This is a genomic window from Streptomyces sp. NPDC002776 (genome assembly GCF_053592195.1).
Window position 1 is genome coordinate 1 of the sequence record NZ_JBSFVG010000025.1, and the last position, 55843, is coordinate 55843.

Below are 55843 nucleotides of genomic sequence, written 5' to 3' on the forward strand. Positions count from 1 at the left end.
CTGCTGTCGCTGCCCGGCTCGCCGATCCTCTACTACGGCGACGAGATCGGCATGGGCGACAACATCTGGCTCGGCGACCGCGACGCCGTCCGCACCCCGATGCAGTGGACACCGGACAGGAACGCGGGCTTCTCCACCGCCGACCCCGGTCGGCTCTTCCTGCCCACGATCATGGACCCGGTCTACGGTCACCAGGTCACCAACGTCGAGGCGTCCATGGCGTCGCCCTCCTCGTTGCTGCACTGGACACGCCGGATGATCGAGATCCGCAAGCAGAATCCCGCCTTCGGACTCGGCTCCTTCACGGAACTGCAGTCGTCCAACCCGGCGGTACTGGCCTTTCTGCGGGAGTACGAGGACGATCTCGTCCTGTGCGTGAACAATTTCTCCCGGTTTGCCCAGCCGACCGAGCTCGATCTGCGCGAGTTCGACGGACGGCACCCGGTCGAGCTGTTCGGCGGCGTCCGCTTCCCGGCCATCGGCGAACTGCCGTACCTGCTGACGCTGGCGGGACACGGCTTCTACTGGTTCCGGCTCTCCCGAGTCGCCTCCCGCATCGGCCGCCGACACCGAGCGTCCGCCCCTTGAGCGTGTCCCCTTGAGCATGTGCCGACGAAAGGACGCGTCACCATGCCGAAGACCGCATCCCTCAGACCGAGCCCTCCGGCCGTAGCCGACATCATGGTCTCGCTCGGCGGTCTGCTGCGTCAGTGGCTGCCGCGGCAGCGGTGGTTCGCGGGCAAGGACCGGCCGGTCACCGACCTGGCCCTGTTGTCCATGACCGAGCTGTTCCCGGGCTGTCTGCATCTGCTGGTCCACGCCGGTCATGTCCCGGTGCCCGCCCCCGGCGGCACCACCGCGCCCCCGGCCGGCGACTGCTACCAGCTGCTGCTCGGAGTGCGCGAGCACCCCTCCCCGCGCCTGGGCCGCAGCCTCATCGGACGAGCCGACGAGGGCCCGCTCGCCGGTCTCACGGTGTACGACGCCCTGCAGGACCTGCGCTCCGCACAGCTGCTCCTGGACCGGCTGCGGCACCCCGGCACCGCCGGCCCGCTGCGCTTCGAGTCCTGCTCTCCGGTGCAGGTCCCGTCCGGACTCGCGCCGCGCCTGATGGACGCCGAGCAGTCCAACTCCTCGCTGGTGTACGGCGACGCCTTCGTGCTGAAGGTGTTCCGGCGGATCCAGCCGGGTGTCAACCCGGATCTGGAGGTGCCGGGCGCGCTGGCCCGGCAGGGCTGCCGACGGGTCCCCGCACCGGTCGCCTGGTTCCGGACCACCCGTCCGTGGGACGCGACGCTGGGCGTGCTCCAGCCGTTCCTGCGGGACGCGACCGACGGCTGGACGCTGGCGCTCCAGGCGCTCGCCTCCGGTGACGACTTCACCGCGGAGGCCCACCAGCTGGGCCGGGCCACCGCCGAGGTCCACCTCGCGCTCGCCTCGGCGTTCCCCTGCGAGACCCGCCGCGAGAACGCCGCCACGGCCGCGGCGATGACCGAGCGGCTGGACTCCGCGGCGCACTGCGTACCGGCCCTGCAGTCCTTCGTGCCGGGCCTGCGGACCGCGTTCGGGGCGCTCACCATCTGCGACCCCGGCCCGCCCGCCCAGCGGATCCACGGCGACCTGCACCTGGGGCAGGTCCTGCGGGCCGGACGGGAGTGGTTCGTGATCGACTTCGAGGGCGAACCGTCCCGCCCGCTCGCCGAGCGGCGCGACCTGCACTCCCCCGTCCGGGACATCGCCGGAATGCTGCGCTCCTTCGACTACGCGGCACGCCAGCGCAGGCCCTGGCGGCCTGAGTGGGCCCGCCGCTGCCGCGAGTCGTTCTGCGCGGGTTACGCGGCTGCCGCCGGATGGGACCCCCGCAAGAAACACGGCCTCTTGCGCGCCTACGAGACGGACCGGGCCGTGTATGAAGTGCTCTACGAAGCCAGGCACCGCCCGGACTGGCTACCCGTACCGATGGCGGCGATCGAGCGTCTCGCCGTACGAGGAGGCTGACCCCATGGCGTTGCGTGACACCTCGCTGCCCGAGCCGTCAGGACCCGCCCGGTGCGGGACGGCTCCGCCGCTGGACCCCGATGACCGCGGTCGCCTGCTGGCCGGCGCCCACCACGACCCGCACGCGCTGCTCGGCGCCCATGTGGTGCAGGGCGGGATCATGTTCCGGACGCTGCGCCCGTTCGCCCGCGCGGTGAGCGTGGTGATCGACGGCAGACGCAGACAGCTCACCTCCGAGGGCGACGGTCTCTTCGCCGGGGTGGTGCCGCGGCGGAAGAAGATCCCGGCGTACACCCTCCTGGTGTCGTACGAGGACGGCGAGCACGAGGTCGCCGACCCGTACCGCTTCCTGCCCGCCCTCGGGGAGCTGGACCTCCATCTGATCCGGGAGGGCCGGCACGAGCAGCTGTGGAAGGCGCTCGGCGCCGAGCCGATGACCCACCAGGGCGTCACCGGCACCCGGTTCACCGTGTGGGCGCCGAACGCCCAGGGCGTGCGGGTCGCCACGGACTTCACGTACTGGGACGGCACCGCGTTCCCGATGCGCTCCCTGGGCGCCAGCGGTGTGTGGGAGCTGTTCCTGCCCGGCGTCGGCGAGGGCACCCGGTACAAGTTCGAGATCCACTCCCGGCACGGCCACCGCTTCCTCAAGGCCGACCCGATGGCCCGGTTCGCGGAGATCCCGCCGGACACCGCGTCCATCGTGCACTCCTCCCGCTACGAGTGGGACGACGCGGAGTGGATGGCGCACCGCGGGGACGTCCCGGTGCATGTGGCGCCGTTCTCGGTGTACGAGGTGCACCTTCCGTCCTGGCGGCCCGGGCTGACCTACCGTGAGCTGGCCGAGGTGCTCCCGGCCTACGTCAAGGACCTCGGCTTCACGCACGTGGAGTTCATGCCGGTCGCCCACCACCCGTTCTCGGGCTCCTGGGGCTACCAGATCACCGGCTTCTACGCGACCATGGCCCGGCTCGGCACGCCCGACGACTTCAAGTTCCTGATCGACGCACTGCACCGGGCGGGCATCGGCGTGATCATGGACTGGGTGCCCGCCCACTTCCCGAAGGACGACTGGGCCCTGGCCCGCTTCGACGGGGAGCCGCTGTACGAACCCGGGGACGACCGGCGGGCCGAACATCCGGACTGGGGCACCTACGAGTTCGACTTCGGGCGGGTCGAGGTGCGCAACTTCCTCGTCGCCAACGCCGTGTACTGGTGCGAGGAGTTCCACATCGACGGGCTGCGGGTGGACGCGGTCGCCTCGATGCTGTACCTCGACTACTCCCGTGACTCCGGCCAGTGGACGCCCAATGTGTTCGGCGGCCGGGAGGACCTGGACGCGGTGGCGTTCCTGCGCGAGATGAACGCCACCGTGTACCGGCGGGCGCCCGGCGTGGTGACCATCGCGGAGGAGTCCACCGCCTGGGAGGGAGTCACCCGGCCCACCGACAGCGGCGGGCTCGGCTTCGGCCTGAAGTGGAACATGGGCTGGATGCACGACTCGCTCGGCTACATCAGCCACGAGCCCGTCCACCGCAAGTACCACCACAACGAGATGACCTTCTCGATGGTGTACGCCTACAGCGAGAACTACGTCCTGCCGATCTCGCACGACGAGGTCGTGCACGGCAAGCAGGCGCTGGTGTCGAAGATGCCCGGCGACTGGTGGCAGCAGCGCGCCAACCACCGCGCCTACCTGGGCTTCATGTGGGCCCACCCCGGCAAACAACTCCTGTTCATGGGGCAGGAGTTCGCCCAGGGCGCGGAGTGGTCCGAGCCGCACGGACCGGACTGGTGGCTGCTGGACCCCGGCTACAGCGCCGAGCCCGACCACCGGGGCGTCCGGGACCTGGTCCGGGACCTCAACACCGCCTACCTCGCCACCCCGTCGCTGTGGCAGCGGGACACCGACCCGGGCGGCTTCCAGTGGGCCCTCGGCGACGCGGCCGACGACAACGTCTTCGCCTTCCTCCGGTACGCCGCCGACGGCACTCCCCTGCTCGCGGTGTCGAACTTCTCCCCGGTCGTGCGGGAGGACTACCGGATCTGGGTCCCCGAGGGCGGCACCGTCTGGGAGGAGACCCTGAACACGGACGCGGCCCGGTACGGAGGCGGCGACATCACCAACCCCGGGCCGATCAAGCCGGAGGAGGACGGGATCCGGATCACCCTGCCTCCGCTGGCGACGGTCTGGCTGACGCCGTATCCCTCCTGACGCCCGAGGCGATGCCAGGTGTCCGACTGCCCGGTAGCGGGCAGTCGGGGGCGTACGACGAAACCTCGTCGTCATCGCGTCGGGCCATAGAAGGGGTGCCACAGGTGCGCACCGTAGGTGTGGAGGAAGAACTCCTCCTTGTCGATCCGGAGACGGGTGAACCGCGGGCCCGGTCGGCCGCGATCATCGCCCGCGCCGAGCGGGAGAGCGCGGACGGGCACGACGTGTTCGAGAAGGAACTGCACGACCAGATGCTGGAGTACGCCAGCGAGCCGCAGTCGAGCATGGACGGCCTGAGCCGGGAGATCGCCCGGTGCCGCAAGGAGGCGGCGCGGTACGCCGGGGAGCTGGGCTGTGCCGTGGCGGCGCTGGCCACCTCCCCGCTGCCGGTCAGCCCGGCCGTCGGCGCGGGCCGGCGCTATCAGTGGATGGCGGAGCAGTACGGCATCGCCACCCAGGAGCAGCTCGTCCTCGGCTGCCATGTGCATGTGAGCGTGGAGTCCGACGAAGAGGGCGTCGCCGTCATCGACCGGATCCGGCCGTGGCTGTCGGTGCTGGGCGCGCTGAGCGCCAACTCGCCCTTCTGGCAGGGCAAGGACTCCGGGTACAGCAGCTATCGCAGCCGAGTGTGGCAGCGCTGGCCGTCGGCGGGTCCCACCGAGGTCTTCGGGTCGGCCGAGCGGTACCACCAGGTCGTCCAGGACATGATCGACACCGGGGTGATCCTCGACCAGGGGATGGTGTACTTCGACGCCCGGCTGTCCCGGAACTTCCCGACCGTGGAGATCCGGGTGTCGGACGTGAGTCTGCACGCGGACACGCCCGTCCTGATCGCCAACCTGGCCCGCGGCCTGGTGGAGACGGCCGCACGGGAGTGGCGGGCGGGGATCGAGCCGGCGGCGCACAGCGTCAGCGTGCTGCGGCTGGCGGCGTGGCAGGCCGCCAGGGCGGGCGTCACGGAGGAGCTGCTGCATCCCGTGACCATGCGGCCCATGCCGGCCCGCGCCGTGCTGCAGGCCCTCCTCGACCATGTCGGGGAGGCGCTGGAGGACCACGGCGACCTCGAGCGGGCCCGGGCGGGCGTCGCCGAGCTGCTGGAGCGCGGCAACGGCGCCCGGGTGCAGCGCGAGCTGCTGGAGCGCACCGGCAGCCTTCGGGACGTGGTCCTGGAGTGCGTCCGGCGCACTCACGAGTGAGGCGGGAGGCGCCTCACAGCATGAGCATGATGGCGTAGGTCAGGAAGAAACCCGCGCAGAGCACGGCGAGGACGAGGATCACGAGGATCGGGCCCTTGGCCCAGCCCGTGGTCGGGTTGTGCGTCTCGCGCGGGCCCGCTTCGGGCATGCTGCTCTCCGCAGGCGGGGTTTCGCCCGGTGGTACCGAACCGCCCGGTTCCAGACCGGTGGTGCGCTCGGGCTCCGGATCAGGGTTGATGTGGTTCATGCCCCCCGAGTCCCCCGATCTCGCCGAGATCATCAGCGGCGGCGGATCAGCACCGGCGGAGTTGTCGGATTCCGGCCCGGTTCGCTCGTACCTCGGCTAGATTCGAGCACCGCCGATAACCCTCCTCGTCGGTGGCGTCACACCGTGTACACGACAGGAGCTGCGCATGCGCGACTTCGCCCTGGCTCCCTCCGTCACCGCGCCGCCGGGCGGCGGGCTCGCCGACAGCATCTTCGAACGGGCCCTCCTGGAGCCCACGCTGCCGATGCTGGCGCGCCGCCTGCCCGGTTCCGCGGAGTGGACCGAGATCAGCGCGGTCGAGGTGCGGGACACGGTGGTCGACGTGGCCAAGGGTCTGGTCGCCTCCGGGATCTCGCCCGGCCGGCGCGTGGCGATCATGGCGCGCACCCGGTACGAGTGGACGGTCTTCAGCCATGCCCTGTGGGCGGTGGGCGCCGAGGTCGTGCCCGTGTACCCGACCGCCTCGCGGGAGCAGGTGGAGTGGATCCTCCGCGATGCCAAGTGCGTGGGCGTGGTGGTCGAGGACGAGCAGTCGGTGATGACCGTCGGCTCGGTGTGCGCCTCGCTGCCGCTGCTGCGGCATGTCTGGCAGCTGGACGCGGGGGCGCTGGACGAGCTGGTCGAGCGGGGGGCCTTCGTGCCGCTCGCCGCGGTCGACTCGCTGCGCCGGATCGTGCTGCCGGACTCCACCGCCGTGATCTCCTACACCTCCGGCTCCACCGGCCGCCCGCTCGGCTGCGCGCTGAGCCACCGGAGCCTGGCCAACGGGTGCGACACGCTGCTGGCGGGCTGGGGGCACCTGGTGGTGCCGCCGGGAGGACAGGCGTCGGTGCTCGCCTTCCTGCCGTTCTCGCATGTGTACGGGCTCATGGTGCAGGGACTGTGCGTGCGCGGCGGGATGCTGATGGGCCACGAGTCCGACCCGGGCGGGGACTCCCTCGCCTCGGCGCTGCGCTCGTTCCGGCCGACGTACTTCTGCGCCGTCCCGTCCGTCTTCGAGAAGATCTACAAGAACTTCCTGCGCTCCGCCCGCCAGTCGGGCCGGGGCTCGCTGTTCGAGCGGGCCGCCGACACGGCACGGGACTTCGCCGCGGCCCTGGAGCGGCACCGGCTCGGCGAGGGGCCCGGGCCCGGCTTCGATCTGCGCCTCCAGCACGCGCTGTACGAGCGGACGGTCTACCGCGGGCTGCGCGGCGCCCTGGGCGGCCGGATCCGCCGGGCGACGTCCGGCGGCTCACCCCTGAACCGGGAGATCTCCCTGTTCTACGAGGGCATCGGCATCTACCTCAACGACGGGTACGGGCTCACCGAGACCGCCGGCGGGGTCACCGCGCAGCCGCCCGGCCAGGAGCGGTCGGGGACGGTCGGCAAGGCGCTGCCCGGCATGGACGTCCGGGTGGCCGACGACGGGGAGATCCTGGTGCGCGGGCCGTCGGTGTTCCAGGGCTACGTCAACGACGAGGCGGCGACCCGGGCCGTGCTGCGGGGTGGCTGGCTGGCCACCGGGGACCTCGGGATGCTCGACTCCGACGGCTATCTGACGATCACCGGCCGCAAGAAGGACGTCATCATCACCAGCAGCGGCAAGAGCGTCGCTCCGGCCGCCCTGGAGCAGCGCCTGCGGATGAACCCGCTGATCCATCAGGCGGTGGTGGTGGGCGACAACCGGCCCTGTGTCGGGGCACTGCTCACCCTGGACCCGGACTTCCTGGCGTACTGGCGCGGCACCCTGCAGCCGCGCTCCGACCCGCGCAGCCGGGACGCCCGGGAGGAGAACGCGCTGCGGGAGGAGATCGCCCGGGCGGTGGCGGCCGCCAACAGCACGGTGTCGCGGTCGGAGTCGATCCGGGTCTTCCGGGTGCTGCCGGAGCCGTTCGACCTCAGCAACGGACTGCTGACGCCGTCGATGAAATTGCGCAGGGACGCTATCGTGCGGCACTACGCATTGGAGATCGACGCGATGTACCAGGCCCGCGCCCGGACCCGGCGGCAGCCGGTGCCGGACGAGTCGGCGGTGTGGGACGACGCGGACAACGTCTTCCGGTGACCTGTGCGTAGGTCGCGGCGAGCGGGGAAGCCGGACAGCGCAGGTGCATGGGGGGAGAGACGGACGACGACACCTTGGCTGGACAGGACATTGCAGACCGTCTCGTCCGCTTCGCGGGGGCGCTGGCGGACGTGACCGAGGCACGCATGGCCGCGGAGGCATACCTCCGTGACCTGGCGCGGGTCTCGCCGCCCGCCGAGCCCGACCACCGGGACGACATCCTGCTGGTGGTCACGGAGCTGGCGGCGAACACGGTGGAATACGCCCCGGGCCCGTTCGAGCTGCGCTTGAGCAGAGCCTTCGACGGTGTGCACGTCGTCCTGCGCGACACCAGTCCGGAGCCGCCGGCCCCGCGTGCCTTCGACCCGCACAGCGGCGGCCGCGGAGTTGGCTGGTATCTGGTGCAGAGCCTGAGCCATCAGGTCGGCGTCATCACCCATGAGCGCGGCAAGGACGTCCACGTCTTCCTGCCGTGGTGACTGCGCGGCCGATCTTTGGGAACCCAGTGTGCGCAAGCCCCCCGTGGGGCAGTGTGGCTCGAACATGCCGTTCATCTGCCTGCCGCACCCGACTGGCCAAGCGGCCGCGAGCGCGGTGGGATCGATGAGGTGCGAGGCAGCGATCCAGGGGCAGGCGAACGACGTCGTATCAGACCGCCTGGAGCCGCAGAAGGGATGAACACCGTGACACGACCCAGGATCCTGGTGGTTGGCGCAGGCTTCGCCGGAGTGGGGTGCGTTCGCCGTCTGGAGCGCAAGCTGGCCGCCGACGAGGCCGACGTCACCCTGGTGACGCCGTTCGCCTACCAGCTCTATCTGCCCCTGCTGCCTCAGGTCGCCTCCGGCGTGCTGACGCCCCAGTCGATCGCGGTCTCCCTGCGCCGCAGCCGCAAGTACCGCACCCGGATCATCCCGGGCGGTGCCATCGGCGTGGACCTCGCGGCCAAGGTGTGCGTCATCCGCACGATCACCGACGAGATCGTCAACGAACCCTTCGACTACATCGTGCTGGCGCCCGGCAGCATCACCCGCACCTTCGACATCCCGGGTCTGACGGACCACGCGTTCGGGATGAAGACGCTCGCCGAAGCCGCCTACATCCGTGACCACGTCATCTCGCAGCTCGACCTGGCCGACGCCAGTGACGATCCTGCGGAGCGGGAGTCGCGGCTGCAGTTCGTGGTGGTCGGCGGCGGCTACGCGGGCACCGAGACGGCCGCCTGCCTCAACCGGCTCACCCGGGCCGCCGTCAAGCGCTACCCCCGGCTGGATCCCAGCCTGATCAAGTGGCATCTGATCGACATCGCCCCGAAACTCATGCCCGAGCTGGGCGACAAGCTCGGCCGCAGCGCCCAGGACGTCCTGCGCAAGCGGGGCATCGAGATCTCGCTCGGAGTGTCCATCGCCAAGGCGAGCCCGGAGGAGGTCACCTTCACCGACGGCCGGGTGGTGCCCACCCGCACCCTGATCTGGACGGCCGGGGTCGTCGCCAGCCCGCTCATCAAGACCCTCGGCGCGGAGACCGTCCGGGGGCGGCTCGCGGTGACGGCCGAGATGAACCTGCCCGGACAGGACGGGGTGTTCGCGCTGGGCGACGCGGCGGCGGTGCCGGACCGGGCCAAGGGCGAGGAGGGCGCCGTCTGCCCGCCGACGGCCCAGCACGCCATGCGTCAGGGCAAGGTCGTCGCCGACAACGTCATCGCGACCCTGCGCAACCAGCCGATGAAGCCGTACGTCCACAAGGACCTCGGGCTCGTCGTCGACCTCGGTGGCCGGGACGCGGTGTCCAAGCCGCTCGGGGTCGAACTGCGCGGGCTGCCCGCCCAGGCGGTGGCCCGCGGCTACCACTGGTCGGCGTTGCGCACCAATGTCGCCAAGACGCGCGTGATGACGAACTGGGTGCTCAACGCCATCGCCGGCGACGACTTCGTGCGCACCGGCTTCCAGGCCCGCAAGCCCGCCAAGCTGAGGGACTTCGAGTACACCGACGCCTATCTGACGCCGGAGCAGCTGCGGGAGCACCTGGCGGAGGGTCGGGGATAGCCACCGGCAAGGGGCGGGCACGGCTGCGGGACCGGGTCGCGGCGTCCGACCCGGGGCTGCTGCGGCTGGCCGCGGGGCTGCGCACGGTCGCCTCGATCGCGCTCGCCCTCGTCGTGCTCGCCCTGCTCGGCGCCGATGTGCCGCATCTGGTCGCGGGCGCGATGGCGGCGATGGTCTCCACCTTCGCCGTACGGGAGAAGCAGCGCGGCCCGCAGGCCGTCACGCTCGCCCTCGGCCTGCCGGTCGCGCTCACCTCCGTCACCCTGGCCGCGCTGCTGCACTCCCATGTGATCGCCGGTGATCTGTTCTTCGTCGTCCTGATCTTCGGTGCCGTCTACAGCCGCCGGTTCGGCGACCGCGGTACCGCGCTCGGGCTGATCGGCTTCCAGCTGTACTTCGTGTCCCTGTTCGTCGGCGCCACCGTCGCGGACCTGCCCGAGCTGTACGTCTCCGTGGTCACGGCCGTGGTGTGCAGCGCCCTGGTGCGGTTCGCGGTGGTGCCGGAGACACCGGCCGGGACGCTGGAGCGGCTGCGCGAGGCGTTCCGGGCCCGGTTGGCGCAGCTGGTGTCGGCCCAGCTGGAGCTGCTGGACGCGGGCCCCGGAGAAGCGGACCGGGCGTTGCGGAGCGTGCGCGAGGGCACGGCGCGGCTGCACGAGACGGCGCTGATGATTCAGGGGCGGCTGGAGGAGGGCACGGCGGACGAGAGCACGGCCCGGCTGGTGCAGCGGCGGGTGGCGGACGCGGAGATCGCCGCGGAGCGGCTGGGCCTGCTGCTGCTCACCGCCCGCAGTGCCGAACGCACGGACACCCTGACCCTGCACCTACCCGGCGCCACCGCCCCGACGGCTGGACGGCTGCCGGTCCGGGACGAGGCCGCCGACACCCTGCGCCGGGACCTGCGCGGCCTGCAGCTGCTGGTCCAGCGCCCGGGCGGCACCGCGCTCGCCCAGGTCCGCAACCGCCTGCTGTCCTACCGCGACGAGGAGAACCTGCCCGCCGCCTCCCCGCCGGTGCAGGACGCATTCCGCGGGGTCGGCGAGGCCGCCCGGGCCGTCCTGGGGCTGCGGACCGCGCTGGACGGGCCGCAGGACGAGTCGGACGACACCCCGTCCACCGCCAGGTCCCGTGAGGAGCTGGACGCCGAGGACGCCGCCATCGACGGCGCGGAGGACACCGCGGCCGAGGAGCCGGCCGGACTGCGCAGGCCGACCACCCGGGCCGCCGTGCAGGTCGCCGTGGGCTCGGCGCTGGCCATCGTCGGCGGGGAGCTGCTGTCCAGTCACCGCTGGTACTGGGCGGTGCTGACCTGCTGGATCGTCTTCCTCAACACCTCCTCCACCGGCGAGATCCTGGTGAAGGGCTACCGCAGGCTGCTCGGCACGGTGCTCGGGGTGGTGGCCGGCATCGTGCTGGCGGGGCTGGTGGGGCAGCACACCTGGACGGCGTTCGCGCTGGTGCTGGTCTTCGTGTTCTGCATGTTCTACACCGCGCCCCTGTCGTACACGCTGATGTCGTTCTTCGTCACGGCGGCGCTGGGGCTGCTCTACACCCTGCTGCACACCTACAGCCTCGCGGTGCTGGTGCTGCGGATCGAGGAGACGGCGCTGGGGGCGGCCTGCGGGGTGTTCGCGGCGGCGCTGGTGCTGCCCATCGCCACCGACCGGCGGACCAATGACCTGCTCGGCACCGTGCTGGAGCGGTTGGGGGAGGTCACCGGGACGGCCGTGGAGCAGTTGAGCGGCGGGCCGCCGGTGGTGCTGCTGGACCAGGCGCGGGACCTGGATCAGGCGCTGGCCGATCTGCGGGCCGCGACCAAGCCGCTGACGCATCCGGTGACCCCGCTCAGGGCCCGCCGTGACACCGCCCGCTATGTGGTCGCGCTGCTGGAGACGGCGGCCTATCACGCGCGCTCGCTGGCGGCGACCGCCGAGCTGCTGCCCACGCATCCCTCGATCGCGGCGGATCCGCGGCTGCGCGGGGCCGGGCGGCGCATCGCGCACAACATCAGGGCCATCGCCGCGCATGTCGCCGACGAGCGGGCCGAGGACCGGGTGGAGACCGGTCCGAGCATCGCCTCGCTGCTGGAGCCGCAGGTGCCGGGCAGCAGCCGGTACGGCAGGGTCACCGACCGGGTGCTGCGGCACCTGCAGCGGCTCGACGAGTCCGTGGTGGGCCTGGCCCGCCCGCTGGGGGCACCGGTCGGCCCGGCGGACGGCGCCTGAGACCGGTCAGAAGTCGGTGGGCAGGCCGCTCGCCTCGGCGATGCCGCGCAGTTCCTCGTCGTCGTGGCGGCGCGTCCTGATGTAGGACGCGATCTCGTCGAGGCGGTCGGGGTCGGAGGCGGTGGCCGAGTCGGTGACCACCCGGACCGAGCCGGTGTCCCCGAGGTCGATCTCGACGACCTCGTTGTCCATCCGGCCGGTGACCGCGGTGGCGATGACCAGGGCGGCCTGGTCCCGGATCTCCTGGGGCAGCTGCTCCTCGCCGTCGTCGTCCAGGGCGAACTCGGCCGGTGGCAGCCGCCGCTCGTCGATGGCCCTCAGGACGGGTTCGACGACGTCGAGCAGACGGAGGTAGTCCTCGGTGTCCATTCGGGCGCGCAGCAGGCCGAGGTAGATGTCCACGGGCCGGCCGTCGGGCGAAAGCTCGTAGTCGTTCATCTGCCCCGCGTTCCCCTTATCCGGAGTCTCAGACGCGTCGCCGGGCGGCCATCATGAAGGAGAACAGGCCGAACAGCACCAGACCGCAGGCGACGGCGGCCAGCAGCCACGGGCCGAGCCCCGTCTCGGCGAACGAGCGCAGGGTGTCGTCCAGGCCCTTGGCCTCGTCGGGTTCGTAGTCGACGGCGGCGCGTACGGCGAAGGCGCCCAGCACGGCGAAGACCGCTGCGCGCGCCAGGCCGCCGCCCACGCCCGTCACGTCCGTCAGCCGCTGTGCGGTCCGGGACATCTCGCCGAGCTTCAGATCCTTGCGGTACTTGCGGCGGATCGCCTGGACGCCGATCCACACCCCGGCGACCATGATGCCCGCCCCGCCCGCCCCGACGATCCACTGTCCGGCGGGCAGCTCCATCGCCGTCGCGGTGATGTCGCGGGACTGCTGGTCGGCGGAGCCGCCGCCCTCGCCCTTGCCACCGTTCGCCGCGAAGCGCAGCACGGAGTAGGCGACGAAGCCGTAGAAGAGACACCTGCCCGCGGACAGGAGGCGCTTGTGGGGCTTGTGGCCCTTCGGTCCCACGCGGCCGAAGACCACCTCCGACAGCCGCCACAGGGCCATGCCGACCAGGCCGATGCCCAGGGCCCACAGCAGGACGGAGCCGAAGGGCTTCTCGGACAGTTCGGCCAGGGCGCCCTGGCGGTCCGCCTGGCGGCGCCGGCCGCCGAAGGCGATCTGCAGGGCGAGGGTTCCGACCAGCAGGTAGATCACCCCGCGCGCGGCCAGTCCCGCCCGGGCGGCGCCCTCGGTCATCGAACCGGCGGCCTTCGACCCGGACGGGGTGCGACCCGCCCCGACCACGGCACTCATATTCATCAGGACCTCCCGGACTTCGAATGCCCCGGTTGGGGCGGGACTCACGTCGGAAGGCCGGGTCAGCGCCGCCGGCTGCGGCGGCCGAGGGCGTGCAGGTGCTCCAGGGCGTCCAGGACCACGGTCCGGTCGTACCAGGCCAGCCAGCGGCCCGCCTGGGCGCCGACCTCCTCCAGGGCCTTGAGCTGGGCCGCCGTCATGTCCTTGAGCAGGCCCTCGAAGTGTGCCGAGACGATGCCCAGGCACTGGCCGGAGGCGGTGGCCAGCGGCACACTGTGGACGGACCTGCTGCCCGAGGCGAGGATCGCCTCCCGGGCCGGTTCGGTGAAGACCGGGTCCGCCTCCACGTCGTGCACGGTCAACTGGGCGACGTCCCGGGCCGCCCGGGCGCACGCGGTGCCGTCGGCACCGACGTAGGCGAAGAAGTCGAGGAAGTCCGCGGTGTGCCCGGTGTGCTTCTCGATCCGCAACCCGGTGCGGGCGCGGTCGGCGAGCTGCACATTGCCCATGTCGGTGTCCACCACGGCGAGCGTCTGGCTCAGTACCGCCGTCAGGACGGCGCCCCGGGTCTCGCTGCCGGTCTCCCGGGCGGCCGGAAAGGTCAGGGGCGGCTCCACGGTCCGGGCCCGGCCGGTGAACCACAGCGCCGCGCGCTCGTCGGGGCGCGGCAGGGTCACCACGGCTTCGGCGAGGGTGCGCATGCGCACGTTGTAGTGCTGCGAGGCCCGCCGCATCAGCGAGAACGCACTGTCCGCGTCGGGCAGCGCGTAGCGCTCCTGCAGCATGCCCTGGGCCTGTGCGATCAGCGGATGGGTCAGGGCGCGGGCGCGCAGATCGCGCACCTCGGCGCGGAGCCGCTCCAGCTCCTCCTCGGTATCGGACATGGAACTCCTCAGGTGGGTCGAAACCGCACCTGCCCTCTTTGTTCCGTCCTACACGCGAGGTTTTCAGAGCAGCGGCATCAGGGCGCTGATCCGTTTGCCGCCCGCGGGCAGCAGGGATACCTGCACGTCACGGGCGAGACGGCACACGATCCGCCAGCCGTGGCCGCCGAAACGGCGGGGCGAGCGCCGCTCGCCGGGTTCGGTGACCACCGGAAGGCAGTCGCTGCGGTCGCTCACCGAGACCCGTACGCCGGGATCGACGAGATCGACGCGGAAGTCGGTGACCCCGCCGCCGTGCACGATTGCGTTGGTAGTGAGTTCCGAAGCGACCAGCAGGGCGTCGTGGACCGCCATGCGGTCGGGCGCCGCACCGGTGGCGCGGCAGTGGTCGGCCACCGCGCGTTCCACGGCCCTGCGTGCCTGGGCCGGTTCGCTCACGGACTGTGTGTTGTGCTCCCCGCGCATCATCTGACTCCGTGAATCGGTATGGAGGGCTCCCACCGGGCGCCTTGCGGCCCCTTCTTCCGGCTCGCCCTTACCGGGCGGGTCAAACCTTCCGGCACCCGACCGGACGCTCGAACCGGCCACCACGGGGTACGCGGAATCCATGACCGATGTCGTGGACTCAGACGAACTGCTACGGCGCATCCAGCGCGCCCGGACCTGCGCGCGTCAGGAGGAGCAGACCTGGCGGACCCGCAGCGTCGAACTGCGGGCGAGTGATCCGGACGGAGCGCGGGACGCCGACGTGCGGGCGGTCGCCTATGAGGCCGTGCTGCGGGTGCTGGACGAGATCGTGACACCGGGCGCGCATGCGCAGCAGCCCTGAGGGCCCCGGTTGGTGGCCGCCCTGTCGGGAACCCGCTCCCGCATGAAACTCGATCACGAGCGAGCACCGGTACTGGAGGCCCTGGCCGACTACCACCGTCAAGGGCGGACGTCGTTCTCCCCGCCCGGGCACAAGCAGGCCCGCGGCGGATCCGGCGGTCCGGGAGATCCTCGGTGACGCGGTCTTCCTCGGCGATGTGCTGGCCTCGGGCGGTCTCGACGACCGGCTCACCCGGGGCCGGGTGCTGGAGCGGGCCGAGGAACTGATGGCCGACGTGGTCCACGCCGACCACACGTTCTTCACCACCTGTGGCTCGTCCCTGTCCGTCAAGGCGGCGATGCTGTCCGTCGCCGGCCCGCACGAGCGGCTGCTGATCGGGCGGGACGCCCACAAGGCCGTGGTGTCGGGGCTGATCATCGCCGGGATCGAGCCGGTCTGGGTGGAACCCCAGTGGGACGCCGAGCGGCACCTGGCACATCCCCCGTCCGCGGCGGACTTCGACCGCGCCTTCGACGCGCATCCCGACGCCAAGGGTGCCCTGGTCACCAGCCCCACGCCGTACGGGACCTGCGCCGATCTGCAGGCCGTCGCCGACGTCTGCCACCGGCGCGGGCGGCCGCTGATCGTGGACGAGGCCTGGGGGGCGCATCTGCCCTTCCATCCGGATCTGCCGACCTGGGCGATGGACGCCGGCGCGGACATCTGCGTGACCACCGTCCACAAGATGGGCAGCGGGCTCGAACAGGGCTCGGTCTTCCATCTCCAGGGCGACCTGGTGCCGCCCCAGCTGCTCAAGATGCGCTCGGACCTGCTCAGCACCACCAGCCCCTCGGTGCTGATCTACGCGGGTCTGGACGGCTGGCGTCGCCAGATGGCGCTGCGCGGCAAGGACCTGATGGGCGGGGCGCTGGACCTCGCGGCCCGGCTGCGGGAGGACATCGAGCGGCTCGAGGGCCTGCATGTCAACGACCGGGACGACTTCTGCGGCGCCGGCCTCGCGGACGACCTCGATCCGCTGACGGTCACCGTCGAGGTCGACGGCCTCGGCATCACCGGGTACCGGGCGGCGGACTGGCTGCGCCGGCACCGCGAGGTCGACGTCCATCTCAACGACCACCGGCGGATCGGCGCGCAGATCACGCACGGGGACGACGAGGAGACGACGGGCGAGCTGATCGCCGCGCTGAAGGATCTGGTGGCCGCGGCGCCGGGGCTGCGCCCGGTCCCCGGCGTGGCGGTGCCGCCCCCGGCCGAGCTGCGACTGGAGCAGGCCCGGCTGCCGCGGGACGCCTTCTTCGGGCCCGCCGAGGACGTGCCGGTCCAGGAGGCGGCGGGCCGGATCGCGGCCGAGATGATCACGCCGTATCCGCCGGGCATCCCGGTCGTCCTGCCCGGTGAGCGGCTGACCGAGCCGGTGCTGCGATACGTGCTCACCGGCCGCGACGCGGGCATGAATCTGCCGGATCCGAGCGATACGAGCCTGGAGACGATCCGGGTGACGGCGGACCCGGAGTGAAACGGGTCACGTGACCCGCTGCCGGTTTCACACGACGACCAGAGATGGTTTACCGTTCATCCATACGTGGTCGCGGGGTCGATGTGAACCGTCCCCCGGACCCCGCATACGGCCCTGGCTGGCTTCCCCCGTCCAGCCAGGGCTTTTTCATGCCCGCGGAAATCTCCACCGGTTCTGTAGTCCGTCAAGGTGCTCTTCGGCTCGGCAGCGGCTGAAATGGGCGTAGGGAAAGCCCCGGAACCCCGACGCCGGCGAGGAGCCCCGTGTCATGACCAAAGCGACCAAACTGCTGACCGCCCTTCCCCCGCCGCAGCGCAGCCTTCTGATGACGGCGGCCAAGGAAGTCTCCTTCCCGGAGGACGCCCGTATCTTCGAGGCCGGCGGCACCGCCGACCGGTTCTGGGTGATCCGCTCCGGCGCCGTATCGCTGGACCAGCAGGTGACCTCCGTGCAGCGGGTCACCGTCGCCAGCCTCGGCTCCGGCGATCTGCTGGGCTGGTCCTGGCTCTTCCCGCCGTACCGGTGGGACTTCGGCGCGGAGGCTTTCAGCCCTGTGCGCGCCTATGAGTTCGACGCCGCGGCCGTGCTCCGGCTGTGCGAGGAGGACCAGCAGCTCGGCATGATCCTGGTCCGCACGGTCGCCGAGATTCTCGCGCACCGGCTGGAGATGACCCGGGGCAAGCTCATGGAGCAGTACGGGATGCGCCGGCGCAGCGCCCTGTAGGGGGCGTCAGACCCGGTAGCGGCGCAGTGCCGGGACGGCGAGGGCCAGGCCGACCACCGCCACGACGGCCTGGCGCGCGCCGAAGGCCGAGCCCGCCGTGCCGTGCAGCACGCCGGCGCGGTCCGCCCGCGACGACGACCGTGAGGACACCCTGCATCCGGCCGCGCATCTGATGGCGGCGCCCCAGGCGACCACGGCGCCGATCACCATCAGGCCGTGCCGGCGTGCCCGGGAGAAGGTGCCGGAGAACAGCCCGCCGAGCACCGCGCCGACCGGGATCGCGGCGAACAGCACACCGAGCGCGAGGCCTTCGCCGTAGGACCCGTAGGACCCGTAGGTCTCGGCGCGAGCTGCGGGAACGGGGCCCGGGGCATGCCGAGGACCATGGCGATCACATCGGCGAGGAACGACAGCGGCAGCACCTTGTGCAGGGCGAGGTAACGGAACCCGGCCCCGATGCATCACGGTCGAGCCGATGGCGTTGGCCGTCAGTTCGTCCGCCGGGACGAGCCGGGCGACGGAGGCGTTGCGGGTCGGCGCGTTCAGCCCGAAGAAGGCCTTGGGCGGGGCGGCGCAGCGGGCGGGTGTCCATGACCCGGCGGCGCCTGACTCGTGCCGGGCGGGAGTTCGGGGTGCGTGATCTCAGCTGCCGAGGATCAGTGACGCACCGAGGACGAGCATCATGGCGGCGACCAGAGCGTCGACGATCCGCCAGGCCGCGGGGCGGGCGAGCAGCGGGCTGAGCAGGCGGGCACCGTAGCCGAGCGCGGTGAACCAGCACAGGCTGGCGAGGACGGCGCCGAGCCCGAACGTCCAGCGCAGGTCACCGCGGTCGGCGGCGACGGAGCCGAGCAGGAACACCGTGTCGAGGTAGACGTGCGGGTTGAGCCAGGTCATCGCCAGACAGGTCAGCACCGCGCGCCGGCGCGACCCCGTGGCGTCCCCGTCCGTCCGCAGCGCACCGGCCGGACGGAACACGCGCCGGGCGGCGAGGACGCCGTAGGCGATCAGGAACGCTCCGCCGATCCAGCCGACCGCCGTCAGCGCGCCCGGCCAGGCCACCACGACCGCGCCGACGCCGCCGACGCCGAGGGCGATGAGCGCGGCGTCGGACAGGGCGCAGATGGCGACGACGGCGAGGACCGCGTCGCGGCGGATGCCCTGGCGCAGGACGAAGGCGTTCTGGGCGCCGATGGCGACGATGAGCGAGAGGCCGGTGCCGAAACCGGCGGCGGCGGTGGTGAGAGCGATGGGCATGGCTCCGACGCTAGAGATGCCCCCATCTTGTGTACAGCTAAAGATTCTTACGTACCCTTAGCTCTCGTGATGGTGACGGAGCTGCCGCTGGACCAAGTGCGTACGCTGCTCGCGGTGGTGGACGAGGGGACGTTCGAGGCCGCCGCGGCCGAGCTGCATGTGACGCCCTCCGCGGTCAGCCAGCGGGTGAAGGCGCTCGAACAGCGCACGGGGCGCGTGCTGCTGGTGCGGACGAGACCGGTGCGCCCCACCGAGTCGGGCGCCGTCGTGGTGCGGTTCGCGCGCCAGCTCGCCCGGCTGGAGCGCGACGCGCGGGCCGAGCTGGGCATGGGCGGCGCGGAGCGGGAACCGACCCGGGTGTCGGTCGCGGTGAACGCCGACTCCCTGGCGACCTGGTTCCTCGACGCCCTCACCCGCGTACCGTCCGACCCACGGCTCTGCTTCGAACTGCGCCGCGAGGACGAGGCCCATACCGCGGCGATGCTCCGGGAGGGCCTGGTGATGGCGGCGGTGACCTCCGCGGCCGAGCCGGTGGCGGGATGTTCGGTACGGCCGCTCGGCAGGATGCGGTACGTCGCCGCGGCGAGCCCCGGCTTCGTCGAGCGGTATCTCGCCGGACCGCTGCGTCAGGCGCTGCCGGAAGCACCCGTGGTGACCTTCGACCGCAGCGACGAACTCCAGGACGCCTTCCTGCGCCGCCTGCGCCGGGACGGCACCGGCGCGGTCCGGCACCGGATCCCCACGTCGGAGGGGTTCCTGGCGGCCGTCGAGGCCGGGCTCGGCTGGGGCATGGTGCCGGAGATCCAGGCCGGCGCCCGGTTGCGTGACGGCCGGCTGGTCTCCCTCGCCCCGGAGCGGCCGGTGGACGTGCCGCTGTACTGGCAGCAGTGGAAGCTGGACTCCCCCGCGCTGGCGACGGTCGCGGAGGTGGTGGCGAGGACGGCGGCCGAGGTGCTGGACGTTTAGATCCCCATGACAGGACGGGGCCGGCGCGCCGGGTCCAGCCGGGCCTGCGCGCTGTCCAGGAGCATTTCCAGCGCCGTCGGATAGGCGCTGGTCACCATGCGGGTCGCCAGCAGGGGGGCCGCCTCGGCGATGCGGGGATGGCTGGTGCGGGGCAGACGGGCGTACGTGGAGCGCCACATCGCCTCGTCGGCGCGCAGCGCGGCGCTCGGCAGGGCCAGGGAGGCGGCGTCCAGAGCGGCGAAGGCCAGGGTCTGGTCGATGAAGGCGTGGTAGATCCGGACCGTCTCGGCGAGCGGGAAACCGGCGGTCCGCAGCACGTGCAGCACCGCCTCGTCGGCGGCGAGTTCGTTGGCCCGGCCGGTGACCCGGTTCGTGGTCAGCAGCGCGGCCTGCGGATGGGCGACGTAGGCGGCGTGGATCCTGAGGCCGACCGTCCTGAGGTCCGCCCGCCACTCCCCTGTCGGCCGCCAGCCGTGCAGGGCCTGTCCGATGAGCGCGTCGCCGATCGCGAGGGTGAGGTCGTCCATGCCGCGGAAGTACCGGTACAGGGTGCTCGGATCGGCGTCCAGGGCCAGCCCGAGGCGGCGGGCGGTGAGCCCGGCGCTGCCGTGCTCGCGCAGCAGCCGCAGCGCGGTCTCCACGATCAGCGCCTCGGACAGCACCGTGCCGCTCTTGGTCGGACGGCGCCGGCGCCGCTTCTCCTCGGGGACCACTGGTTTGGGCACGCCTGCCTCCTGCCGCCTTATGCCAACGCCATTGACCTTACGTGAGAGGCGGGCGTTGTATCTCCGTCGGGGCCCCGCGTTCTTTCCCAGGCCTTTTGATCTGCTCCGACAGGGAGTTCTCGTCATGCGTGTACTGCTCGTGGGCGTCGGCGGTGTCGGCACCGCTGTCACCCGGATCGCCGCCCGGCGTACGTTCTTCGAGGCGATGATCGTCGCCGACTTCGACCCGGCGCGTGCCGAGGCGGCCGTCGCCCACCTCGACGACCCCCGGTTCCTGGCCGAGCGGGTCGACGCCGGCGACGAGGCCGCGGTGGCCGCGCTGCTGCGGCGCCACTCCTGCGACGTCCTGGTCAACGCCACCGACCCGCGCTTCGTGATGCCGCTGTTCCGGGCGGCGCGCGCCGCCGGGGCCACCTATGTCGACATGGCGATGTCCCTGTCGCGTCCGCACGCCGAGCACCCGTACCGCGAGTGCGGCGTCAAACTCGGTGACGAGCAGTTCGCCGAGGCCGACGCGTGGGCGAAGGACGGCGCGCTGGCCCTGGTGGGCATGGGCGTCGAGCCGGGTCTGTCCGATGTCTTCGCCCGGTACGCGGCCGACGAACTCTTCGACGAGATCGAGGAGATCGGCGTCCGGGACGGCGCGAACCTCACCGTCGACGGCTACGACTTCGCCCCCTCCTTCAGCATCTGGACCACGATCGAGGAATGCCTCAACCCGCCGGTCGTCTACGAGGCCGACCGGGGCTGGTTCACGACCGAGCCCTTCAGCGAGCCCGAGGTGTTCGACTTCCCGGAGGGCATCGGGCCGGTGGAGTGCGTGAACGTGGAGCACGAGGAGGTGCTGCTGGTCCCGCGCTGGGTGGACGCCCGCCGCGTCACCTTCAAGTACGGGCTAGGTGAGGAGTTCATCAGCACCCTCAAGACGCTGCATCTGCTGGGCCTGGACCGCACCGAGCCGGTGACCGTGCCGGGCCCCGACGGGCCGGTGCGGGTCTCGCCCCGGGACGTGGTCGCCGCCTGCCTGCCCGACCCGGCGACCCTCGGCGAGCGGATGCGCGGCAAGACCTGTGCGGGCACCTGGGTGCGGGGCGTGAAGGACGGGGCGCCGCGCGAGGTGTACCTGTACCACGTCGTCGACAACGCGTGGTCGATGGCCGAGTACGGCAGCCAGGCCGTGGTGTGGCAGACGGCCGTCAACCCGGTGGTCGCGCTCGAACTCCTCGCCGACGGTGCCTGGTCGGGCGCCGGCGTGCTCGGTCCGGAGGCGTTCCCGGCCCGTCCGTTCCTGGATCTGCTGACCGCCTACGGCTCCCCGTGGGGCCTGCGCGAGCAGTGATCGCGGGGCCGGCTCAGAAATCCGTGGTTTCACTTCCGTGTCGGCAGGTCACCCGAAAGCGACTAAACGCATCCGAAAGGCATGAACGACGTTAGGGCGCAGGTGACTTCGATGGATGACTGGCGCGGCCGGGCCGAATGCCGTCACGAGGACCCCGAACTCTTCTTCCCGATCGGTACCTCGGGGCCGGCACTGATGCAGGCGGAGCAGGCGAAGGAGGTGTGCCGGCGCTGTCCGGTGCAGGAGCGGTGTCTGGAGTGGGCGTTGGACACCCGCCAGGCGGTCGGTGTCTGGGGCGCGACGACCGAGACGGAACGCGTGTCGCTGTTGCGGCGGCGGGCCTCCGCGCGCCGCCGCAGCGGGTAGCAGACGGTCAGGTGTCCTGCGGCGGGCCGCACCCGGGCAGCCGGAGCGTGAACACCGCGCCGGTGCCGGGTTCGCTCGCCGCCTCGGCCGTACCGCCGTGGGCGGCCAGCAGGTGGCGGACGATGGGCAGGCCGAGTCCGCTGCCACCGGTGCGGCGGCTGCGGGACTTCTCCGCCCGCCAGAAGCGGTCGAAGACGTGCGGCAGATCCTCGGGCGCGATCCCGCAGCCGGTGTCGGTGACCGCCAGGACCACGGCGTCGCCGTCGTGGCGCGCGGACAGGGTCACGGTGCCGCCCGAGGGGGTGTGCCGCAGCCCGTTGGAGACGAGGTTGCCGAGCGCCTGCCGCATCCGTACCGGGTCGGCGTCCAGCCAGGGGTCACCCTGCGCCGCAGTGCGCAGGGTGACCCCTGCCGCGTCGGCGGCGACCCGGTGGGCGGCGGCGACCTGATCGAGGAGGTCACCGGCGCGGACCGGTTCGCGGTGCAGCCGCAGGGTGCCGGCGTCGGCGTCCGCGAGGTCCTGGAGATCGTCGATGACCCGCTGCAGGACGAGCGCCTCCTCGTGCAGCGAGCCGAGCAGGGCGGGGTCAGGGTCGACCAGGCCGTCCCGGGTGACCTCGAGCCAGCCGCGGATGTTGGTGAGCGGGCTGCGCAGTTCATGGGCGATGTCACTGACCATCGCCTTGCGCTGGGCCTCCAACCGGGCCCGGCGGTCGGTGAGTTCGTTGAACGCCGCCGCGAGGATCCCGGTCTCGTCCCGCGTGGTGACGGGCACCCGCACATGCCGGTCCGGGGGCTGCTGGGCGGCCGCGGTCAGCGCCCGCAGCGGCCTGACCAGCCGGGTGGCGACGACGGCGGTCACGGCCACGGTGACGGCGAGCACCAGGCCCGCGGCGCCCACGACCTTGGTCCAGTTGGCCGGGGACAGGTCGAAGCGGACGGCGGGCCGGTCCCCGACGCCGAGGTACAGGTGGGCGGGCGGGGCGACATAGGGGTCGAGCTGGACCCGGCGGGCCTGCTCGACGCAGTCCTGCGCCTGCCGCTGGGCGCTCTCGTGCGGCTGCGCCAGGAGCTTGCCCATGAGGTAGCGGGTGGTCATCCTGCGCTCGGTGACGTCCACGGCGACGAACAGCGGCTCGTGGAAGTCCAGGCCCCGCGCGTCCAGGCAGGCGCGGGCGCGTTCGGTCAGCTCGGTCAGCGCCTTGTCCTCGGTGGCGGTGGGCGTGTTGAGCCGCCCGTCGGCGCATTCCACGGGCACGTAGTCGAGGGCGCTGCCGTCGTCGTCGGTGAGGACCGGGCGGCCGCTCGGGGTGCGCTCCACGGTCGCCTCGATGCCGTTGCGGGCGAAGCATGCGCGCCGCTGGCCGGCCAGTCGGTCCAGCCGCGCGCGTTCACCGGCGGGCAGCCGGTAGGGGCCGGCCACCCGCGGGTCGGTGCCGCCGCGCTGGGCGCCGCGGTCGGTGTGGGTGTCGATGGTCAGCGGGTCGACGGTGGCTGCGGCCCGCGGCGGCAGCGGGGTGCCGGGCGCCGCGGAGTCGGCGATCACCGTGCCGTCGCCGGTGGTCAGGGCGATGCGTCGGCCGATCCGGTCGGACAGCTCGCGCAGGGTGCCCGGTACGCCCTTCCAGTCGGGGTGGGTGGCCGCGTAGCCGCTGAGCCGGTCGAGGACGTCCATGTCGTCGGCGAGGACCTGGCCCTGTTCCTCGCGCAGGGCGCGCGTGGTGGTCTCCACCGCCAGCCAGGCCGTCGCCGCCACCGAGCACACCGCGATCAGCACCGAGGCGATCAGCAGCCGCACCAGAAGCCGCTTGCGCAGGGGTATGCCGGATCTCATCCGCGGCCGCCGCTCAGCTTGTAGCCCACCCCGAACACCGTCAGCAGCCGGACCGGCCGCCGTGGATCGGCCTCGACCTTGCGGCGCAGGTTCATGATGTGGACGTCCACGGCTCGCTCGGTGGAGGCCCGGTCGGTGCCCCGAGTGCACTCCAGCAACTGCCGCCGGGAGAACACCCGCTCGGGCTCGGCGGTCATGGCGAGCAGGATCTGGAACTCGGCGGGCGTGCACTCCACCGGCTCCCCGTCGCACCGCACCTCGTGCCGCACCGGATCGACGGCGAGGCCCGCCGCCCGTACGACGGGATCCTCCCGCCGGTCCGCGGCCCGCCCGCTGCGCCGCAGCACCGTGCGGATACGGGCCATCAGCTCGCGCGGGCTGTACGGCTTGGTCATGTAGTCGTCGGCGCCCAGTTCGAGACCGAGCAGGACGTCGTCCTCGGCGGAACGGGCCGTGAGCATCAGCACCGGGATGTCCGGATTCCCGGGGTCGCGGCGCAGCACCCGGCACACCCCGAAGCCGTCGATCACGGGGAGCATCAGGTCCAGCACGACCAGGTCGGGGCGCAATCGTCGGACGGCGTCCAGGGCGGCGGGGCCGTCGTGGACCACGGTGGCGGTGTGACCCTCCGCCAGCAGGGAGCGCCGGATCAGTTCGGCCTGCATCTCGTCGTCCTCGGCGACCAGCACATGTGCGCACACGCGGCGGATCCTAGGCGGTCAGCGGGCGAGGGACTTCGCGTCGCCCATGACGACGACGGGCTTCTTGTCAGGGTCCAGGGCCAGCAGCAGCGCTTTCATGTGGTCCTTCGCGAGGCTCACACAGCCCTGGGTGGGTCCCTCGTGGTCGACGTGGAGCCATATGCCGCCCCCGCGGCCGTCACCCAGGGGGCGGGTCCAGTCGAGCGGTGTGGTCCCGGGCTTGCGGTTGTAGTCGATGGCGATGACGTAGTCGAAGGAGCCCGCCAGCGGCTCGCCCTCGAAACCGGTACCGGTCGCGGTGAAGCCGGGACCGTGGTCGTACGGCAGCCGGGTCCCGGGGTCGCGCAGGCGTCCGCCGGCGTCGGTGAGGGTGAAGACACCGATGGGTGAGCGCAGGTCACCGGCCCGGTGGTGGTCGGTCCAGCCCTTGAGCGCGTTGTGCGCGGGCAGGCTCGGGCCCGCCTCCCAGCCGGCGTCGGTGCGCTCGTACAGGACGGCCGTGGAGTGGGGCGAGTTCTTGCCGCGTCCGGTCACCACGAGGGCCTGGCGGGTGGCGGAGGGCACCTCGGCCCAGGTCCTGGCGCCGAGGCCCGGGATCTGCTGCGGGGCCAGGTCCAGCGAGATCTCCGGCTGGGGCGCGCTTTTCGTGGGGGCCGCGGTGGTCGGGGCGGTCGCCGCGGCGCCGGTGCCGCATCCGGTGAGCAGGAGGCAGGCGGCCAGCAGAGCTGCCCGCGGGTTCGGCGTGATCATGCGTCGACCTTGCCGGACACTTGTGAGGAACCCGTCAGCCCCGCGGGGTGACGAAGATGTCAGGGAGTTGGCGGGGAATGGGGCCGTGACGCTGCTGACGGCCGCGAAGACTCCCGAGGAGAGTCACGCGGCCGTCCTGGCCCTGCTGTTGGGCTGACGCTCAGCGGGTGTGCTGTGCGGCGGCCCGTCCCGCCGCCCGCCCGGAGAACAGGCAGCCGCCGAGGAAGGTGCCCTCCAGCGCGTTGTAGCCGTGCACTCCGCCGCCGCCGAAGCCGGCCACCTCACCGGCCGCGTACAGCCCGTCCACCGGCTGTCCGTCGGTGCCCAGCGCGCGGGAGTCGAGGTCGGTCTGGATGCCGCCCAGCGTCTTGCGGGTGAGGATGTGCAGCTTGACGCCGATCAGCGGGCCCGCGGCGGGGTCGAGGATGCGGTGCGGGGTGGCGACCCGGCCGAGCCGGTCGCCGATGTAGCGGCGGGCGTTGCGGATGCCCTGCACCTGGGCGTCCTTGCTGTAGGAGTGGGTGAGTTGGAGGTCGCGGGCCTCGATCTGGCGGCGCACCGTGGCCGCGTCGAGCAGCGGCTTCTCGGTCAACCCGTTCATCTTCTCGACGAGTTGCTCCAGGTTGGGGGCGGTCACGAAGTCGGCGCCCTTGCGCAGGAACGCGTCGACCGGTCCCGGCGCGCCCTTGCCGAGCACGCGCTCCTTGAGGAAGCCCGTGCGGTCCTTGGCGGTGATGTCGGGGTTCTGCTCGGAGCCGGAGAGCGCGAACTCCTTCTCGATGATCTTCCGGGTGAGGATGAACCAGGAGTGGTCGTACCCGGCGATGTCCTCGGTGGTGCGCAGGTACTTGAGGGTGCCGAGGGTGTCGTAGCCGGGCAGGCAGGGGTCGGGCAGCCGGCGGCCGAGCGCGTCGAACCACATCGAGGACGGTCCCGGCAGGATGCGGATGCCGTGGCCGGGCCAGATCGGGTCCCAGTTCTGCAGGCCCTCGGTGTAGTGCCACATGCGGTCGCGGTTGACCAGCCGGACGCCGGCCTGTGCGCTGATGTCGAGCATCCGGCCGTCCACGTAGGCGGGGACGCCGGTGACCATCTCGGCGGGCGGGGTGCCGAGGCGCTCGGGCCAGTAGCGGCGCACGATGTCGTGGTCGGCGCCGATGCCGCCGGTGGTCACGATGACGGCCTGGGCGGTGAGTTCGAAGTCGCCGACGCGGTCGCGGTTGGACTGCACGCCGCGGGCCGAGGTGTCCTCGGCGAGGACGGTGCCGCGCACGCCGCGCGCCTGGCCGCCCTCGATGACGAGTTCGTCGACCCGGTGGCGGTGGTGGAAGGTCAGCAGCCCGTCGCGCGCGGCCTGCTCGGCGTACCCCACGAACGGCTCGACCACGCCGGTGCCGGTGCCCCAGGCGATGTGGAAGCGGGGCACCGAGTTGCCGTGGCCGTGCGCCCTGAGGTCGCCGCGCTCGGCCCAGCCGACGGTGGGCAGGAACGTGATGCCGTGCCCCGCCAGCCAGGACCGCTTCTCCCCCGCCGCGAACTCCACGTAGGCCCGCGCCCAGCGCACCGCCCAGGAGTCCTCGTCGTCGACGCGGTCGAACCCGGCGCTGCCCTGCCAGTCGTTCCAGGCCAGCTCGAAGGAGTCCTTGATCTTCAGGCGCCGCTGCTCCGGCGAGTCGACGAGGAACAGCCCGCCGAACGACCAGAAGGCCTGTCCGCCCAGGTTGTTGGCGTTCTCCTGGTCCACCAGGGCGACCCGGCGGCCCCGGCTGGTGAGTTCATGTGCGGCGACCAGGCCCGCGAGGCCCGCTCCGACGACGATGACGTCGGCATCCATGCGACCGTTCCCTTCCTCAGTGGGGAGTGCCGCTGCCGTCGGTCAGCAGGGCGGTGAGCAGTTGCTTGAGCCAGGCGCGGGCGCTGTCGACGTCCTTGTCCAGCAGCAGTTGGGTGGTGACCCCGTCGTAGGCGGCGACGACCGCGCGCGCGGCGCCGTCGATGCCGCCCAACACGGCGGGCAGCCGGGTGTGCCCGGTGGCCCGGCCGAGCCGGTCGGCGATGGCCGCGCGCAGCCGCTCGCGGTGCTCCAGCAGGCTCTGCGCGACGGCCGGGTCCCGGGCCGCGTGCACCAGGAAGTCTGTCTTCACCAGCAGCCACTCCACATCGAGCAGCAAAACCTCGGTGACCCGGTCCACGGACTCCGGTACGTCGAGCGCGGGCCCGTCCAGCGCCAGCGCACCCGCGACCTGCTCGGCGATCAGGTCGGCGCGCTGCCGGTACAGGGCGAAGAAGAGTTCGTCGAGGCTGGCGAAATTGGAGTAGAAGGCGCCGCGGCTGTAGCCGGCGGCCTCGCAGACCTCCTCGATCGACACCCGGCCGAAGCCCTTGGCGGCGAAGACCTCGAAGGCGGCGTCGAGCAGATTGGCCCGGGTGCGCACGCGGCGCCTGGTCACGCGCCGTGCCGTCTGCTCCGCCACCCTGGCCGCCTTCCCGGTCGGTCTGTCGTTCGATGCGTGAATGTATCCGATACACCAGTGCATCGAAAGGGGTTGGTCAGACCCGACTGCGGATAGGAACAGACTTTCGATTAAGGAGTACGCTGGATCCATGAACACGCACCTCCAGGGATCCCTCTTCGACCAGACGGACCAGGTGAGGCTCGGGTCCCTCGACGGGATCCGCCGGACCACGCTCGGCCGGGGCGCCTGGATCGACGTACTGCCCGGCTGGCTCGGCGGCGCGGACACCCTGTTCGGACAGCTCGCCGCCGAGGTGCCCTGGCGCGCCGAGCGCCGGAAGATGTACGACCACGTCGTCGACGTGCCTCGGCTGCTCGCGTTCTACGGGGTGCGCGACGCGCTGCCGCATCCGGTGCTGGACGAGGCGCGGGCCGCGCTGAGCGCGCACTACGCCGAGGAGCTGGGCGAGCCGTTCACCACGGCGGGGCTGTGCTTCTACCGCGACGGCCGGGACAGCGTCACCTGGCACGGCGACCGGATCGGCCGGGGTGCCCGCGAGGACACGATGGTCGCGATTCTCTCGGTGGGCGCGCCCCGGGATCTGCTGCTGCGCCCGATGGGCGGGGGCGAGACCGTGCGGCGTCCGCTGGGCCACGGCGACCTGATCGTGATGGGCGGCTCCTGCCAGCGGACCTGGGAGCACGCGGTCCCGAAGAGCTCGCGCGCCACGGGACCGCGCATCAGCATCCAGTTCCGGCCGCACGGGGTGCAGTGACCCCCGTCATGGTGCGGTGAACCCCGTCATTTCGGGTCGCGGCCGAAGGTCGCCTTCGACCAGACGTATCCCAGCGCCGACAGGCCCAGGCACCAGGCCACCGCGAGCCACCCGTCGTTGCCGATCCCGCTGCCCAGCAGCAGCCCGCGCAGGGTCTCGATGGCCGGCGTGAACGGCTGGTACTCGGCGACCGGCTGGAACCACCCCGGCATCGCCTCGATCGGCACGAAAGCGCTCGACAGAAGCGGCAGCAGGATCAACGGCAGCGCGTTGTTGCTCGCCGCCTCGGCGTTGGGGCTGACCAGGCCCATCCCGACCGCGATCCAGGTCAGCGCCAGGGCGACGAGCGTGACCAGGCCGAACGCCGCCAGCCACTCCAGGACCGTGGCACCACGGGACCGGAAGCCGATGGCCACGGCCACGGCACCCACCAGCACCACGCTCATGATCACCTGGAGGACGCTGCCGAGGACATGACCGATGAGCACCGACCCGCGGTGGATCGCCATCGTGCGGAAACGGGCCATGATGCCCTCGGACATGTCCATCGCGACGGACACCGCGCTGCCGACCACTGTGCCTCCGACGGTCATCATCAGGATGCCCGGGACGACATAGGCGACGTACGCGGAGCGGTCGGCGGCGCCGGCGATGCCCGCGCTCATGGTGTCGCCGAAGACGTAGACGAAGAGCAGCAGCAGGACGACCGGCGTCAGCAGCAGGTTGAGGGTCAGGGACGGATAGCGCCGGGCGTGCAGGAGGTTGCGGCGCAGCATCGTGGACGAGTCGCGCACGGCGAGAGCGAGGGAGCTCATCGGGCGTTCTCCTTCGGCTGGTCGGGGACGGTCGCGGCGCCGCCGGTGAGGGCGAAGAACACGTCGTCGAGGTCGGGGGTGTGCACGGTCAGCTCGTCGGCCTCGACCCCGGTGGCATCCAGCCAGTCGAGGATGGCGCGCAGTTCGCGCTGGCTTCCGCCGCTGGGGATCTGGAGCGCCAGTGCTTCGTCGTCGCGGGTGGTCTCGCGCAGCGCGGAGGCGGCGGAGCGGTAGGCGGCCGGGTCGGAGAAGCGGAGCCGGACGTGGCCGCCGGGGATGAGCCGCTTCAGCTCGTCCGCGGTGCCCTCGGCGGCGATCCTGCCGTCGTGCAGCACGGCGATACGGTCGGCGAGTTCGTCGGCCTCCTCCAGGTACTGGGTGGTGAGGAACACCGTGACGCCGCCGGTGACCAGTTCACGGATGATCTGCCACATGGTGTGGCGGCTGCGCGGGTCGAGCCCGGTGGTCGGCTCGTCGAGGAAGATGATCCGCGGATCGCCGACCAGGGTCATGGCGATGTCCAGTCGGCGTTTCATGCCGCCGGAGTAGGTGGCGGCGGGCTTCCTCGCGGCCTCGGTGAGGTCGAAGCGCTCCAGCAGCTCGGCGGTGACCCGTCGTCCCTCGCGCCGGGACAGATGGTGCAGGTCCGCCATGAGGAGCATGTTCTCCTCGCCGGTGATCAGACCGTCCACGGCGGAGAACTGCCCGGTGACGCCGATCGCGGCACGCACGGCCTGCGGATCGGTGGCGAGGTCGTGACCCGCGACCTCGGCCCGGCCGCCGTCGGCGGTGATGAGCGTGGAGAGGATCTTCACCGCGGTGGTCTTGCCGGCGCCGTTCGGCCCGAGCAGCGCGAACACGGACCCGGCCGGGATCCGCAGATCGACGCCGTCCAGGACCGTCCGGTCGCCGTACGACTTGCGCAGACCGACGGCAACGACGGCGGCCGGAGTCGGGCGACCGCCGCTCGGACTGGACGTGGGCATGACAGATGAAGGCATGGCGCCCCCCGTTCGAAGGCTGAAGAAGTGGGAGAAGTGAGCGGGTCGAGGCCGACCGCAGGATCAGGCCTTGGCGCGCAGGACGTCGATGTTGCCCCAGTTGGTCCGGGCGCGGACCGTGACGGCGTCCTCGGTCTGCGCCGGGGCTTCGGACACGGCGAGCGCGTTGCGCACCTGTCCGCGGTTGGAGCTGACGTCGAGCCAGGCGGCGGCGCCCTCGCGGATGCCGACCTCGATGGACCCGTTGGAGGTCTCCAACCGGACCTCCCCGCGTGCGACATCGGCGACGCGCAGCGGACCGTTGGTCGAGGTGCCGGTGACCGAGCTCTCGGCGCGCGCGATGTCGATGGCGCCGTTGGCGCCGCTCACCCGCAGCTCGCCGGTCACGGCGCCGACGATCGTGGCGCCGTGCGAGTTCTTCAGGACGGCGGGGCCGTCGACGGTGCCGACGCGCACATTGCCGGTGCTGCAGGTGATCTCGGCCCTGCCCTCGACCCGGTCCACGGTGATCTGGCCGTGCGACGCGCTCAGCTCCGCCGGACCCGTGGTGTCGAGGCGGATGTCACCGACCGCGGTCTTCACGCGGACCTCGCCGAGCCGGCCCTCGCCGAGCATCTGGGCCCAGGCGCCGGTCGCGTCGACACGTGAGCCCGTGGGCAGGTCGACGACCACGTCGACGACGCCGCTGGGCCCGACGAGACGGCGGTGCTTGGTCCGGATGGTCAGCACACCGCTCGCGTAGGAGACCTCGGTCACCTCGGCGGCGCGCACATCCCGGTCCCTCTTCGGATCGCGGGGCCGTACCTCGACGACCGTGTCGAGGCGGTCGCCCGCGGAGAACCGGAGGGAACCGGCGTCCACGCGGGCGCTGACCGAAATCGGTCCGGGGGTGTCGAATGCGGGCATGGCTGTACCGTCCTCGTGAGTCCGTGGGTCGTCCCGCAGGGGGACGTGATGGGGTGACGTGCCGGGGTGCGGGCCGCGATGAGGGCTGGACCGCGGGCCTAGCGCACCCAGCCCGTGAAGCTCTGCCCGACCGTGCGGGTCCTCTCCGTGGGGCGCGGGCGCGCCGGGCCGCCGTCGACCGCCGCCGACACGGCCCGTACCAGCCAGGCGTTGACCGACAGGCCCTCGCGGCTCGCGGCCTCCTCGGCGCGCGCCTTGAGGTGGGCCGGAAGACGCAGATTGACCCGGGCGGTGCCGCCCTCCTCGGCGTCCGCCACCGGCGTGAGCGGTTCGGCGGGCGCGGCGGGCTGCGCCGGGGCGCTGTCGTAGGCGGGCGGCACAGTCACCACGAAGTCGGGGTCGAGTCCGCGCAGCCGTACGTCGACCGAGCCGGGGGCCAGCTCGCGGGTGATCTCGTCCATCGCGTCCGAGAGCACGTTGAGCAGGGTCAGCCGGGCCGCCGACTCCAGCGGAGCGGTGAGGCGTTCGGCCAGCTCGCGGGCTTGGTCACCGCCGGCCTCGGCGGCCACCGCCAGTTCTCGGCGGAGGGTTTCGACGTACGGGGTGAGGTCCATGGCGCCATAGTGGCACCACGATGACGCCATGCGCAACCAGGATGGCACCAAGCGGCGTCACGTGGCACCAGGACGCACCCGGCCCGGCGCCCGCCGCGTGATCTGCTTTGCTGATCCCGTCGAGCGGCAACCTCGGAACGGGGGACGGTCATGCGGGCGGACGTGCGGCAAGTGGCCGACGCCATCTATCTGGTGCACGGCAGCAACACCAACTGGGTGATCCTGACCGAGGGTGACGCGGCCACGCTGATCGACACCGGCTACCCGGGCGACCGGGAGCAACTGCTCGCCTCCCTCAGGGAGGTGGGGAGTTCACCGCAGGCGGTGGCCGCCGTACTGATCACGCACGCCCACAACGACCATGTGGGTTCGGCCGAGTTCCTGCGGACGACGTACGGCACGCCCGTCCTGCTGCACGAGGCCGAAGTGCCGCACGCCCGGCGGGAGTTCCTGCACCAGGTGTCCGTGGGCCAGGTCCTGCGGAACGGCTGGCGGCCGGGCGTCGTGCCGTGGGCGCTGCACGCCCTCCGCTCCGGCGGCACGGCGCACGTCCCGGTCACCGCGCCGGCGGCCTTCGTCACGGGCGCCCCGCTCGATCTGCCCGGACGTCCGGTGCCGGTGCACACGCCGGGCCACACCGACGGCCACTGCGCCTTCCACCTGCCGGACACCGGCGCCCTGATCACCGGGGACGCCCTGGTCAGCGGCCACCCGACCTCCCGCGTCGAGGGCCCGCATCTGCTGCTCGGCATGTTCCACCGCGAACGTGCCCGCGCCCTGGCCTCGCTGGACCTGCTCGGCGCTCTGGAGGCCGACCTGCTCCTGCCGGGCCACGGCCCCGCCCACCGCGGTCCGGTCCGTGAAGCGGCACTTCAGGCCAGGGAGCGCGCCGTCTAGGGTGAGGTGACGATCACCGGCGAGACGAGGACACCCCGCCCATGGCCCTTCAGATCAGCGCGACCAACCCGGAGCACCCCGCGCTCCTGCTGGAGCTGCCCTGGCACCTGCCCCTCGAGGAGTGGCCCGAGGAGTACCTCGTGCCGCTGCCGCGCGGTATCTCCCGGCACGTCGTGCGCTACGCCCGCGCCGGGGAGGAGGTCATCGCGGTCAAGGAGCTCGCCGAACGCCCCGCCCTGCGCGAGTACGAGCTGCTGCGCGACCTGGACCGGATCGGCATCCCGGCGGTGGACCCCCTCGCCGTCGTCACCGGACGCCTCGACGCCGAGGGCGCACCTCTGGAGTCGGTGCTGGTCACCCGGCACCTCGGCGGCTCCATGCCGTACCGCTCGATGTTCGAGACGACGATGCGCCCGGCGACCATGCACCGGCTGATGGACGCCCTGGCCGTGCTGCTGGTGCGGCTCCACCTGGCCGGGTTCGCCTGGGGCGACTGCTCGCTGTCCAACACCCTCTTCCGGCGCGACGCGGGCGCCTACGCCGCCTATCTGGTCGACGCCGAGACCGGCGACCTGCACCCCCGGCTCAGCCCCGGCCAGCGGGACTACGACCTCGACCTCGCCCGCGTCAACATCAGCGGCGAGCTGCTGGACCTGGAGGCCTCCGGGGCGCTGCACCCGTCGGTGGACCCGATCGAGTTCGGCACCGAGATCTGCGCCCGCTACCGGGGCCTGTGGCAGGAGCTGACCCGCACCTCGGTCTACCCGGCGGGCAAGTACCACTACATAGAGCGCCGGATACGCCGCCTCAACGACCTCGGCTTCGACGTCGCGGAGATGCAGATCGAGCACTCCTCCAACGGCGACACCGTCACCTTCGTCCCCAAGGTCGTCGACGCCGGCCACCACCAGCGCCAGCTCCTGCGCCTGACCGGCCTGGACACCGAGGAGAACCAGGCCCGGCGGCTGCTGAACGACCTGGAGAGCTGGATGGCCACCCAGGACGACTACGCCCCGGGCGACCCCCTCGCCGCCCGCCCCGAGGTCCTCGCCCACCGCTGGGTGCGGGACGTGTTCCGCCCGACGGTACGGGCGGTCCCGCTCGAACTGCGCGGCTCGATGGACGCCGCGGAGATCTACCACGAACTCCTCGAACACCGTTGGTACCTGTCGGAGCGCTCACAGCACGACATAGGGCTGGACACGGCCGTCGAGGACTACATCAAGAACATCCTCCCCAGGGCCCGGGAGACGCTCCAGCCCACCTCGGGGGAGGCGGGCTGACTCAGGACGCGGGCGGCACCACGGCCACCGGGCAGCCGGCGTGGTGCAGCACACCGTGCGCGACCGAGCCGATCCGCGCGCCCACGGCCGTACGGTGGGCGCGGCGCCCGACGACCATCAGCTGCGCCCGCCCGGCCACCGACAACAGCACCTGCCCCGCGCTGCCCATCTCGACGTGCTCCACCACATGGACGTCCGGGAACCGGTCCCGCCACGGCTGCAGGGCCGCCGCCAGCGCCTTCTGCTCGAACGGCTCGAGCCCGCCCGCGTCGTCGAGCAGCTTCAGCGAGCCCGGGCTGTACGCGAACAGCGGCGGCAGCGTCCAGGCCCGTACGGCCCGCACCGTGGCACCACGCGCCGCGGCCGTCTCGAACGCGAACCGCAGCGCCGCCGCGCTGTCCTCCGGATCGCCCTGCTGACCGACGACGATCTCGTGTCCGGCGACCTCGGCCGAGGGCTTGTCATCGGCCCGGACGAGCACGACGGGCCGCTCGGCCTCCACGATCACCTGCTGCCCGACGGAGCCGAGCAGGAACCCGACGACCACGCCATGTCCCCGGGACCCCAGGACGAGCATCTCGGCGTCCTCGGCGGCGGCGACGAGCGCGTCGACGGGCCCGCCCTCCAAGGCGTCCGTCGACACCTCCAGACCGGGATGCCGCTCCTCTATCTCTCGGGCGGCCGCCGCCACCGCTTCCCGCGCCCACTGGGCCTGCGTGTCGGGATCGGCCTCCTCGACCGTCTCCAGCGCCTGGAACCGCCAGGCGTGCACCACCCGCAGCGCGAGCCCTCGCCGAACCGCCTCCCGAGCCGCCCAGCCCAAGGCGGCGATGCTCTCCTCGGTCCCGTCGAATCCTGCCGTGATCGGGCGCGTCATTGCGGGTTTCCTCCTGTGTCGCGGTCACGTCGGTGACCACAGTCTTCACTACCCTGCGCCCATGGCATTGCAGTGGGAGCAAGTGGTCGTGGACTCGGCGGATCCGGCGGCCCTGGGCGCCTGGTGGGCGGCGGCCCTCGGCTGGACGGTCCTGAACGACTCCGCCGACGAGTACGAGATCCGCCCGGCGCCGGACCGCATCCCGGGCCTGATCTTCGTCCCGGTCCCGGAGGAGAAGGCGGGCAAGAACCGGCTGCACCTCGACTTCCGCCCGGACGACCAGCGGGCCGAGGTCCCCCGGCTGCTCGCCCTGGGCGCCCGCCCCGCGGACGTCGGCCAGGGCGAGCAGCCGTGGGTGACGCTGGCGGACCCCGAGGGCAACGAGTTCTGCGTACTGGCCGCACGGCACCGCTGACCGCACCCACGCGACGGAGGAGAACGCGATGAGCGAACGCACGGGCAAGGTGGTCTGCGACCTCACGGTCTCGGCCGACGGCTACTCGGCCGGACTGCACCAGAGCGAGGAACGCCCCTTCGGGGACGACGGCGGGGACGGCTCGGGCGCCGGGCTGCACGCCTGGATGTTCGACACCCCCGACGAGAACCGGGCGGAGATCGACCAGTTGGCCGGTGCCGGGGCCTTCATCATGGGCCGCAACATGTTCGGCCCCGTGCGCGGCGCGTGGGACAGGCAGTGGAACGGCTGGTGGGGCGAGAACCCGCCGTTCCACGCGCCGGTGTTCGTGCTCACCCACCACGCGCGCGAGCCGCAGCCGATGGCCGGCGGCACCACGTACCACTTCGTCACCGACGGGATCGAGTCGGCCCTGGCGCAGGCACGCGCGGCGGCGGGCGACCGCGAGGTCCTGGTCCACGGCGGCGCCACCACCGTCAACCAGTACCTCGCCGCCGGCCTGGCCGGCGAACTGCGGCTGCACATCGCGCCCCTCACGATCGGCGCCGGCACGCGCCTGTTCGAGGGCGTCCCGCCGCTGCGGCTGGAGCAGGTGGCGTCCCGCGCGGCGAGCCAGGTCACCCACCTGACCTACCGGGTGCTGGGCGAGGCGATCGGCTGAGCGGAGCGCGGCGATCGAACATACGATGGCCACAGCCGGCCCGGCGGCTGCGGTCGCCGTGCCCCGGCACCGGACACTCTCGGGGTGGGAGACGTATGGCACAGGCCGCCGAATCCGCGCGGACCGTCATCCTGACCGTGGACGACGACCCGGGGGTCTCCCGCGCCGTCGCCCGTGACCTGCGGCGGCGCTACGGCGAGTCGTACCGGATCGTGCGCGCGGAGTCCGGGGAGTCCGCGCTTCAGGCGCTGCGGGAGCTGAAGCTGCGCGGCGATCTCGTGGCCGTGATCCTGGCCGACTACCGGATGCCGCAGATGAACGGCATCGAGTTCCTCGAGCGGGCCATGGACATCCACCCCGGCGCGCGACGGATCCTGCTCACCGCGTACGCCGACACCAGCGCGGCCATCGACGCCATCAACGTCGTCGATCTCGACCATTACCTGCTCAAGCCGTGGGATCCGCCCGAGGAGAAGCTCTACCCCGTGCTGGACGACCTGCTGGAGGCCTGGCGGAGCAGCGAGTACCGGCCGGTGCCCGCCACTAAGGTCGTCGGGCACCGGTGGTCGGCCCGGTCGTCCGACGTACGGGAGTTCCTCGCCCGCAACCAGGTGCCCTACCGCTGGTATTCCGCCGACGAGCCCGAGGGGCGGCGGCTGCTCGCCGCCGCGGGCGAGGACGGGCAGCGGCTGCCGCTGGTGATCACGCCGGAGGGGACACCGCTGGTCGAGCCGGACGCGCCGGAGCTCGCCGCGCACGTCGGCCTCGCCACCACGCCGACCGCCGACTTCTACGACCTCGTCGTCATCGGCGGCGGCCCGGCCGGGCTCGGCGCCGCGGTGTACGGGGCGTCCGAGGGACTGCGGACGGTGCTCGTGGAGCGATCGGCCACCGGCGGGCAGGCCGGGCAGAGCTCGCGGATCGAGAACTACCTCGGCTTCCCGGACGGCGTCTCCGGCGCCCAGCTCACCGACCGGGCCCGCCGGCAGGCCGCCAAGTTCGGCGCCGAGGTCCTCACCGCCCGCGAGGTCACCGGCCTGGAGGTCAGCGGCGCCGCGCGGCTCGTGCGGTTCTCCGACGGCTCGGCCATCGCCGCGCACAGCGTGATCCTGGCGACCGGTGTCTCCTACCGCCAGCTCCAGGCACCCGGCTGCGCCGAACTCACCAGCTGCGGCGTCTTCTACGGCTCCGCGCTGACCGAGGCGCCCTCCTGCCAGGGGCAGGACGTGTACATCGTCGGCGGCGCCAACTCCGCGGGGCAGGCGGCGATGTACCTGTCCAAGGGCGCCAAGTCGGTGACGCTGCTGGTGCGCGGGGCGGATCTGTCGGCGTCGATGTCGCACTATCTGATCCAGCAGATCAACGAGGCGCCCAACATCGGCGTCCGCCCGCGGACGATCGTCGAGGCCGCCCACGGCGACGGCCACCTGGAACAGCTGACGCTGCGCGACCTGGACAGCGGGGAGAGCGAACTCGTCGATGCCCAGTGGCTGTTCGTCTTCATCGGCGCCGCCCCGCTGACCGACTGGCTGGACGGCACCGTGCTGCGCGACAGCGGCGGCTTCATCCTCGCCGGGCCCGACCTCACGCCCGACGGGCGGCCCCCCGCGGACTGGGAGCTGGACCGGCCGCCGTACCACCTGGAGACCAATGTGCCGGGCGTCTTCGTGGCCGGCGACGCGCGCGCCGAGTCAGCCAAGCGGGTCGCGTCCGCCGTAGGAGAGGGAGCCATGGCCGTGATGCTCGTCCACCGCTATCTGGAGCAGTCGTGAGCGGCCGGCCCGTGCCGTGCAGCCCCGCGGAGATCGGCTCGCTGTTCCTGTTCGAGAAGCTCTCCCCCGAGCAGCTCGGCAGACTGTGCGCCGAGGGCCGGGTGGAGCGGTTCGACCCGGGGCCGGTGTACACGGAGGGCGAACCGGCCACCTGCTTCTACGTCCTGGTCGAGGGCACGGTGGTGCTGTCCCGGCGGGTCGGCACGGACGACGTGGAGGTGATCCGCAGCTCCCAGCGCGGCGCGTACGCGGGGGCCATGCAGGCCTATCTCGGCGACCGGGAGCGGCAGGTCTACAACAACTCCATGCGCGTGACGGAGCCGACGCGGTTCTTCGTGCTGCCCGCCGACACGTTCGCGGCCATCATGCAGGAATGGTTCCCGATGGCCGTGCACCTGCTGGAGGGGCTCTTCTTCGGCTCGAAGAACACCCAGCGGGTCATCGGCCAGCGCGAACGGCTGCTGGCGCTCGGCTCGTTGTCGGCAGGTCTCACCCACGAGCTCAACAACCCCGCGGCGGCGGCCGTACGGGCCACCGCCTCCTTGCGCGAGCGGGTGGCGAAGATGCGGCACAAGCTGGCCGTGATCTCCTCCGGCCCGTACCCGCGCGAGAGCCTGGCGAGCCTCATCGACATCCAGGAGCGCACCGCCGAACGCGTCGGCAAGGCACCGGCCCTGGGCCCGCTGGAGGCGGCCGACCGCGAGGACGCGCTCACCGACTGGCTCGACGACCACGGCATCACCGAGGGCTGGCGGCTCGCACCGGCCTTCGTGCAGGCCGGACTTGACGTCGACTGGCTGGAGCAGGTCGCCGCGGCCGTGGACCAGGACATCCTCCCGGGGGCGATCGGCTGGCTCAACTACACGGTGGAGACCGAGCTGTTGATGGACGAGATCGCGGACTCCACCACGCGTATCTCGCATCTGGTCGACGCCGCCAAGCAGTACTCGCAGCTCGACCGCGCCCCCTTCCGCAGCGTCGACGTCCATGAACTCCTCGACAGCACCCTGCTGATGCTCTCGGGGAAGACCGGCCCGCGGATCAAGGTCGTCAAGGAGTACGACCGCAGCCTCCCGGAGATCCCCGCCTACCCGGCGGAGCTGAACCAGGTGTGGACGAACCTCATCGACAACGCGGTCTCCGCCATCACCAGCGCGGGCGGGGAAGGGACGCTGACCGTGCGGACGGCTCGGGAGCACGACCGGCTGCTGGTGGAGTTCCGCGACACCGGCGTCGGCATCCCGCGGGAGATCCGCGGACGGATCTTCGACCCCTTCTTCACCACCAAGCCCGTCGGCGAGGGCACCGGCCTGGGTCTGGACATCTCCTGGCGGATCGTGGTCAACAAGCATCACGGGTCCCTCCAGGTGGAGTCCGAGCCGGGCGACACACGGTTCCAGGTGCTGCTTCCGCTCACCGCCGCCGCTGGCGACGACACGAACGAGGAGTCCGTATGACCGAGGGAATCGATCCCGGCGCGCCGCCCAGCGGCGCCGGGTGCGTGGAATGCGACGAGCACGGCGGATGGTGGTTCCATCTGCGCCGGTGTGCCCAGTGCGGGCACGTGGGGTGCTGCGACTCCTCTCCCGGACAGCACGCCACCGGGCACTTCAAGGCCACCGGGCATCCGGTCGTGCAGAGTTACGAGCCGGGCGAGGAGTGGTTCTGGGACTACGGCTCCTCCGAGCTGTACGAGTCGGGGCCGGAGCTGGCGCCGCCGGTCAGCCGCCCCGCGGAGCAGCCCTCGCCGGGGCCCGCGGGGCGGGTGCCCGCGGACTGGGCCCAGGCGCTGCGGCGCGCCTGAGGCAGGGGGCGGGGCGGGCCGTGGCTGGTCACGCCGTTCCCCGCACCCACTTCCGTCGCACACGCGTGCCAGGATGAGCGAGTGACGCAGACCATGGCCCCCGCGCCCCTCATCGGCCGAGAACACGAGCTGGCCCGGCTCCTCGGTGTGCTGGAGCGTGCCCGTGCCGGGGAGGCGCGGGCCGTCCTGGTCGCCGGGGACGCCGGAGTCGGCAAGACCCGGGTGCTGGACGAGATCGCCTCGCGGGGCGCGGCGGACGGCATGACCGTCCTCACCGGCCACTGCGTCGACCTCGGTGACGTCGGTCTGCCGTACCTGCCGTTCACCGAGGTGCTCGGCGCGCTCGCCGCGGATCCGCGGTTCGCCGACGTGCTCGCGGGACATCCCGTCGTCGGCCGGATGCTGGGCGGTGGCACGGACACCGCGCGGGACTCCCGGCTCCAGCTGTTCGAGGGCATGGCCGCGCTCCTGGCCGACCTGGCCGACACCGCGCCGCTGCTGCTCGTCCTGGAGGACCTGCACTGGGCCGACCAGTCCTCCCGGGATCTGCTGCGGTTCCTGCTCAGCCGGGGCGTGCTCCAGCGGCCGGCGGGCGGGGTCGCGCTGCTGGCCTCCTACCGCGCGGACGATCTGCACCGGCGGCATCCGCTGCGCGCGCTGCTGGCGGAGCTGGTCCGGCTGCCCGCGGTGGAGCGGCTGGAACTGCGGCCGCTCGACGACACCGAAGTGGCCGAGCTGGTACGGGCCCTGGAGGAACGCCCGCTGCCGGAGACCACGGTCCGCAGGATCGTCGAGCGCGCCGAGGGCAACGCCTTCTACGCCGAGGAACTCCTCGCGGCCACGGACACCGAGGCCGGCGGGGTGCCGAGCGGTCTCGCCGACGTCCTGCTGATCCGCTTCGAGCAACTGTCCGAGACCGCCCAGCAGGTGCTGCGCACCGCCGCGGTCGCCGGGCGGCGCGTCGAGCACGATCTGCTGCGCGATGCGGCCGGACTGCCCGAGGCAGAGCTGGAGTCGGCGCTGCGCGAGGCCCTGGGCCGGCAACTGCTGGTCCCCGGCGACGGTGACACGTACTCCTTCCGCCACGCCCTGGCGCGGGAGGCGGTCTACGCCGATCTGCTGCCCGGCGAACGGTCCCGGCTGCACGGTGCGTTCGCCCGGCTGCTCGCCGGCCGGCCCCGGCGCGCCGAGACCGCGGCCGAGCGCGCCCACCACTACCGCGAGAGCCATGAGCTCGCCGAGGCGCTCACCGCCTCGCTGGAGGCCGCCGACCACGCCCGGCGGGTCGGTGCGCCCGCCGAGGAGCTGCGGCACCTGGAGGCGGTGCTCGATCTGTGGCCGTCGGTGGAGCCGTCCGCGCGCCCCTCGGGCGAGGGCCACGACCGGGTGACGCTCACCCTGCGCGCCTCCTCGGCCGCCGCGCACGCCGGGGAGGCGCACCGCGCGGTCGCGCTGACCCGGTCCGCGCTGGCGGGCGTCGACCAGCAGGAGGACTCGGAGCTGGCCGCCCGGGTCCGCTACACCCTCGCGGGCAATCTGATGACCGTCGACAACCTGAGCGCCGCCTTCGCCCACAGCAGTGAGGCGCTGACCCTGATCCCCGCCGATCCTCCGTCGCCCACCTGGGTGTGGGCGGCCGCCACCCATGTACTGGCGGCGCGTCAGGTCGGGGAGGGACAAACGGCGTTGCGGGTGGCCCACGAGGCACTGGCCGTCGCCGAGCGGCTGGGGGTCACGGACGCCCGGGCCGACCTGCTCGTATCACTGGCGATCCTGGAGGGCGACGGCCGGCGCAGTCCCGAGGGCCGGGCGCGGCTGCGCGAGGCGCGGGACCTGGCGCGGACGGCGGGCAACGCGGCGGTGGAGCTGCGGGCCCTGCTCCACTTCGCCATGGGCAGTTACGAGGCGGGCGAGCTGGAGGAGTGCCTGCCGTGGCTGACCGAAGGGCTCGACCGGGCCCGCCGCGCCGGGCTGCTGTCCTCGTCGTATCCGATGGAGATGCGCTATCTCCGGCTGCTGGTGCTGTACACGCTGGGCCGCTGGGACGAGTGCCTGCGGGCCGCGGCGAGCGACGCCGACATGCTGCCGCCCGCGGGCGGTTACACGTCCGGGCCCGCCTGGTACGTCTCGCTGGCGCGCGGGGACCTGACGGGCGCCGACCGGGCCCGGGCGCTGCTGGAGGGGCCGTTCGACTGGATGGCCACGCTGATCGCGGGCATCGTGCTGACCGACGCCGCCGCCCTGGCGGGCGATCCGGAGGCGGCGGTCGAGCGGGTGCGGTCCACGGTCGAGGCGCTCACCGACGAGGCGGGCTTCCGCCCCGATGTGACGGTACGGCTCGCCGCGCTGGCGCTGTCCGCCGTGGCCGACCGCGCTGTCGAGCTGCGGCACGGCGGCGACGAGGCAGGTGCCGGGCGCTGGGCGGACACCGCGACGGAGCTGATGGAGCTGGCGCGGGACTCGGCCGCGCACAGCGCCAACCGGACGCCCCAGGGTCCGGAGGGCATGGCGTGGCTGGCCCGCGCCGAGGCCGAGTGGCTGCGGGCGACCACGGGACCCGACGTGGCGGCCTGGGCCAAGGCGGTGGCCGCGGTCGACTACGGCGACGCCTACGAACGGGCGCGCTGCCGGTACCGCTACGCCGAGGCGCTGGTGACGGCCGAGCGGCGCGAGGAGGCGGCCGTCGAGGCGGCGGCGGTACGGGAGACGGCCGCGCGGCTGGGCGCGCGGCCGCTGCTGGAACGGGTGGACGCCCTCATCCGCCGGGCCCGCCTGTCGGACACGCGGGAACCGACCGCGTCCCCGCTGACCGCCCGTGAGCAGGACGTGCTGCGGCTGCTGGCCCGCGGCCGCAGCAACCGGCAGATAGGCGAGGAGCTCTTCATCAGCGGCAAGACGGCGAGCGTCCACGTCTCCAACATCCTCGCCAAGCTGGGCGCCGCGAGCCGCGGTGAGGCGGTGGCCGTCGCCTACCGCGAGGGGCTGATCGCCCCGGAGGCGACGACGTCCGGCTGAGACTTCCGCCTCTCTCGTACGGGTGAGACGCATCCGGTCGGACCCCGAATGAGCATCTTCTCTCCTCTCCCTGGCACTACTGTGCGTCGCCGTGACGGAGTGTCAGCAGGGAGAGAGGACGCGGATGGACTCGGCAACGGTGGGCAAGGGCACGGCATGGGGGACGGCGGTCCTCCTCGCCCTCCTGACAGTCCCGGCGCACGCGGCACCCCAGGGACCCGAGCCGGATCTCGCGGCCCTGCGGGGCGTCCTGCGCACCGCGATGCAGCAGGGCGCGCCCGGCGCGATGGCCCGCATCGACGATCACGGCACCGTCTCCACGACGGCCGCGGGCATCGCCGACCGCAGCACGCTGCGCGCCCTCACCACCACCGACCGGTTCCGCATCGGCAGCGTCACCAAGACCTTCACCGCCGTGGTCCTGCTGCAACTGGTCGACGAGAAGAAGCTGAAGCTCGACGACCCGGTCAACCGCCATCTGCCCGGGCTGCTGCCCGACGACCGGATCACCGTGCGCCACGTCCTGAGCCACCGCAGCGGCCTGTACGACTACACCAACGACATGTTCGCCAAGACGGTTCCCGGCTTCGAGGCGGTGCGCACCAAGGTCTTCACCCACCGGCAGCTGGTCGCCCGCTCACTGTCCAGGCCGCGCACCACCGCGCCGGGCGGCGCCTACACCTACTCCAACACCAATTTCGTCGTCGCCGGCATGCTCATCAAGAAGCTGACCGGGAACTCCCTGCGCGCCGAGTACCAGAACCGGATCATCGAGCCGCTGAAGCTGACCGACACCTTCTACGTCCACCCCGGCACCCGCATCCCGGGCCGGTACACCCGCGGCTACCTCACCCCGGACACGCCGGGCGCCGCGCTCGTCGACGCCACCGAGCAGACGGTCTCCTGGGCGCAGAGCGCGGGGGCCGTCATCTCCAGCGCGCGGGACCTGAACACCTTCCTGTCGGCGCTGCTCGGCGGCCGGCTGACCTCGGCGGCACAACTGGCGCAGATGAAGCGGTGGGTGCCCGCGGGCTCCGGTCAGGCGTACGGGCTCGGGCTGCGGCGCCGTGACCTGTCGTGCGGGGTGTCCGTGTACGGGCACACGGGTGCCGTCCAGGGCTTCTACACCTACGCGTTCGCCTCCAAGGACGGGCGGCGCAGCCTGGCGGCCCTCGCCAACACCTCCAACAACGGCGCGGTGCACACCACCATGCTGGGCACCCTGGAGTCGGCGTTCTGCGGCAAGAAGCCGAAGGCGACGCGCGGTTCCTCGGTCGGCGAGCGGATCGATCCGGGGGCTGTCCGGCGCTGAGTTCAGGGGGATCCGGCGCTGAGTCCAGGGGGCGGGAACCCTCGCGGGGCGGCGCACGTTTTCCGGACATACCTCTTCGGACGCGTACGTGGACATCAGGACGGCCCCATGAGCGAGTTGGTCGCCGGGGGCAATGTGCCCCTCCCGGGCGGCGCCGTGGCCGTCCGGGTGCCCGGCCCGTTCGACGTGTCAGCCCTCATCACGGACGACGCCGGCAAGGTCCGCGGCGACGGCGACTTCGTGTTCTACAACCAGCCCGCCGCCCCGGGCGCCCGGCTGCACGGCGACACGCTGACCGTCGACCCCGCGCGGCTGCGGCCGGGCGCCACCCGGGTCACGGTCGTCATCAGCCCCGCCGACCCCGGCACCGCCCTCGGCGGCCTCCCCGCCCCGACGCTGCACGTCACCGGAGCGGGCGGCCGCACCCTGGCCCGGTTCGCCCCACCGCGCCCCCGGCAGGAGACCGTGCTGCTGCTCGCCGAGCTGTACCGCCGCGGCGGCGACTGGAAGCTGCGGGCCCTGGGCCAGGGGTACGCCGACGGACTGGCGGGCCTGGCGCGCGACTTCGGGGTGGACATCGCGGAGGACGCGCCCACCGGGTCGGGCCCGGGCTTCGGGGTGAACACGGCGGGGAGTACGCCCACCGGACCGAGCCCGGGCTTCGGGGCAAGCACCGCGGCGAACGCGCCCACCGGTCCGGGCCCGGGCTTCGGGGCGAACACTGCGCAGAGCACGCCCACCGGCCCGGGCTTCGGGGCAAGCACCGCGGCCCACGCGCCCACCGGCCCGGGCTTCTTGATGAACCCCGCGGAGAGCGCCCCCACCGGCCCGGGCTCGGCCTTCCGGGCGAACACCGCGGTGAACCCGCCCGCCAGCCCCGGCCCCGGCATGGTCATCCCGGAGGGCGCGCCCTCCGACCCGCACGGCTTCGCCCGTCTCGTCAACGCCGCCCGTGCCTCGGCCGGTGCCCCGCCCGTCGCCCTGGACGCCCGCCTCAGCTCCGCCGCGCGGGACCACGCCCTCGCCATGGCGGCGCGGAACCGCCTGGACGGTGCGGGTCTCCACCAGCGCGTCACCGCGACCGGATACGCGTATGTGACCGTCGGGGAGCACCTGGTCTCCGGCCCGCGCTCGCCCGCCGAGTTCGTCGAGTACTGCCTGGGCTCCGACCGGTCCCGGCGCACCCTGCTCGACCCGGCCTTCACCCACGCCGGGTTCGCATGCGCCCCCGCCCGTTCCGGGGACGTCTACTGGACGGCGCTCTGGGCCCGCCCCTTCACCCCGGCGGAGCTGGCCAGGACCGCCACCCGGGTCGTGGAGCTCACCAACCGGGCGCGTGCCGGGGCCGGTCTCCCGCCGCTCGCCGTCGACCCGTTGCTCACCGCCGCCGCGCAGGCGCACAGCGCCGACATGGTCGCGCGGGCCTTCTACTCCCACACCTCCCCCGACGGCAGCCGGCCCTGGGACCGGGCGGCCGCGGCGGGCTCCCGGCGGCGCTCGATCGGCGAGAACATCGCCTGCGGCCAGCGCTCCCCCGCCGAGGTCGTCCAGGGCTGGATGAACAGCCCCGGCCATCGCGCCAACATCCTCAAGCGCGACTTCACGCACATCGGCGTCGGCTTCGCGGGCGGCGGCGAAGCGGGCACGTACTGGACCCAGCTCTTCGGCGGCTGAGGCAGGTTGCCGCACGAACTAGGCGGAGGGACACCGTCCGCGACACGATGCCCTCATGAAGGGTGATCTGTTTTCCAGCGAGCACATGGTCCAGCCCGCCACCGCGCCGGGTATGACCGTCGAGAACTCCAAATGCATCAGATACGCGGTGAGCGGCGAGATGCTGGCCCGCCAGGGCGCGATGATCGCCTACCGCGGCAACCTCCAGTTCGAGCGCAAGGGCCAGGGCGTGGGTGGCATGCTCAAGCGCGCGGTCACCGGGGAAGGGCTGCCGCTGATGGCGGTGCGCGGACAGGGCGAGGCGTGGTTCGCGCACGAGGCGCAGAACTGCTTCGTCGTCGAGCTCGCCCCCGGCGACGAGTTCACCGTCAACGGCCGTAACGTCCTGTGCTTCGACGCCTCGCTGTCGTACCGGATCGCCACCGTGAAGGGGGCCGGCATCAGCGGCGGCGGACTGTTCAACAGCGTGTTCACCGGCCAGGGCCGGCTGGGCCTGGTCTGCGAGGGCAATCCTCTGGTGATCCCGGTGTCGGCGCAGTACCCGGTCTACGTCGACACGGACGCGGTGGTCGGCTGGAGCGCCGGGCTCGCGACCTCGCTGCACCGCTCCCAGTCCATCGGTTCGATGCTGCGCGGCGGCTCCGGGGAGGCCGTGCAGCTGGTGCTGAGCGGTGAGGGCTTCGTGGTCGTACGGCCGAGTGAGGCGACGCCGCAGAAGCCTCAGCAGCACTGACGGTCCGTGAGGTGATCTGCGCCTCACGGGCAACCCGGTCGGCTCCGTCCACGTCTTGATCGGCAACAGATGACACCGCCCTGGCCCCTCGGGGGCCGGGGCCGGTTTCCGACGCCCTATACACGCCATGTATACGTTCAATGTAGAGATGCTGTGTATACGGACCGAGAGGGATCCATGTACGGCAAGGCATTCGCCCCGGAGTACCAGGGCACCCTGACCACCCTGTCCGTGAACTCCTCGCTCACCGACGTCCTGGCCGCCGGCACCGAGGAGCTGCGGGCCGCCGAGCGGGCCGGGAGGCACCGCGAAGCGGCCCGCTCCGGGCTCGCCGTCGCCGAGGCGCATCGGCGCCTCGGCCGGATCGGCGAGGCGGACCGGGCCTGGAAGGCCAGCTACCGGGCCGCCCGCCGGGCCGGGGACACCGCGGCGATGGCCTGGGCGCTGTGGAGCGGCGGCACCCTGGCCCGGCAGCGCGGGGAGTTCGCGCTGGCCCGGCGGCTGCTCCAGCTCGCCGCCGACCTCGGTGAGCGCGGCGGGGACGTCGTGGTGCGCGGTTACTCCCTGGCCGGCCTCGCCGAGACCGGCCGTATCCAGGGCGACTACGAGGCCGTGACGCGGCTGCACGAGCAGTTGCTGGCCGAGGCCCGCCGTCGCGGCGAGGCCCGGCACACGGTGTGGGCGCTGGAAGGCATCGCGCAGATCCACCGCAATACCGGCGCCTACGACACGGCGTACGCCATGTTCGAGGAGGCGGCCGGGATCGCCGCGCGGGCCGACGACCGGCGCGGGCACGCCTGGGCGCTGCGCGGGCTCGCCGACATCGTCTCGGTGCGCGACAAGGACACCGGGCGGGCCCTGGCGCTGCTGTCCGAGGCGGAGACCATCTGCCGGGCCATGAAGCTCTCCGGCGCGCTCGCCTACAACCACAAGATGCGCGGCAACGTCCTGTACCGCGCGGGCCGTTACGCCGAGGCCCGCGGCCTGTACGAGCAGGCGCTCGCCGGGTTCCGCGCCATGAGCGAACCGCGCGGGGAGGCCCTGGCCCGGCTGGGCCTGGTCAAGTCCAGGGCTCGACTGGGCCGGGACAGCGCCGAGACCGAGGCCGAACTGGCGGAACTGGCCCGGACCTTGGACCGGATCGGTCTGAAGCACGCCCGGGAGATGGTGGCCCGGGCGCAGGAGGAGCTGGGTGCGGAGGCCGGACGGTGACGGCGCTTCCCTCCGCGGCTCCCCTTTCCGGCGTTCACGTGCTGGACCGCTGCCGGGAGTTGGTCCGCCCGGCACTGGTCGAGGCCGTGGGGCGGCTGCATCCCTGGGTCGGCGAGATGGCCGCCTACTCCTTCGGCTGGTGCGAGGTGGGCGGCGCCCCGGTCGCCACCGCCGGCGGCAAGGGGGTGCGCCAGGCACTGGCGGTGCTCGGCGCGGAGGCCGCGGGCGGCCCCGCCGAGGCCGGGACGACCGCCGCGGTGGCCGTGGAACTGGTGCACGCCTTCTCCCTGCTGCACGACGACATCATGGACGGCGACCAGGACCGCCGCCGGCGCCCCACCGTGTGGAAGGCGTACGGCACCGGCCCTGCCGTCCTCGCGGGCGACGCGCTGTTCGCGCTGGCCGTCGGGACGCTCGCCGCGGCGCCCGGGGGCGGCGGCGCCGTACGGCTGCTGTCGGGGGCGCTCGGCGACCTGGTGCGCGGGCAGGCCGACGACCTGCTGTTCGCGACCCGGCCGTGGACGGGGCCGGAGCGGGTGCGGCCGGAGGAGTACCGGGCGATGGCCGAGTACAAGACGGGCGCCCTGCTGGGCTGCGCCGCCGCTCTGGGTGCCGCGCTGGGCGGCGCCCCGTCGGGGACGGTCGCCGCGCTGGACCGGGCCGGGCGCGACCTCGGGATGGCCTTCCAGATCGTCGACGACGTCCTCGGCATCTGGGGCGATCCCACGGTTACCGGCAAGCCCGTCCACGGCGATCTGCGGGAACGCAAGAAGACGTTCCCGGTGCTGGCCGCCCTCGGCACACCCGCGGCCGGACGGCTGGCCGAACTCCTGGAAGCGGGGGAGGACTTCGGCCGCGCGGCAGAGCTGATCGAGGAGGCGGGCGGCCGGTCGGCGGCGCTCGGCGAGGCACGGCGCCGGATCGCCGTCGCCGAGGCCGCCCTGGACGCCGTACCCCTGGAGGCCGGTGCGGCCGGGGAGTTGGGGGCGCTGCTGGACTTCCTGGTGCGCCGCGACCTGTGACACGGGTGTTCGAGGCGCCGGATGAACAATCGGGAATCGGCGCATCTCGCTCGGCGAATCCTTGAACACACCCCGTCACGCCCGCCGTACCTGTGGGAAAGGTGAGAGCCAGGGTTTCAGCGAGGGATGACCATGGTCAAGGCGCACGTCTCCACACCCGTGTCGGTCGCCGGGAGATTCCGGCTCGTCGAGGTCGTCAGCCGGGAGACCAACCGCGTCTGCTGGTACGGGGAGGACATCGCGGTGGAGCGGCCGGTCCTGGTCACCCAGGTCGGGCTGCCGGACGTCCCGGACGGGGAGGAGGCGCGCCGGATCATCGCGCGGGTCCTGCACACCTGTGAGCGGATGGCGCTGCTGCTGCCCCACCGGGTCGCCGAAGTCGTGGACGTGGTCGAGGAGTCGGGGACGCTGTGGGTGGTCACCCGGTGGATCGACGGCGTGCCGTTGAGCGAACTGCTCGTCCAGCAGGGCACGTTGAACTATGTGCGGGCCGCGCGCATCGGCCTGGGGCTGCTCGACGTGCTGGAGACGGCGCACGGACAGGGCCTCACGCACGGCGAACTCAGCCCCGCCCAGGTGTTCGTGCGCGACGACGGGTCTCTCGTGGTCGCCGGGTTCGGGCTGGCCGGGGCCACCCTCGCGCCCCGGCTGGCGGCGCCCGCCTACGCCTCCCCCGAGCAGGCACGGGACGAGCCGATCGGGCCGGCCACCGACCTGTGGACGCTGGGTGCTCTGCTCTACACGATGGTGGAGGGGCGCCCGCCGTTCCGTGACCGGGGCCGGCCGGAGGCCACGCTGAAGGGCGTGGACCGCCTCCCGCTGCGCACTCCGGTGCGCGCTGGGCCGCTCACCCAGGCCGTGCAGGGGCTGTTGCGCAAGGACGCCGTGGAGCGGCTGCCCCGCCCGGTGGTCCGGGAGGCCTTCGTGCGTGTGCTGGACGAGGAGACCGCGGCGGCCGTGCCGAGCCCGCGGCTGCGCGGGCGGTGCGCGCACGGTCCGGGCCGGAGCAACCGCTCCGTGCTCGCGGGGACCGCCGTGGCCGTGGTCACCGTCGCGGTCGCCGTGCTCGCGGTCACCGACCGACTGCCCGGCGGCTCCGACGCCCCCGCCGCCGGGCCGAAGCCGAGCCCGACCCCGTCCGCCTCCGCCTCCCCCAGCCCCTCCGCCTCCCCCAGCCCCTCCGCCACGCCGCCGCCCGCTCCCACGGAGGCACCCTTCCGCCGCTACGACTCCCCCGAGGGCTTCTCCGTCACGCTCCCCGAGGACTGGCGGCCGCTGAGCACCGACCGGGTCTCGGACCTGGCGTACCGCGTGGTGCTCGGCGCGGACGGCGACGCGCGCACGCTCACCGTCACCTACAGCGAGCGGGTGGGCCCCGACCCGGTGGCCGTCTGGCGGGACGTGGAGCCCGGCCTGCGGCAGGCCGGCGGGTACCGCAGGCTCGGCGAGATCCGGCCGACGACGTACCGGGGCCGGGAGGCCGCCGAGATGGAGTGGCTCGCCGGGGCCGAGGGCACCCGGGTGCGCACCCTCGGCCGGGGTTTCCTGCTCGGCGGCGGTCGCGGCTACTCGCTGCGGTGGACGGCGCCCGCGGCCGACTGGGACGACCCCGGCAACCGCGAGGGCCTGGCCACCGCGCTGCGCACCTTCCGGGAGCCCTCAGGCTGACCGGCGCGGCGCGCCCATCCTGAGCAGGCGCCGGGGATGCAGGGGCTGGGTGCGCCAGCGGGCCGTGCAGGTGCGGTCCGGCAGCGAGCAGGTCACGGCGAGCCGGTGGGGCGTCTCCAGGAAGATCACCTCCACCTCCAGCGTGCCGGCATCCGTCCAGCCGCCGCTCACGGCGGTGGGGACCGGCTCCTCGGCGATGCTCCAGCCGCTGTCCGCGAGCCGGAGTTCCAGCCGCTCGCCGTCCTCGACGAGCGTCAGCCGGTGACCGTCCGCGGTCGCGGTGACCTCGGCGGAGATCCAGTCCGAGTCGAAGGCGACCGAGGTCCACCCCTGCGGCGCGGGTTTGCCCACGGCCGGCGGCAGCGCGAGCCCGGCCAGCCGCTGCGCCAGGGCCGCGTCCGCGGCTTCCCGGCCGGACAGCGGCCCGGGACGGAACGCGGGCAGCAGATGCGTCCAGACCATGTCGAGCAGCTTCTGCATGGCCACGGTGGCCGCGGTCGTCGCGATCACCGCGTCCTGCTCGGGCAGGACCAGACAGAACTGGCCGTACGCGCCGTCCCCGCGGTAGCCGTGCCGTGACATCCAGAACTGCAGGCCGTACCCCTGCCGCCAGTCCTCGCCGCCCATCGGCCCGTCGTCGTTCGCCGTGTGCGGGCGGGTGGCCTCGGCGACCCAGGACTCGGGCAGCACCCGCCGCCCGTCCCATATCCCGCCGCCCAGATACAGCTGCCCCAGCCGCAGGATCGCGTCGGTGGTGGCGTGCAGCCCGCTGAAGCCCAGGTCGCGGCCCGCCCGGTCCCGCAGCCACGCCACCTCTCCGATGCCGATCGGGTCGAAGAGCCGGGGCCGCAGATAGTCGGTGAGCGACTGCCCGGTGAGGCGCTGGACGATCGTGGCGAGCGTGTAGGTGGTGGGCTGGTTGTACGCGAACACCGTCCCCGGATCCCGGTCCGGCGGGATCCGCAGGAACCCCCGTACCAGCTCGTCGGGGTCCAGCGCGCGGGCCCGGTCCAGGGTCTCGGCCTCGTGGCCGCTGGCCATCGACGCCACGTGCCGCACGAGCATCGCCCGGCTGCGCGGGTCGGTGATGTCGGCGTCGAACTCGGGGAAGTACGAGAGCACCGGAGTGTCGAGGTCGAGCAGCCCCTCGGCGACGGCGAACCCGGCGGCGGTGGACGTGAAGCTCTTGCTGAGCGAGTACAGCAGGTGCGGCCGCTCGGCGGTGTACGGCGCCCACCAGCCGGAGGCGACGAGGCTGCCGTGCCGCATGATCATGAGGCTGTGCGGCTCGATCTCGGGGTCGGTTTCGAGTGCGTCGAGGAAGGCGTGCACACCGGAGGCGTCCACGCCCTGGAAGGCGGGCGGGCCGGCGGGAAGTGCGCGAGTCGTCATGACGGGATCATTACCCACCGGTCCGTTTTCCCGTACCCCGGTCGGGGACTCGGGCCGTATGGTGCAAATCGGATACACGATGATGACCGAGCAGGCCGGCCCGCGTGACCTCGTCGACCACGTGGTGCGCGCCGAAGAGGCCGGCTTCGATTTCTCGGTGACCTCGGACCACTACTTTCCGTGGCTGCGCTCGCAGGGTCACTCGCCGTACGCGTGGGCCGTGCTCGGCGCGGCCGCCCAGGCGACCCGGCGGATTCCGCTGATGACCTATGTGACGTGTCCGTCCTTCCGCTACCACCCGGCGGTGGTGGCGCAGAAGGCGGCCACCATGCAGCTGCTGTCCGAGGGCCGCTTCCGCCTCGGACTGGGCTCCGGGGAGAACCTCAACGAGCATGTGGTGGGCGGCGGCTGGCCGTCGGTCGATGTGCGGCACGAGATGCTGGAGGAGGCGATCGACATCATCCGGGCGCTGTTCGACGGCGGCCATGTCACGCATCACGGCACCCACTACGACGTGGACTCGGCCCGGCTGTGGGACCTGCCCGACCAGCCGACGCCGATCGGGGTCGCCGTCTCCGGGGAGCAGTCGTGCGCGCTGGCCGGCCGGGTCGCGGACCTGGTGATCGCCACGGAACCGAAGGCGGGTCTGCTGGACGCCTTCGACCGGCACGGCGGACAGGGCAAGCCGAGGGTCGGCCAGCTGCCGGTCTGCTACGACCCCGACCGGGACACCGCGGTCAAGCGCGCCCATGCCCAGTTCCGCTGGTTCGGCAGCGGCTGGAAGGTCAACGCGGAGCTGCCGCACCCGGATTCCTTCGAGTCGGCCACCCAGTTCGTCACCCCGGACGACGTCGCCGCGTCCATCCCGTGCGGGGACGACCCGGACGCCTTCGTCGAGGCCGTACGGCCGTACGCGGAGGCCGGGTTCAGCGAGATCGCCCTCGTGCAGATCGGCGGCGAGTCGCAGCCCGCCTACCTGGACTGGTCGGAGAAGACCCTGCTGCCCGCGCTGCGTGACGCCTTCGGATGACACACCCAGGGGTCCGGCAAACCGTCGTATGCAGGCGCATATAGGCTTCCGCTGCGCTTGTGCGCGTCCATGTTCCCGCCGAGACCCAGGAGAGTCCTCCGTGACCCTAGCGTTCGCCCCGTCCGAGCCCTCCCCCGCGCCGCTGTCCGACCTCGTCGCGCGGGACGCGCGTGAGTTCGGGGCGTACGCCCGCACCGGCGGGTGGGCCTTCGGCCTGATGGTGGCGCGTAGCGTGCGCCCCGGCGGCCAGAGCGCGGACGAGACGCCGAAGGTGTCGGCGAAGGAGTTCGCCGACCTCGCCGGCTGCTCGCCCGAGCGGGTCATGCGCTACTACAAGGCCTGGGACCGGGCCGCCGACGACGGTCTGGTCCCGCACTTCGAGGCGCTCCGGCCGGGCGCGGAGGTGGAGCTGCCGGACGCCGACGTGTGGCTGACCTACTACGTCTCGCGCACCAGCGCCGCCTCCGAGCGCGGCACCGCCATCGCCCAGGCCGCCGAGGCGGAGGGCATCCGGCCCACGAAGGCGCTGGAGGTCGCGGAGAACCCCACCGCGCTGCGTGCCGCGATCCTCGCCGACCCCTCCACCGCCCGCGCCGCCCGTGGCGCGCTGCTCGACCGCATCAAGGAGGACCCGGAGCTCCAGGCCGAGCTGGCCCGGGACGTGGTGCGTACCGACGACCTGAAGAAGGCCGTCGCCAGCGAGAGCCGGGCCGCCGACCGGATCGGCTACGTCCGCCAGATCGCGGAGTCCGGGCTGGTCAAAACGCCCGCCGGGCAGACCATCGACGCGCCCGTCGATCTGCGCCAGGAGGCCGAGCGGCACCTGTCCCTGCTCGACGAGCTGGACGAGGACGAGGACACCGGGGAGTGGGCCACCGAGGCCTACGACACGATGAAGACCCTCGTCGCCGAGACCGTGGAGGCGGATCCCGAGCTCCGCGTCCTGGAGCGGCGGACGAAGTTCTACAGCAGCCTGCAGCGGGCGACGAAGGTGTTCGAGGAGCTCACCTTCGACGATGTGCAGGAGTTCGTCGAGGACGACATGGTGCAGCAGTTGGAGGAGCTGCAGCATGCCATCGCCTCGTGCATCGCCACCCTGCGTGGCGCCAAGGGCACCGGCGGCCCCGGCGGTCAGTCGTTGGACGTGTAGCGGTGCCGTACCCACCACGGCAGGACGAACCAGCACAGGAGGTACCACAGCACCACGCCGGCGACCAGCCACGGGACGAAGCCGTCGTGGGTGGCGACCCGCAGGATCAGCAGCAGGGACGACGTGGTGGTGGCCAGCAGCAGCACCAGGCCGACGGAGGTCAGCCGGGACGCCCACTGCACCGCCCGGGATTTGATGCGCCGACCGGAGACCAGCCGGTGCAGGGACACCGGTCCTATCAGGGCGCCGGTGGCGGTGGCGCCCAGGATGACGGTCACGATGTAGATGGTCTGCTCGGTGTCGCCCAGGTCCGCGTAGGTCGGGGTGAATACGACGGTGAGCAGGAATCCGAAGAGGATCTGCACCCCCATCTGGGCCACCCGGATCTCCTGAATGAGCTCCGTCCACATGCGGTCGGCCCGCTCGTCCTCGGTCTCGTCGCGGCCGGAACGTCTCTCTGCTGCCTGCTCCATGAACTCCGTGTGACCCCGAGGTTGATCCTTCAAACGGTCACCAGCGGTTCTCGACCTGCTCCTTGATCCGGCGGTCGTACAGGTCACGGATCGCGGCGAGGGTCGCCTCCGGCAGCTCCGGGAGCTCGGCCGCGGCGGCGTTGGCGCGGGCCTGCTCGGGCGAGCGGGCGCCGGGGATCACCGTGGTCACGCCGGGCTGCTGGACGATCCAGCGCAGAGCGAGCTGGGCGGGGGTGTACCCCTGCGGGGCGAGGGCGGAGAACTCGGCGGCGGCCTCGACGCCGGTCGTGTAGTCGACGCCGGAGAAGGTCTCGCCGACATCGAAGGACTCGCCGTGCCGGTTGTAGGTGCGGTGGTCGTTCTCGGGGAAGACGGTGTCCTTGGTGTACTTGCCGGACAGCAGGCCGGAGGCGAGCGGGACGCGGGCGATGATGCCGACGCCCGCCTCCTGGGCGGCCGGAAGAACCGCGCGCAGGGGCTTCATGCGGAAGGCGTTGAGGATGATCTGCACGCTCGCCACGCCGGGCCGGGCGATCGCGGTGAGCGCCTCCTCGCAGGTCTCCACGCTGACGCCGTAGGCGGCGATGCGCTCCTCGGCGACAAGGGTGTCGAGGGCGTCGAACACCTCGTCCGAGGAGTAGACGGAGGTCGGCGGGCAGTGCAGCTGCACCAGGTCGATGCGGTCGATGCCGAGGTTGCGGCGCGAACGGTCGTTCCAGGCGCGGAAGTTGTCCAGGACGTAGTTCTCCGGGAGCTGGTCGACCCGGCGGCCCATCTTGGCGGCGACCATGACGTGCAGGTCGGGCCGGCTGCGCAGGAAGGTCGCGATGGTCTCCTCGCTGCGGCCGTCGCCGTAGACGTCGGCGGTGTCGAAGAAGGTCACCCCCGCCTCGGCGGCCGCCTCCAGGACCGCGAGGGCTTCCTTGTCGTCCACGTCGCCCCAGTCGGCACCCAGTTGCCAGGTGCCGAGACCGATCACGGATGCGTGCTGCTGAGACCTGCCGAATGTGCGCTCGTCCATGGCGTCAGTCTGTCACCCGCCCCGCGCGCTTTCCGCGCGGGGCGGGCGCCGATCGGGCTACTCGCGCGAGGTCAGCGTCCTGGCATGGACCGTGCGGGCGACCTTGGGGCCCAGCCAGCGCTTGAACCGGCGCAGCGCCTCGAGCTGTCCGGCCGCCTTGTCCAGGCGGTAGTAGAGCTGGGGCGGGACGTACGGCAGCAGGGGTGAGTGGCGCTGCCCGAGGAGGGCGAACATGTGCTCGGGGGGCAGGTGGATGTAGCGGGGCAGGTTCTCGTACCACTGGGCGCTGTAGCGGGCCGCGCTCTGCAAGGGGAGCAGGGCCTGCTTGCGCTCCTCTTCGTAGCGGGCCAGGGCGCGCGGCAGGTCGGTGTGCTCGCGCAGGGCGCCGGCCAGGGCGAGGGCGTCCTCCAGGGCGAGGGTGGTGCCGGCGCCGATGGAGTAGTGGGTGGTGTGGGCGGCGTCGCCGAGCAGGACGAGGTTGTCGCGGTGCCAGGTGCGGTTGGTGAGGGTACGGAAGTTCAGCCAGGGGGAGCTGCCGTCGGCCGGGGAGCGGCCGATCAGGGTGTGGCCGTCGAGGGTGTCGGCGAACAGCTTCTCCAGCAGGGCGAGGCTCTCCGCCTCGTCGGCGCGGTCGAGGCCGAGCCCGGTGAAGGTGTCGGGGGCGCATTCGACGACGC

51 protein-coding genes and 2 pseudogenes (1 of these 53 cut by a window edge) are annotated in these 55843 nt (G+C 72.6%); 31 read left to right on the plus strand and 22 right to left on the minus strand.

The features are described 5' to 3' along the window. From ACWD11_RS32250 to ACWD11_RS32265, 4 genes are all read left to right on the plus strand, one after another. Positions 1–588: alpha-glucosidase C-terminal domain-containing protein (locus ACWD11_RS32250; RefSeq protein WP_451287324.1), on the plus strand; the 588-nt coding region annotated here is incomplete at its 5' end. Positions 589–630: 42 nt separating this feature from the next. Next, the gene (locus ACWD11_RS32255; protein WP_451287326.1) at positions 631–1998 is read left to right on the plus strand and encodes a maltokinase N-terminal cap-like domain-containing protein; all 1368 of its coding nucleotides are present in this window, start codon (positions 631–633) and stop codon (positions 1996–1998) included. Between the two features lie 4 nt (positions 1999–2002). Further along, the gene (glgB, locus tag ACWD11_RS32260) at positions 2003–4213 is read left to right on the plus strand and encodes a 1,4-alpha-glucan branching protein GlgB (RefSeq protein WP_451287328.1); all 2211 of its coding nucleotides are present in this window, start codon (positions 2003–2005) and stop codon (positions 4211–4213) included. 104 nt (positions 4214–4317) lie between these two features. Next, positions 4318–5409, plus strand: coding sequence for a glutamate--cysteine ligase 2 (locus ACWD11_RS32265; RefSeq protein ID WP_451287330.1), 1092 nt, complete (start codon positions 4318–4320; stop codon positions 5407–5409). Between the two features lie 13 nt (positions 5410–5422). Here the strand turns inward: ACWD11_RS32265 and ACWD11_RS32270 are convergent, their stop codons facing one another. Next, positions 5423–5656, minus strand: a complete 234-nt coding sequence (locus ACWD11_RS32270) for a DUF6480 family protein (protein ID WP_389420271.1) — start codon at positions 5654–5656, stop codon at positions 5423–5425. Between the two features lie 166 nt (positions 5657–5822). Here ACWD11_RS32270 and ACWD11_RS32275 point away from each other — a divergent pair, with 166 nt between their 5' ends. The 4 genes from ACWD11_RS32275 to ACWD11_RS32290 all read left to right on the plus strand — a co-directional run bounded on the left by ACWD11_RS32275 (position 5823) and on the right by ACWD11_RS32290 (position 11991). Beyond that, positions 5823–7724 (plus strand): AMP-dependent synthetase/ligase, encoded by a 1902-nt coding sequence (locus ACWD11_RS32275; RefSeq protein ID WP_389420270.1) that lies wholly within the window; start codon positions 5823–5825, stop codon positions 7722–7724. A gap of 47 nt (positions 7725–7771) precedes the next feature. Next, positions 7772–8203 carry an ATP-binding protein gene (locus tag ACWD11_RS32280; RefSeq protein ID WP_389420269.1) on the plus strand — a complete coding sequence of 144 codons (432 nt, stop codon included), beginning with the start codon at positions 7772–7774 and terminating at the stop codon, positions 8201–8203. Positions 8204–8398: 195 nt separating this feature from the next. Further along, on the plus strand, positions 8399–9766 hold the full coding sequence (locus tag ACWD11_RS32285) for an NAD(P)/FAD-dependent oxidoreductase (protein ID WP_451287332.1): 1368 nt from the start codon (positions 8399–8401) through the stop codon (positions 9764–9766). 113 nt (positions 9767–9879) lie between these two features. Then, the gene (locus tag ACWD11_RS32290; RefSeq protein WP_451287334.1) at positions 9880–11991 is read left to right on the plus strand and encodes an FUSC family protein; all 2112 of its coding nucleotides are present in this window, start codon (positions 9880–9882) and stop codon (positions 11989–11991) included. Between the two features lie 6 nt (positions 11992–11997). Here ACWD11_RS32290 and ACWD11_RS32295 read toward each other — a convergent pair whose 3' ends face one another. The 4 genes from ACWD11_RS32295 to ACWD11_RS32310 all read right to left on the minus strand — a co-directional run bounded on the left by ACWD11_RS32295 (position 11998) and on the right by ACWD11_RS32310 (position 14646). After that, positions 11998–12429 (minus strand): hypothetical protein, encoded by a 432-nt coding sequence (locus ACWD11_RS32295; RefSeq protein WP_383308988.1) that lies wholly within the window; start codon positions 12427–12429, stop codon positions 11998–12000. 28 nt (positions 12430–12457) lie between these two features. Next, positions 12458–13300 carry a DUF1206 domain-containing protein gene (locus ACWD11_RS32300; RefSeq protein WP_451287336.1) on the minus strand — a complete coding sequence of 281 codons (843 nt, stop codon included), beginning with the start codon at positions 13298–13300 and terminating at the stop codon, positions 12458–12460. Between the two features lie 59 nt (positions 13301–13359). Then, on the minus strand, positions 13360–14181 hold the full coding sequence (locus ACWD11_RS32305) for an ANTAR domain-containing protein (RefSeq protein ID WP_389420265.1): 822 nt from the start codon (positions 14179–14181) through the stop codon (positions 13360–13362). A 63-nt stretch (positions 14182–14244) separates the two neighbouring features. Beyond that, on the minus strand, positions 14245–14646 hold the full coding sequence (locus ACWD11_RS32310) for an ATP-binding protein (RefSeq protein ID WP_389420346.1): 402 nt from the start codon (positions 14644–14646) through the stop codon (positions 14245–14247). A 142-nt stretch (positions 14647–14788) separates the two neighbouring features. Between ACWD11_RS32310 and ACWD11_RS32315 the strand changes: the two genes are divergently transcribed. The 3 genes and pseudogenes from ACWD11_RS32315 to ACWD11_RS32325 all read left to right on the plus strand — a co-directional run bounded on the left by ACWD11_RS32315 (position 14789) and on the right by ACWD11_RS32325 (position 17250). After that, complete coding sequence (locus ACWD11_RS32315) at positions 14789–15010, plus strand: hypothetical protein (RefSeq protein ID WP_451287338.1); 222 nt, start codon at positions 14789–14791, stop codon at positions 15008–15010. A gap of 42 nt (positions 15011–15052) precedes the next feature. Next, a pseudogene (locus tag ACWD11_RS32320) lies at positions 15053–16526 on the plus strand (aminotransferase class I/II-fold pyridoxal phosphate-dependent enzyme). 268 nt (positions 16527–16794) lie between these two features. Then, entirely contained in the window at positions 16795–17250 is a 456-nt protein-coding gene (locus tag ACWD11_RS32325; RefSeq protein WP_389420262.1) for a cyclic nucleotide-binding domain-containing protein, read from the plus strand. A gap of 6 nt (positions 17251–17256) precedes the next feature. Here ACWD11_RS32325 and ACWD11_RS32330 read toward each other — a convergent pair. After that, a pseudogene (locus ACWD11_RS32330) lies at positions 17257–17820 on the minus strand (MFS transporter); the annotation flags it as partial. Positions 17821–17892: 72 nt separating this feature from the next. Then, positions 17893–18507, minus strand: a complete 615-nt coding sequence (locus tag ACWD11_RS32335; RefSeq protein ID WP_389420261.1) for a LysE/ArgO family amino acid transporter — start codon at positions 18505–18507, stop codon at positions 17893–17895. 69 nt (positions 18508–18576) lie between these two features. Here ACWD11_RS32335 and ACWD11_RS32340 point away from each other — a divergent pair, with 69 nt between their 5' ends. Further along, positions 18577–19473: a LysR family transcriptional regulator ArgP gene (locus ACWD11_RS32340; protein ID WP_389420345.1), complete on the plus strand. Its 897-nt coding sequence runs from the start codon at positions 18577–18579 to the stop codon at positions 19471–19473. Here ACWD11_RS32340 and ACWD11_RS32345 read toward each other — a convergent pair. Further along, positions 19470–20198, minus strand: coding sequence for a TetR/AcrR family transcriptional regulator (locus ACWD11_RS32345; RefSeq protein WP_451287341.1), 729 nt, complete (start codon positions 20196–20198; stop codon positions 19470–19472). The two genes, ACWD11_RS32340 and ACWD11_RS32345, sit on opposite strands and share 4 nt — an antisense overlap. Before the next feature lie 124 nt (positions 20199–20322). Between ACWD11_RS32345 and ACWD11_RS32350 the strand changes: the two genes are divergently transcribed. Next, positions 20323–21537 carry a saccharopine dehydrogenase family protein gene (locus tag ACWD11_RS32350; RefSeq protein ID WP_451287342.1) on the plus strand — a complete coding sequence of 405 codons (1215 nt, stop codon included), beginning with the start codon at positions 20323–20325 and terminating at the stop codon, positions 21535–21537. Between the two features lie 111 nt (positions 21538–21648). Further along, positions 21649–21903: a WhiB family transcriptional regulator gene (locus tag ACWD11_RS32355; protein ID WP_389420258.1), complete on the plus strand. Its 255-nt coding sequence runs from the start codon at positions 21649–21651 to the stop codon at positions 21901–21903. Positions 21904–21910: 7 nt separating this feature from the next. Here the strand turns inward: ACWD11_RS32355 and ACWD11_RS32360 are convergent, their stop codons facing one another. From ACWD11_RS32360 to ACWD11_RS32380, 5 genes are all read right to left on the minus strand, one after another. Beyond that, entirely contained in the window at positions 21911–23737 is a 1827-nt protein-coding gene (locus ACWD11_RS32360; RefSeq protein ID WP_451287344.1) for a sensor histidine kinase, read from the minus strand. Then, on the minus strand, positions 23734–24438 hold the full coding sequence (locus tag ACWD11_RS32365) for a response regulator transcription factor (protein WP_389420256.1): 705 nt from the start codon (positions 24436–24438) through the stop codon (positions 23734–23736). Before ACWD11_RS32365 ends, ACWD11_RS32360 begins: the two co-directional genes overlap by 4 nt. Before the next feature lie 18 nt (positions 24439–24456). Then, positions 24457–25188, minus strand: coding sequence for a L,D-transpeptidase family protein (locus tag ACWD11_RS32370; RefSeq protein WP_451287346.1), 732 nt, complete (start codon positions 25186–25188; stop codon positions 24457–24459). 160 nt (positions 25189–25348) lie between these two features. After that, entirely contained in the window at positions 25349–27022 is a 1674-nt protein-coding gene (locus ACWD11_RS32375; protein ID WP_451287348.1) for an FAD-binding dehydrogenase, read from the minus strand. A gap of 16 nt (positions 27023–27038) precedes the next feature. After that, positions 27039–27638 carry a TetR/AcrR family transcriptional regulator gene (locus ACWD11_RS32380; RefSeq protein ID WP_389420253.1) on the minus strand — a complete coding sequence of 200 codons (600 nt, stop codon included), beginning with the start codon at positions 27636–27638 and terminating at the stop codon, positions 27039–27041. Positions 27639–27792: 154 nt separating this feature from the next. Here ACWD11_RS32380 and ACWD11_RS32385 point away from each other — a divergent pair, with 154 nt between their 5' ends. Beyond that, positions 27793–28419, plus strand: coding sequence for an alpha-ketoglutarate-dependent dioxygenase AlkB (locus tag ACWD11_RS32385; RefSeq protein ID WP_451287350.1), 627 nt, complete (start codon positions 27793–27795; stop codon positions 28417–28419). Positions 28420–28445: 26 nt separating this feature from the next. On the opposite strand, the gene ACWD11_RS32390 is transcribed toward ACWD11_RS32385, so the two are convergent. The 4 genes from ACWD11_RS32390 to ACWD11_RS32405 all read right to left on the minus strand — a co-directional run bounded on the left by ACWD11_RS32390 (position 28446) and on the right by ACWD11_RS32405 (position 31755). Beyond that, complete coding sequence (locus ACWD11_RS32390) at positions 28446–29234, minus strand: ABC transporter permease (RefSeq protein WP_451287352.1); 789 nt, start codon at positions 29232–29234, stop codon at positions 28446–28448. Then, on the minus strand, positions 29231–30220 hold the full coding sequence (locus ACWD11_RS32395; RefSeq protein WP_389420250.1) for an ATP-binding cassette domain-containing protein: 990 nt from the start codon (positions 30218–30220) through the stop codon (positions 29231–29233). The genes ACWD11_RS32390 and ACWD11_RS32395 overlap by 4 nt, the downstream gene beginning before the upstream one ends. A 78-nt stretch (positions 30221–30298) precedes the next feature. Beyond that, on the minus strand, positions 30299–31141 hold the full coding sequence (locus ACWD11_RS32400) for a DUF4097 family beta strand repeat-containing protein (protein WP_389420249.1): 843 nt from the start codon (positions 31139–31141) through the stop codon (positions 30299–30301). 98 nt (positions 31142–31239) lie between these two features. After that, complete coding sequence (locus ACWD11_RS32405; RefSeq protein WP_389420248.1) at positions 31240–31755, minus strand: toxin-antitoxin system HicB family antitoxin; 516 nt, start codon at positions 31753–31755, stop codon at positions 31240–31242. Between the two features lie 150 nt (positions 31756–31905). Here ACWD11_RS32405 and ACWD11_RS32410 point away from each other — a divergent pair, with 150 nt between their 5' ends. Beyond that, a complete protein-coding gene (locus ACWD11_RS32410; protein ID WP_451287355.1) occupies positions 31906–32652 on the plus strand; it encodes an MBL fold metallo-hydrolase in 747 nt (248 codons plus the stop codon). A 41-nt stretch (positions 32653–32693) separates the two neighbouring features. After that, on the plus strand, positions 32694–33935 hold the full coding sequence (locus ACWD11_RS32415) for a DUF4032 domain-containing protein (RefSeq protein ID WP_389420246.1): 1242 nt from the start codon (positions 32694–32696) through the stop codon (positions 33933–33935). Position 33936: 1 nt separating this feature from the next. Here ACWD11_RS32415 and ACWD11_RS32420 read toward each other — a convergent pair whose 3' ends face one another. Beyond that, positions 33937–34812, minus strand: coding sequence for a universal stress protein (locus tag ACWD11_RS32420; RefSeq protein ID WP_389420245.1), 876 nt, complete (start codon positions 34810–34812; stop codon positions 33937–33939). Between the two features lie 61 nt (positions 34813–34873). On the opposite strand from ACWD11_RS32420, the gene ACWD11_RS32425 reads away from it, so the two are divergent. The 12 genes from ACWD11_RS32425 to ACWD11_RS32480 all read left to right on the plus strand — a co-directional run bounded on the left by ACWD11_RS32425 (position 34874) and on the right by ACWD11_RS32480 (position 50100). Continuing rightward, positions 34874–35227 carry a VOC family protein gene (locus ACWD11_RS32425; protein WP_451287357.1) on the plus strand — a complete coding sequence of 118 codons (354 nt, stop codon included), beginning with the start codon at positions 34874–34876 and terminating at the stop codon, positions 35225–35227. A 28-nt stretch (positions 35228–35255) separates the two neighbouring features. Continuing rightward, entirely contained in the window at positions 35256–35888 is a 633-nt protein-coding gene (locus tag ACWD11_RS32430) for a dihydrofolate reductase family protein (protein ID WP_389420243.1), read from the plus strand. Between the two features lie 95 nt (positions 35889–35983). Beyond that, complete coding sequence (locus ACWD11_RS32435; RefSeq protein ID WP_451287359.1) at positions 35984–37660, plus strand: FAD-dependent oxidoreductase; 1677 nt, start codon at positions 35984–35986, stop codon at positions 37658–37660. Continuing rightward, positions 37657–39117, plus strand: a complete 1461-nt coding sequence (locus ACWD11_RS32440; protein WP_389420241.1) for an ATP-binding protein — start codon at positions 37657–37659, stop codon at positions 39115–39117. The genes ACWD11_RS32435 and ACWD11_RS32440 overlap by 4 nt, the downstream gene beginning before the upstream one ends. Then, positions 39114–39464 carry a UBP-type zinc finger domain-containing protein gene (locus ACWD11_RS32445; protein ID WP_389420240.1) on the plus strand — a complete coding sequence of 117 codons (351 nt, stop codon included), beginning with the start codon at positions 39114–39116 and terminating at the stop codon, positions 39462–39464. Before ACWD11_RS32440 ends, ACWD11_RS32445 begins: the two co-directional genes overlap by 4 nt. A gap of 93 nt (positions 39465–39557) precedes the next feature. After that, positions 39558–42479, plus strand: coding sequence for a helix-turn-helix transcriptional regulator (locus tag ACWD11_RS32450; protein ID WP_451287418.1), 2922 nt, complete (start codon positions 39558–39560; stop codon positions 42477–42479). A gap of 124 nt (positions 42480–42603) precedes the next feature. Next, complete coding sequence (locus ACWD11_RS32455) at positions 42604–43791, plus strand: serine hydrolase domain-containing protein (RefSeq protein WP_389420239.1); 1188 nt, start codon at positions 42604–42606, stop codon at positions 43789–43791. A gap of 108 nt (positions 43792–43899) precedes the next feature. Then, positions 43900–45465, plus strand: a complete 1566-nt coding sequence (locus ACWD11_RS32460) for a CAP domain-containing protein (RefSeq protein WP_451287362.1) — start codon at positions 43900–43902, stop codon at positions 45463–45465. A gap of 55 nt (positions 45466–45520) precedes the next feature. Beyond that, positions 45521–46198 (plus strand): AIM24 family protein, encoded by a 678-nt coding sequence (locus tag ACWD11_RS32465; protein ID WP_451287364.1) that lies wholly within the window; start codon positions 45521–45523, stop codon positions 46196–46198. Positions 46199–46375: 177 nt separating this feature from the next. Beyond that, positions 46376–47410 carry a tetratricopeptide repeat protein gene (locus ACWD11_RS32470; RefSeq protein ID WP_451287366.1) on the plus strand — a complete coding sequence of 345 codons (1035 nt, stop codon included), beginning with the start codon at positions 46376–46378 and terminating at the stop codon, positions 47408–47410. Continuing rightward, positions 47407–48432, plus strand: coding sequence for a polyprenyl synthetase family protein (locus tag ACWD11_RS32475; protein WP_451287368.1), 1026 nt, complete (start codon positions 47407–47409; stop codon positions 48430–48432). The genes ACWD11_RS32470 and ACWD11_RS32475 overlap by 4 nt, the downstream gene beginning before the upstream one ends. A 132-nt stretch (positions 48433–48564) precedes the next feature. Next, complete coding sequence (locus ACWD11_RS32480; protein WP_451287420.1) at positions 48565–50100, plus strand: serine/threonine-protein kinase; 1536 nt, start codon at positions 48565–48567, stop codon at positions 50098–50100. On the opposite strand, the gene ACWD11_RS32485 is transcribed toward ACWD11_RS32480, so the two are convergent. Further along, positions 50092–51492 (minus strand): serine hydrolase domain-containing protein, encoded by a 1401-nt coding sequence (locus ACWD11_RS32485; RefSeq protein WP_451287370.1) that lies wholly within the window; start codon positions 51490–51492, stop codon positions 50092–50094. The two genes, ACWD11_RS32480 and ACWD11_RS32485, sit on opposite strands and share 9 nt — an antisense overlap. A gap of 58 nt (positions 51493–51550) precedes the next feature. Here ACWD11_RS32485 and ACWD11_RS32490 point away from each other — a divergent pair, with 58 nt between their 5' ends. Then, positions 51551–52522 (plus strand): LLM class F420-dependent oxidoreductase, encoded by a 972-nt coding sequence (locus ACWD11_RS32490; protein WP_451287372.1) that lies wholly within the window; start codon positions 51551–51553, stop codon positions 52520–52522. Between the two features lie 100 nt (positions 52523–52622). Next, on the plus strand, positions 52623–53672 hold the full coding sequence (locus ACWD11_RS32495) for a hypothetical protein (RefSeq protein ID WP_451287374.1): 1050 nt from the start codon (positions 52623–52625) through the stop codon (positions 53670–53672). On the opposite strand, the gene ACWD11_RS32500 is transcribed toward ACWD11_RS32495, so the two are convergent. The 3 genes in view from ACWD11_RS32500 to ACWD11_RS32510 are tightly spaced (at most 57 nt apart) and all read right to left on the minus strand, a layout consistent with a single transcriptional unit that may run on beyond the window. Then, positions 53654–54145 carry a DUF6328 family protein gene (locus ACWD11_RS32500; RefSeq protein WP_389420230.1) on the minus strand — a complete coding sequence of 164 codons (492 nt, stop codon included), beginning with the start codon at positions 54143–54145 and terminating at the stop codon, positions 53654–53656. The genes ACWD11_RS32495 and ACWD11_RS32500 overlap by 19 nt on opposite strands. A gap of 37 nt (positions 54146–54182) precedes the next feature. Next, on the minus strand, positions 54183–55166 hold the full coding sequence (locus ACWD11_RS32505; RefSeq protein WP_451287376.1) for an aldo/keto reductase: 984 nt from the start codon (positions 55164–55166) through the stop codon (positions 54183–54185). A gap of 57 nt (positions 55167–55223) precedes the next feature. Beyond that, on the minus strand, positions 55224–55843 hold the 3' portion of the coding sequence (locus ACWD11_RS32510; protein WP_451287378.1) for an FAD-dependent monooxygenase. The gene runs 595 nt beyond the window's last position; only the last 620 of its 1215 coding nucleotides appear in the window; its start codon lies beyond the right edge, outside the window; the stop codon is at positions 55224–55226.

Bases quoted from the DNA above. Each gene is read 5' to 3' on its own strand.
- ACWD11_RS32255 (WP_451287326.1), top strand. From the start codon at position 631: ATGCCGAAGACCGCATCCCTCAGACCGAGCCCTCCGGCCGTAGCCGAC.
- glgB (WP_451287328.1), top strand. From the start codon at position 2,003: ATGGCGTTGCGTGACACCTCGCTGCCCGAGCCGTCAGGACCCGCCCGG.
- ACWD11_RS32270 (WP_389420271.1), bottom strand. From the start codon at position 5,656: ATGAACCACATCAACCCTGATCCGGAGCCCGAGCGCACCACCGGTCTG.
- ACWD11_RS32275 (WP_389420270.1), top strand. From the start codon at position 5,823: ATGCGCGACTTCGCCCTGGCTCCCTCCGTCACCGCGCCGCCGGGCGGC.
- ACWD11_RS32280 (WP_389420269.1), top strand. From the start codon at position 7,772: ATGGGGGGAGAGACGGACGACGACACCTTGGCTGGACAGGACATTGCA.
- ACWD11_RS32285 (WP_451287332.1), top strand. From the start codon at position 8,399: ATGAACACCGTGACACGACCCAGGATCCTGGTGGTTGGCGCAGGCTTC.
- ACWD11_RS32295 (WP_383308988.1), bottom strand. From the start codon at position 12,429: ATGAACGACTACGAGCTTTCGCCCGACGGCCGGCCCGTGGACATCTAC.
- ACWD11_RS32300 (WP_451287336.1), bottom strand. From the start codon at position 13,300: ATGAATATGAGTGCCGTGGTCGGGGCGGGTCGCACCCCGTCCGGGTCG.
- ACWD11_RS32305 (WP_389420265.1), bottom strand. From the start codon at position 14,181: ATGTCCGATACCGAGGAGGAGCTGGAGCGGCTCCGCGCCGAGGTGCGC.
- ACWD11_RS32310 (WP_389420346.1), bottom strand. From the start codon at position 14,646: ATGCGCGGGGAGCACAACACACAGTCCGTGAGCGAACCGGCCCAGGCA.
- ACWD11_RS32315 (WP_451287338.1), top strand. From the start codon at position 14,789: ATGACCGATGTCGTGGACTCAGACGAACTGCTACGGCGCATCCAGCGC.
- ACWD11_RS32325 (WP_389420262.1), top strand. From the start codon at position 16,795: ATGACCAAAGCGACCAAACTGCTGACCGCCCTTCCCCCGCCGCAGCGC.
- ACWD11_RS32335 (WP_389420261.1), bottom strand. From the start codon at position 18,507: ATGCCCATCGCTCTCACCACCGCCGCCGCCGGTTTCGGCACCGGCCTC.
- ACWD11_RS32340 (WP_389420345.1), top strand. From the start codon at position 18,577: ATGGTGACGGAGCTGCCGCTGGACCAAGTGCGTACGCTGCTCGCGGTG.
- ACWD11_RS32350 (WP_451287342.1), top strand. From the start codon at position 20,323: ATGCGTGTACTGCTCGTGGGCGTCGGCGGTGTCGGCACCGCTGTCACC.
- ACWD11_RS32355 (WP_389420258.1), top strand. From the start codon at position 21,649: ATGGATGACTGGCGCGGCCGGGCCGAATGCCGTCACGAGGACCCCGAA.
- ACWD11_RS32360 (WP_451287344.1), bottom strand. From the start codon at position 23,737: ATGAGATCCGGCATACCCCTGCGCAAGCGGCTTCTGGTGCGGCTGCTG.
- ACWD11_RS32370 (WP_451287346.1), bottom strand. From the start codon at position 25,188: ATGATCACGCCGAACCCGCGGGCAGCTCTGCTGGCCGCCTGCCTCCTG.
- ACWD11_RS32375 (WP_451287348.1), bottom strand. From the start codon at position 27,022: ATGGATGCCGACGTCATCGTCGTCGGAGCGGGCCTCGCGGGCCTGGTC.
- ACWD11_RS32385 (WP_451287350.1), top strand. From the start codon at position 27,793: ATGAACACGCACCTCCAGGGATCCCTCTTCGACCAGACGGACCAGGTG.
- ACWD11_RS32390 (WP_451287352.1), bottom strand. From the start codon at position 29,234: ATGAGCTCCCTCGCTCTCGCCGTGCGCGACTCGTCCACGATGCTGCGC.
- ACWD11_RS32395 (WP_389420250.1), bottom strand. From the start codon at position 30,220: ATGCCCACGTCCAGTCCGAGCGGCGGTCGCCCGACTCCGGCCGCCGTC.
- ACWD11_RS32400 (WP_389420249.1), bottom strand. From the start codon at position 31,141: ATGCCCGCATTCGACACCCCCGGACCGATTTCGGTCAGCGCCCGCGTG.
- ACWD11_RS32405 (WP_389420248.1), bottom strand. From the start codon at position 31,755: ATGGACCTCACCCCGTACGTCGAAACCCTCCGCCGAGAACTGGCGGTG.
- ACWD11_RS32410 (WP_451287355.1), top strand. From the start codon at position 31,906: ATGCGGGCGGACGTGCGGCAAGTGGCCGACGCCATCTATCTGGTGCAC.
- ACWD11_RS32415 (WP_389420246.1), top strand. From the start codon at position 32,694: ATGGCCCTTCAGATCAGCGCGACCAACCCGGAGCACCCCGCGCTCCTG.
- ACWD11_RS32420 (WP_389420245.1), bottom strand. From the start codon at position 34,812: ATGACGCGCCCGATCACGGCAGGATTCGACGGGACCGAGGAGAGCATC.
- ACWD11_RS32425 (WP_451287357.1), top strand. From the start codon at position 34,874: ATGGCATTGCAGTGGGAGCAAGTGGTCGTGGACTCGGCGGATCCGGCG.
- ACWD11_RS32430 (WP_389420243.1), top strand. From the start codon at position 35,256: ATGAGCGAACGCACGGGCAAGGTGGTCTGCGACCTCACGGTCTCGGCC.
- ACWD11_RS32435 (WP_451287359.1), top strand. From the start codon at position 35,984: ATGGCACAGGCCGCCGAATCCGCGCGGACCGTCATCCTGACCGTGGAC.
- ACWD11_RS32445 (WP_389420240.1), top strand. From the start codon at position 39,114: ATGACCGAGGGAATCGATCCCGGCGCGCCGCCCAGCGGCGCCGGGTGC.
- ACWD11_RS32450 (WP_451287418.1), top strand. From the start codon at position 39,558: ATGGCCCCCGCGCCCCTCATCGGCCGAGAACACGAGCTGGCCCGGCTC.
- ACWD11_RS32455 (WP_389420239.1), top strand. From the start codon at position 42,604: ATGGACTCGGCAACGGTGGGCAAGGGCACGGCATGGGGGACGGCGGTC.
- ACWD11_RS32460 (WP_451287362.1), top strand. From the start codon at position 43,900: ATGAGCGAGTTGGTCGCCGGGGGCAATGTGCCCCTCCCGGGCGGCGCC.
- ACWD11_RS32465 (WP_451287364.1), top strand. From the start codon at position 45,521: ATGAAGGGTGATCTGTTTTCCAGCGAGCACATGGTCCAGCCCGCCACC.
- ACWD11_RS32470 (WP_451287366.1), top strand. From the start codon at position 46,376: ATGTACGGCAAGGCATTCGCCCCGGAGTACCAGGGCACCCTGACCACC.
- ACWD11_RS32480 (WP_451287420.1), top strand. From the start codon at position 48,565: ATGGTCAAGGCGCACGTCTCCACACCCGTGTCGGTCGCCGGGAGATTC.
- ACWD11_RS32485 (WP_451287370.1), bottom strand. From the start codon at position 51,492: ATGACGACTCGCGCACTTCCCGCCGGCCCGCCCGCCTTCCAGGGCGTG.
- ACWD11_RS32490 (WP_451287372.1), top strand. From the start codon at position 51,551: ATGGTGCAAATCGGATACACGATGATGACCGAGCAGGCCGGCCCGCGT.
- ACWD11_RS32500 (WP_389420230.1), bottom strand. From the start codon at position 54,145: ATGGAGCAGGCAGCAGAGAGACGTTCCGGCCGCGACGAGACCGAGGAC.
- ACWD11_RS32505 (WP_451287376.1), bottom strand. From the start codon at position 55,166: ATGGACGAGCGCACATTCGGCAGGTCTCAGCAGCACGCATCCGTGATC.